Origin of the sequence: Zoogloea sp. LCSB751 (genome assembly GCF_002028455.1) — a bacterium.
Lineage (GTDB): Bacteria > Pseudomonadota > Gammaproteobacteria > Burkholderiales > Rhodocyclaceae > Zoogloea.
Map to the genome: position 1 here is coordinate 1 of NZ_MWUM01000015.1, position 56950 is coordinate 56950.

Annotated in this window: 54 protein-coding genes, 1 tRNA gene and 4 pseudogenes; 29 read left to right on the forward strand and 30 right to left on the reverse strand. The window is 63.4% G+C overall.

Annotation, left to right across the window (positions count from 1 at the left end; genetic code table 11):
• The 3 genes and pseudogenes from B4920_RS30970 to B4920_RS16280 form a co-directional block, all read right to left on the reverse strand.
• On the reverse strand, positions 1-77 hold a 77-nt coding region (locus B4920_RS30970), incomplete at its 3' end, for a transposase DNA-binding-containing protein (protein WP_139379456.1).
• A 295-nt stretch (positions 78-372) separates the two neighbouring features.
• Positions 373-725 (reverse strand): annotated as a pseudogene (locus B4920_RS30500) (IS5/IS1182 family transposase); the annotation flags it as partial.
• A 155-nt stretch (positions 726-880) separates the two neighbouring features.
• Positions 881-1591: a pseudouridine synthase gene (locus tag B4920_RS16280; protein ID WP_254050966.1), complete on the reverse strand. Its 711-nt coding sequence runs from the start codon at positions 1589-1591 to the stop codon at positions 881-883.
• 245 nt (positions 1592-1836) lie between these two features.
• On the opposite strand from B4920_RS16280, the gene B4920_RS16285 reads away from it, so the two are divergent.
• The 3 genes from B4920_RS16285 to B4920_RS16295 all read left to right on the forward strand — a co-directional run bounded on the left by B4920_RS16285 (position 1837) and on the right by B4920_RS16295 (position 4339).
• Positions 1837-3255 carry a circularly permuted type 2 ATP-grasp protein gene (locus B4920_RS16285; protein WP_079435691.1) on the forward strand — a complete coding sequence of 473 codons (1419 nt, stop codon included), beginning with the start codon at positions 1837-1839 and terminating at the stop codon, positions 3253-3255.
• A gap of 2 nt (positions 3256-3257) precedes the next feature.
• Positions 3258-4208: an alpha-E domain-containing protein gene (locus B4920_RS16290; protein ID WP_079435692.1), complete on the forward strand. Its 951-nt coding sequence runs from the start codon at positions 3258-3260 to the stop codon at positions 4206-4208.
• A gap of 54 nt (positions 4209-4262) precedes the next feature.
• A tRNA-Pro gene (locus tag B4920_RS16295) sits at positions 4263-4339 on the forward strand.
• A 558-nt stretch (positions 4340-4897) separates the two neighbouring features.
• Here the strand turns inward: B4920_RS16295 and B4920_RS16300 are convergent.
• The 16 genes from B4920_RS16300 to B4920_RS16370 all read right to left on the reverse strand — a co-directional run bounded on the left by B4920_RS16300 (position 4898) and on the right by B4920_RS16370 (position 19682).
• Positions 4898-6109, reverse strand: a complete 1212-nt coding sequence (locus tag B4920_RS16300) for an XRE family transcriptional regulator (RefSeq protein WP_079435693.1) — start codon at positions 6107-6109, stop codon at positions 4898-4900.
• Positions 6106-6750, reverse strand: coding sequence for an alpha/beta hydrolase (locus B4920_RS28865; protein WP_139379533.1), 645 nt, complete (start codon positions 6748-6750; stop codon positions 6106-6108). Before B4920_RS28865 ends, B4920_RS16300 begins: the two co-directional genes overlap by 4 nt.
• A 156-nt stretch (positions 6751-6906) precedes the next feature.
• On the reverse strand, positions 6907-7461 hold the full coding sequence (locus B4920_RS16310) for a hypothetical protein (protein ID WP_079435695.1): 555 nt from the start codon (positions 7459-7461) through the stop codon (positions 6907-6909).
• The gene (locus tag B4920_RS16315; RefSeq protein ID WP_079435696.1) at positions 7458-10178 is read right to left on the reverse strand and encodes a tape measure protein; all 2721 of its coding nucleotides are present in this window, start codon (positions 10176-10178) and stop codon (positions 7458-7460) included. Before B4920_RS16315 ends, B4920_RS16310 begins: the two co-directional genes overlap by 4 nt.
• A complete protein-coding gene (locus tag B4920_RS16320) occupies positions 10162-10434 on the reverse strand; it encodes a hypothetical protein (protein ID WP_139379534.1) in 273 nt (90 codons plus the stop codon). The genes B4920_RS16315 and B4920_RS16320 overlap by 17 nt, the downstream gene beginning before the upstream one ends.
• 93 nt (positions 10435-10527) lie before the next feature.
• Positions 10528-11634, reverse strand: a complete 1107-nt coding sequence (locus tag B4920_RS16325; RefSeq protein WP_079435698.1) for a hypothetical protein — start codon at positions 11632-11634, stop codon at positions 10528-10530.
• A gap of 13 nt (positions 11635-11647) precedes the next feature.
• Positions 11648-12193, reverse strand: coding sequence for a hypothetical protein (locus B4920_RS16330; RefSeq protein ID WP_079435699.1), 546 nt, complete (start codon positions 12191-12193; stop codon positions 11648-11650).
• A 28-nt stretch (positions 12194-12221) separates the two neighbouring features.
• Positions 12222-12422 (reverse strand): hypothetical protein, encoded by a 201-nt coding sequence (locus B4920_RS16335; RefSeq protein WP_079435700.1) that lies wholly within the window; start codon positions 12420-12422, stop codon positions 12222-12224.
• Between the two features lie 129 nt (positions 12423-12551).
• The gene (locus tag B4920_RS16340; protein WP_079435701.1) at positions 12552-12896 is read right to left on the reverse strand and encodes a Mor transcription activator family protein; all 345 of its coding nucleotides are present in this window, start codon (positions 12894-12896) and stop codon (positions 12552-12554) included.
• A gap of 460 nt (positions 12897-13356) precedes the next feature.
• On the reverse strand, positions 13357-15348 hold the full coding sequence (locus B4920_RS16345; RefSeq protein WP_079435702.1) for an AAA family ATPase: 1992 nt from the start codon (positions 15346-15348) through the stop codon (positions 13357-13359).
• Entirely contained in the window at positions 15345-16052 is a 708-nt protein-coding gene (locus B4920_RS16350) for a hypothetical protein (protein ID WP_079435703.1), read from the reverse strand. The genes B4920_RS16345 and B4920_RS16350 overlap by 4 nt, the downstream gene beginning before the upstream one ends.
• Positions 16049-16303, reverse strand: a complete 255-nt coding sequence (locus B4920_RS16355; protein WP_079435704.1) for an AlpA family transcriptional regulator — start codon at positions 16301-16303, stop codon at positions 16049-16051. The genes B4920_RS16350 and B4920_RS16355 overlap by 4 nt, the downstream gene beginning before the upstream one ends.
• A 265-nt stretch (positions 16304-16568) precedes the next feature.
• On the reverse strand, positions 16569-16874 hold the full coding sequence (locus B4920_RS16360; protein ID WP_079435705.1) for a hypothetical protein: 306 nt from the start codon (positions 16872-16874) through the stop codon (positions 16569-16571).
• The gene (locus B4920_RS30780) at positions 16871-17002 is read right to left on the reverse strand and encodes a hypothetical protein (protein ID WP_256376093.1); all 132 of its coding nucleotides are present in this window, start codon (positions 17000-17002) and stop codon (positions 16871-16873) included. Before B4920_RS30780 ends, B4920_RS16360 begins: the two co-directional genes overlap by 4 nt.
• 272 nt (positions 17003-17274) lie before the next feature.
• Positions 17275-18051, reverse strand: coding sequence for a hypothetical protein (locus tag B4920_RS28870; RefSeq protein WP_139379535.1), 777 nt, complete (start codon positions 18049-18051; stop codon positions 17275-17277).
• 296 nt (positions 18052-18347) lie between these two features.
• The gene (locus B4920_RS16370) at positions 18348-19682 is read right to left on the reverse strand and encodes a site-specific integrase (RefSeq protein ID WP_216819905.1); all 1335 of its coding nucleotides are present in this window, start codon (positions 19680-19682) and stop codon (positions 18348-18350) included.
• A gap of 387 nt (positions 19683-20069) precedes the next feature.
• Between B4920_RS16370 and B4920_RS30505 the strand changes: the two are divergent.
• Positions 20070-20353, forward strand: a pseudogene (locus B4920_RS30505) (IS3 family transposase); the annotation flags it as partial.
• Between the two features lie 22 nt (positions 20354-20375).
• On the opposite strand, the gene B4920_RS30975 reads toward B4920_RS30505, so the two are convergent.
• Positions 20376-20624 carry a helix-turn-helix transcriptional regulator gene (locus B4920_RS30975; RefSeq protein ID WP_079435795.1) on the reverse strand — a complete coding sequence of 83 codons (249 nt, stop codon included), beginning with the start codon at positions 20622-20624 and terminating at the stop codon, positions 20376-20378.
• Between the two features lie 99 nt (positions 20625-20723).
• Between B4920_RS30975 and B4920_RS30980 the strand changes: the two are divergent.
• The 3 genes and pseudogenes from B4920_RS30980 to B4920_RS16390 all read left to right on the forward strand — a co-directional run.
• Positions 20724-20798: pseudogene (locus B4920_RS30980) on the forward strand (zinc-ribbon domain-containing protein); the annotation flags it as partial.
• 45 nt (positions 20799-20843) lie between these two features.
• Entirely contained in the window at positions 20844-21188 is a 345-nt protein-coding gene (locus B4920_RS16385; RefSeq protein WP_254050967.1) for a hypothetical protein, read from the forward strand.
• A gap of 295 nt (positions 21189-21483) precedes the next feature.
• A pseudogene (locus B4920_RS16390) lies at positions 21484-21962 on the forward strand (IS5 family transposase).
• Between the two features lie 22 nt (positions 21963-21984).
• Here B4920_RS16390 and B4920_RS16395 read toward each other — a convergent pair.
• Positions 21985-23133 carry a TIGR03088 family PEP-CTERM/XrtA system glycosyltransferase gene (locus B4920_RS16395; RefSeq protein ID WP_079435710.1) on the reverse strand — a complete coding sequence of 383 codons (1149 nt, stop codon included), beginning with the start codon at positions 23131-23133 and terminating at the stop codon, positions 21985-21987.
• A gap of 158 nt (positions 23134-23291) precedes the next feature.
• On the opposite strand from B4920_RS16395, the gene B4920_RS16400 reads away from it, so the two are divergent.
• Positions 23292-23888 (forward strand): DUF938 domain-containing protein, encoded by a 597-nt coding sequence (locus B4920_RS16400; RefSeq protein WP_079435711.1) that lies wholly within the window; start codon positions 23292-23294, stop codon positions 23886-23888.
• Between the two features lie 3 nt (positions 23889-23891).
• Here the strand turns inward: B4920_RS16400 and B4920_RS16405 are convergent, their stop codons facing one another.
• The 3 genes from B4920_RS16405 to pyrF form a co-directional block, all read right to left on the reverse strand.
• A complete protein-coding gene (locus B4920_RS16405) occupies positions 23892-24422 on the reverse strand; it encodes a hypothetical protein (protein ID WP_079435712.1) in 531 nt (176 codons plus the stop codon).
• Positions 24423-24465: 43 nt separating this feature from the next.
• Positions 24466-25371 (reverse strand): transglutaminase family protein, encoded by a 906-nt coding sequence (locus B4920_RS16410; protein WP_079435796.1) that lies wholly within the window; start codon positions 25369-25371, stop codon positions 24466-24468.
• A gap of 172 nt (positions 25372-25543) precedes the next feature.
• Positions 25544-26362: an orotidine-5'-phosphate decarboxylase gene (gene pyrF / locus B4920_RS16415; protein WP_079435713.1), complete on the reverse strand. Its 819-nt coding sequence runs from the start codon at positions 26360-26362 to the stop codon at positions 25544-25546.
• Between the two features lie 446 nt (positions 26363-26808).
• Between pyrF and B4920_RS16420 the strand changes: the two genes are divergently transcribed.
• Positions 26809-28032: a porin gene (locus B4920_RS16420; protein ID WP_079435714.1), complete on the forward strand. Its 1224-nt coding sequence runs from the start codon at positions 26809-26811 to the stop codon at positions 28030-28032.
• Positions 28033-28163: 131 nt separating this feature from the next.
• On the opposite strand, the gene B4920_RS16425 is transcribed toward B4920_RS16420, so the two are convergent.
• Positions 28164-28709: a hypothetical protein gene (locus B4920_RS16425; RefSeq protein WP_079435715.1), complete on the reverse strand. Its 546-nt coding sequence runs from the start codon at positions 28707-28709 to the stop codon at positions 28164-28166.
• Positions 28710-28994: 285 nt separating this feature from the next.
• Between B4920_RS16425 and B4920_RS16430 the strand changes: the two genes are divergently transcribed.
• Positions 28995-31115: a TonB-dependent receptor gene (locus tag B4920_RS16430; RefSeq protein ID WP_079435716.1), complete on the forward strand. Its 2121-nt coding sequence runs from the start codon at positions 28995-28997 to the stop codon at positions 31113-31115.
• A gap of 83 nt (positions 31116-31198) precedes the next feature.
• On the opposite strand, the gene thrC is transcribed toward B4920_RS16430, so the two are convergent.
• Together thrC and B4920_RS28455 are read right to left on the reverse strand one after the other, a co-directional pair.
• Positions 31199-32638 carry a threonine synthase gene (gene thrC / locus B4920_RS16435; protein ID WP_079435717.1) on the reverse strand — a complete coding sequence of 480 codons (1440 nt, stop codon included), beginning with the start codon at positions 32636-32638 and terminating at the stop codon, positions 31199-31201.
• Between the two features lie 56 nt (positions 32639-32694).
• Positions 32695-33807, reverse strand: coding sequence for a hypothetical protein (locus B4920_RS28455; RefSeq protein WP_088179486.1), 1113 nt, complete (start codon positions 33805-33807; stop codon positions 32695-32697).
• Between the two features lie 101 nt (positions 33808-33908).
• Here B4920_RS28455 and B4920_RS16450 point away from each other — a divergent pair, with 101 nt between their 5' ends.
• The gene (locus B4920_RS16450) at positions 33909-35093 is read left to right on the forward strand and encodes an HPP family protein (protein ID WP_079435720.1); all 1185 of its coding nucleotides are present in this window, start codon (positions 33909-33911) and stop codon (positions 35091-35093) included.
• A gap of 6 nt (positions 35094-35099) precedes the next feature.
• On the opposite strand, the gene B4920_RS16455 is transcribed toward B4920_RS16450, so the two are convergent.
• The 3 genes from B4920_RS16455 to B4920_RS16465 all read right to left on the reverse strand — a co-directional run bounded on the left by B4920_RS16455 (position 35100) and on the right by B4920_RS16465 (position 37067).
• Positions 35100-35366, reverse strand: coding sequence for a DUF2249 domain-containing protein (locus tag B4920_RS16455; protein ID WP_079435721.1), 267 nt, complete (start codon positions 35364-35366; stop codon positions 35100-35102).
• A gap of 245 nt (positions 35367-35611) precedes the next feature.
• The gene (locus B4920_RS16460; protein WP_079435722.1) at positions 35612-36028 is read right to left on the reverse strand and encodes a cytochrome c5 family protein; all 417 of its coding nucleotides are present in this window, start codon (positions 36026-36028) and stop codon (positions 35612-35614) included.
• A 139-nt stretch (positions 36029-36167) separates the two neighbouring features.
• Positions 36168-37067, reverse strand: coding sequence for an alpha/beta fold hydrolase (locus B4920_RS16465; RefSeq protein WP_079435723.1), 900 nt, complete (start codon positions 37065-37067; stop codon positions 36168-36170).
• 118 nt (positions 37068-37185) lie between these two features.
• On the opposite strand from B4920_RS16465, the gene pqqA reads away from it, so the two are divergent.
• The 18 genes from pqqA to B4920_RS16555 all read left to right on the forward strand — a co-directional run bounded on the left by pqqA (position 37186) and on the right by B4920_RS16555 (position 56896).
• On the forward strand, positions 37186-37260 hold the full coding sequence (gene pqqA, locus B4920_RS30985; protein WP_139379539.1) for a pyrroloquinoline quinone precursor peptide PqqA: 75 nt from the start codon (positions 37186-37188) through the stop codon (positions 37258-37260).
• A gap of 120 nt (positions 37261-37380) precedes the next feature.
• Positions 37381-38298 (forward strand): pyrroloquinoline quinone biosynthesis protein PqqB, encoded by a 918-nt coding sequence (pqqB, locus tag B4920_RS16475; RefSeq protein WP_079435725.1) that lies wholly within the window; start codon positions 37381-37383, stop codon positions 38296-38298.
• Positions 38295-39011 (forward strand): pyrroloquinoline-quinone synthase PqqC, encoded by a 717-nt coding sequence (gene pqqC / locus B4920_RS16480; RefSeq protein ID WP_079435726.1) that lies wholly within the window; start codon positions 38295-38297, stop codon positions 39009-39011. The genes pqqB and pqqC overlap by 4 nt, the downstream gene beginning before the upstream one ends.
• Before the next feature lie 113 nt (positions 39012-39124).
• On the forward strand, positions 39125-39400 hold the full coding sequence (gene pqqD, locus B4920_RS16485; protein WP_079435727.1) for a pyrroloquinoline quinone biosynthesis peptide chaperone PqqD: 276 nt from the start codon (positions 39125-39127) through the stop codon (positions 39398-39400).
• Positions 39397-40527: a pyrroloquinoline quinone biosynthesis protein PqqE gene (pqqE, locus tag B4920_RS16490; protein ID WP_079435728.1), complete on the forward strand. Its 1131-nt coding sequence runs from the start codon at positions 39397-39399 to the stop codon at positions 40525-40527. Before pqqD ends, pqqE begins: the two co-directional genes overlap by 4 nt.
• A 147-nt stretch (positions 40528-40674) precedes the next feature.
• Positions 40675-41166 carry a hypothetical protein gene (locus B4920_RS16495; protein ID WP_079435729.1) on the forward strand — a complete coding sequence of 164 codons (492 nt, stop codon included), beginning with the start codon at positions 40675-40677 and terminating at the stop codon, positions 41164-41166.
• A gap of 63 nt (positions 41167-41229) precedes the next feature.
• Entirely contained in the window at positions 41230-41736 is a 507-nt protein-coding gene (locus B4920_RS16500; RefSeq protein ID WP_079435730.1) for a GNAT family N-acetyltransferase, read from the forward strand.
• A 127-nt stretch (positions 41737-41863) separates the two neighbouring features.
• Positions 41864-47416, forward strand: a complete 5553-nt coding sequence (locus tag B4920_RS16505) for a CHAT domain-containing protein (RefSeq protein ID WP_079435731.1) — start codon at positions 41864-41866, stop codon at positions 47414-47416.
• A 156-nt stretch (positions 47417-47572) separates the two neighbouring features.
• The gene (locus tag B4920_RS16510; RefSeq protein WP_079435732.1) at positions 47573-48595 is read left to right on the forward strand and encodes an ABC transporter substrate-binding protein; all 1023 of its coding nucleotides are present in this window, start codon (positions 47573-47575) and stop codon (positions 48593-48595) included.
• Positions 48595-49383, forward strand: coding sequence for an ABC transporter ATP-binding protein (locus B4920_RS16515; protein ID WP_079435733.1), 789 nt, complete (start codon positions 48595-48597; stop codon positions 49381-49383). The genes B4920_RS16510 and B4920_RS16515 overlap by 1 nt, the downstream gene beginning before the upstream one ends.
• Before the next feature lie 12 nt (positions 49384-49395).
• A complete protein-coding gene (locus B4920_RS16520; RefSeq protein WP_079435734.1) occupies positions 49396-50253 on the forward strand; it encodes an ABC transporter permease in 858 nt (285 codons plus the stop codon).
• Between the two features lie 12 nt (positions 50254-50265).
• Positions 50266-50820, forward strand: coding sequence for a thioredoxin fold domain-containing protein (locus B4920_RS16525; protein WP_079435735.1), 555 nt, complete (start codon positions 50266-50268; stop codon positions 50818-50820).
• Positions 50821-50833: 13 nt separating this feature from the next.
• Positions 50834-51826, forward strand: coding sequence for a CoA transferase subunit A (locus tag B4920_RS16530; RefSeq protein ID WP_079435736.1), 993 nt, complete (start codon positions 50834-50836; stop codon positions 51824-51826).
• Positions 51823-52623, forward strand: coding sequence for a CoA-transferase subunit beta (locus B4920_RS16535; RefSeq protein ID WP_079435737.1), 801 nt, complete (start codon positions 51823-51825; stop codon positions 52621-52623). Before B4920_RS16530 ends, B4920_RS16535 begins: the two co-directional genes overlap by 4 nt.
• Positions 52624-52637: 14 nt before the next feature.
• Complete coding sequence (locus tag B4920_RS16540; protein WP_079435738.1) at positions 52638-53426, forward strand: enoyl-CoA hydratase; 789 nt, start codon at positions 52638-52640, stop codon at positions 53424-53426.
• A gap of 16 nt (positions 53427-53442) precedes the next feature.
• Positions 53443-53910 (forward strand): CoA-binding protein, encoded by a 468-nt coding sequence (locus tag B4920_RS16545; RefSeq protein ID WP_079435739.1) that lies wholly within the window; start codon positions 53443-53445, stop codon positions 53908-53910.
• Positions 53911-53926: 16 nt separating this feature from the next.
• A complete protein-coding gene (locus B4920_RS16550) occupies positions 53927-55207 on the forward strand; it encodes an O-acetylhomoserine aminocarboxypropyltransferase/cysteine synthase family protein (RefSeq protein ID WP_079435740.1) in 1281 nt (426 codons plus the stop codon).
• Between the two features lie 117 nt (positions 55208-55324).
• The gene (locus tag B4920_RS16555; protein WP_079435741.1) at positions 55325-56896 is read left to right on the forward strand and encodes a peptide chain release factor 3; all 1572 of its coding nucleotides are present in this window, start codon (positions 55325-55327) and stop codon (positions 56894-56896) included.
• Positions 56897-56950: the final 54 nt, after the last annotated feature.

The following is a 56950-nucleotide window of genomic DNA, read 5'->3' on the forward strand; positions in this document are numbered from 1 at the left end:
GCCAGCAGAACCGCTCGCTTGTTCAACCGCCGATCGCCCAGCTGTATCGTCCCGAACTCGTCTCTCGCCCAACTCATTAGCCAGCCTCGTCAATTATTTGGCATGAAGCATACAGGCTGGAGAGTTGTGTGTAAGGGGATGGGCTTACCGTCCACTTTGCCAGATGGGAGGCCAACGGCATCTGGGATCGAATCGCGTTCGCATTCCAGAGCGATGCGGACCTGGAAGCCATAAGCGCGCACAAGGGACACAAGAAACACTACGCACCAAGACCAAGCCGGGCGCTCACGCGGTGAGTTGTCCACCAAGACAAACAACACGCATCTCACCCTTAGAATCCTCCACGCAAGGACTTGGGTGGCTCGTCGCAGGCCTTCGCTTGAAACTATTGAAGGACGCCCAAGCGTCGATCAATGCGCCATCCAAGGTGAAGTGATCGGACGAGCGCAGCTTGTCTTTGCACACGAGGCGCACCACCTCACCGAAGAAACGCCGAGCAATGTCGGTTTCCACTGGACGTTGGCGCAGGCAGCTAAAGTTGGACAGATCCAGCCACCCGACTCCAGGCCCAGCGGCGAAGCAGCAGATTGTGATCGCGCTGCTCACAGAACTACCGATCCGAGTGCGAGGAGCGCCCCCTTGACGCAAAGCTCACCCAGCTTCGCCGAAATGACCGACAGCTCCGAATCGGCCAGATTTATCATGGGTCACAATGGACGATCGGCGGAAGTCCGGAATTCGACCGAGAGCTAATTGAACATCAAGGGCGGGGGAATCAAGCCTCACCGCACGTCAGCATAGAGCCTGGGCTTCCAGACATCCAGCCAGACAAATGACTGGCCAGGTCGATCTGTGGGCTCCGCATCATACTGTTAGCACGTCAAAAAGGCGGCTCAACAGCAAACGAAAGGAGCCGACCATCCAACGGGTGCTGAATAACAAGGCCTGCAGCATGCAACAACAGCCTTGGGGCTGCATCTCGCACAGCATCGTTCGCATAGAGCTCGTCACCGAGAACGGGATGACCGATCGCCATCATATGTACACGTAACTGATGCGACCTGCCAGTAAGTGGGCGAAGCTCCACGCGACTGATACGGGATGTCGAGTCGTACGCCAAAACCGAGTATTGCGTCACTGATGGCTTGCCCAACTCCAGGTCAACCTTTTGTCTCGGTCGATTTGGCCAGTCGGCAATGAGAGGCAGATCCACGGAGCCTTGCTCCGCCGGCAACGCACCCGAAACAACGGCGATGTAGCGCTTGCCAACCAGACGCTGTTGAAAAGCAATGCTCAAGCGCCGCTCCATCTCGCGGCCTATCGCCATGACGACCAGTCCAGAAGTTGCCAAGTCGAGTCTATGCACGACTCGCGCAGCGGGATATTGAGCCTGCACACGAGAGGCGAGGCAGTCTTCATGCTGAGCACCGCGTCCTGGCACAGTCAGCAAGCCGGCCGGCTTATCAAGGACCAGAAAGCTGTCGTCCCGAAAAACGACCTCCGGCATCCCCAGTGGTGGGGCATATTTGAAAGGACGGGGTGACAACCGATCGCTACACATCCAACCAGCCTCAAAAATCCGGGCCAGCATTCTGGCACATTTCATCGCCGTGACGCGTTGCCCCGGGCGAACTGAGCTTCGCAAAATGCCTCTCTGAACATGCGCACCGAATTGCAGCAGGAGCCAATCCCCATGTCAGTGCCAAGGCACCGTCATGGTGCATAACGCAGCACACAACCTGCAAAGCCTTTTGTTTACTATGGTTTTTTGCTTGGCATGCTTTTAGCTATATAGAAAGTGGTATCTCCGCTTTACAACACAATAGGCGAGCGCTAATGGCCATCACAAAATTCTTCAATGAAATGACTGCGGACGACGGGAGTGTCCGCGCGCATTACGCCGGCTATGCCAAGTGGCTTAACGACACTCCGGCGGACCGCATCGAGCGCAAGAGAGCGGAAGCGGACGCCCTCTTCCACCGCTACGGCATCACGTTTGCCGTATACGGAGAGGAGTCCGGCACCGAGCGCTTGATCCCGTTTGACATCATTCCCCGCATCATTCCCGCCAAAGAGTGGAAAAGCCTTGAAGCCGGCCTGCGCCAACGCGTCAAAGCGCTAAACACCTTCATTCATGACATCTACCATGATCAGGAAATCCTGAAGGCGGGACACATCCCTGCCGACCAGGTGCTGAAGAATGCACAGTATCGCCCCGAGATGCAGGGCGTGAATGTTCCATGCGACATCTACGCACACATTGCGGGGGTCGATGTCGTCCGTGCGGGCGCCGGTGAGTTCTACGTGCTCGAAGACAACCTGCGGGTACCGTCAGGCGTGTCGTACATGCTCGAAGACCGCCGCATGATGATGCGGCTCTTTCCCGAACTCTTCGCCCGACACCGTGTTGCCCCCGTGGAACACTATCCGGACATGCTGCTTCACACGCTGCGCAGCGTTGCGCCGGTTGGCGTTGCAGATCCGACGGTGGTCGTAATGACGCCTGGCGCATACAACAGCGCTTACTTTGAACATGCCTTCCTGGCACAGCAGATGGGCGTGGAACTGGTTGAAGGCCAGGATCTCTTCGTCGAGGACGACCAGGTCTTCATGCGCACGACCCAAGGTCCGCGCCGCGTCGATGTCATCTACCGCCGCGTCGACGACGACTTCCTCGATCCGCAGGCGTTCCGCAAAGACTCCATGATCGGCGTACCCGGCCTGTTGAAGGCGTACCGGGCCGGTCGCGTCACTCTATCCAACGCCATCGGTACGGGCGTGGCAGACGACAAATCCATCTATCCCTACGTACCCGAGATGATTCGTTTCTATCTCGGGGAAGAGCCCATCCTCAACAACGTGCCGACCTACATGTGCCGCAAACCGGAAGATCTAGCCTACACCCTGGCGCATCTGCCCGAGCTGGTCGTCAAGGAAGTTCACGGAGCGGGAGGCTATGGAATGCTGGTTGGCCCCGCCTCCACCAAGGAACAGATCGAGTCTTTCCGCAAACATCTCGAAGCAAATCCTGACAAATACATTTCACAACCCACGCTAGCCCTCTCGAATTGCCCCACCTTCGTGGAAAACGGCATCGCACCGCGCCACCTGGACCTGCGCCCATTCGTGCTCTCGGGCACTGAAATCCAGATGGTCCCCGGTGGTTTGACTCGCGTCGCCCTACGCGAAGGATCGCTGGTGGTGAACTCCTCGCAAGGCGGGGGCACCAAGGACACCTGGGTACTGGAGGCCTGAAAATGCTAAGCCGCACCGCTGATCACCTGTTCTGGATGGCGCGCTACATGGAACGCGCCGAGAACACCGCCCGTATTCTGGACGTAACCTACCGACTGTCACTTCTCCCCCAGAATGGAGAAGACGTGGAGCCCATGTGGGCGGGCATGCTGAAGATCATGGAACTTCAGGATACGTTCCTTGCCAAGCATCCGCGCCACACCACCGAGGCTGTTCTCGAATTCATGATTTTCGACAAGGACAACCCCGGCAGCATCTACCGCTGCCTGAGAGCAACCCGTGAAAATGCCCATGCGGTACGCGGCACTCTGACGTCGGAGCTATGGGAAACATCGAATGAAACCTGGCTGAAGATACGTGACTTAACGGCCGCCAAACTCTGGGAGAACGGGCCTGGCGCGTTCTTTGAGTGGGTGAAATACCGCTCCCATCTATCTCGCGGCGTCACAATCGGCACCATGCTGCAGGATGAATCACTACGCTTCATCCGGCTTGGCACCTTCCTCGAACGGGCCGACAACACGGCGCGCATCCTTGAAGTCAAGTATCTCAACCTACTGCCGGGCTCAGACGAAGACGCCTCGCACGCGACCGACTATTATCAGTGGAGCGCCCTGCTCCAGTCGGTGTCGGCCTTCGAGGTATACCGGAAGGTTTACCGCGACCAGATCACTCCGCTGCGGGTTGCCGAGCTTCTGATCCTGCGCGCCGACATGCCCCGCTCGCTGGCCCGTAGCATGAAGGAGGTTTACTCGAATCTGACTCGCGTCTCGAATGCACGTTCCGCCGAAACCGAAAGACTGGCCGGCGAACTGGAGTCTCATCTCCGCTTTGGTCGCATTGAGCGCATCTTCGAGGTCGGCTTCCGCAACTACCTGGAAGACTTCCGGGATCGCATCTTCGACCTCGGCTGCCGCATTTCCGAGGATTTTCTCATTCCCACGCGTGCTTGAAATTCAATCAGGGCTTGGCAAGCTCGAAATACATGTCTATAATGCGCAGCTTGTCGGGGCGTAGCGCAGCCTGGTAGCGCACTTGCATGGGGTGCAAGGGGTCGCGAGTTCGAATCCCGCCGCCCCGACCAAAAGAAACAAGCACTTAGCCAACTCTTCGGAGTTGGCTTTTTGCTTTTGTGCACCAGCGGTGACACTTTTGGTGACACCTTGGCGCCGGTGACACTCGAGCCCCCTTTTGTCTGAGGGTTTCCTGCGATCTGCATTCCTTGCGGATTCCCTGCCACCGTTTTCGATCAAAGCTCCACCCTAGTGTTTTTCGCGGAGCGAGTAACGGCGCGGATTTCGGCATCCCCGCTACCTGCCCCCGCACTGGGGACAAAACCCCGTACAGCGTGCGGCATTACTCCGCATGGCAATGGCTTCGGCCCGGATGCTCCGCGACGAGGCCCGCCAGCACATCGAATGGCTCAACGGGGTGAAGCGAGCCGCCTAACCTGCATCATCCGCCTTCGGCTTGCTCTGCCAAGACCTAAGGCAAGGGGGGCTCGCGTCGAGCTGATCCGCGGCCTCCCTCGCCGGGCGCCAGCACATCAGAAATCTATCGCAAAAATTCGATTGCCGAGGCACTTAAATGGTATGGCTCACAACAATAAAGCCCGCATAAAGCAGGCTTTATTGTTGTTGTGTTAGGACTGCTTTCGTCTTCGAGCGAAGCTCAAAACACTTGCGGACAACGCCCCCCTGGCAACGACGCCTTTGGCCGGCGCCTCCTTAAGCCGTGCAAACTCCACGACTTCAGCAGAACCATCCAAGAACATGGATGGCAGGCCCATTAGTGCCTCAATATCACGATTGGACAACCCTAGGTGCCGGGACAGTCCCTCACGCGGCATTACCCCAGCCTCCATCAGCAAATCAACGGTACGCCGGAGAAGGCGAGGCTTCTCAGGAGGCCAGCCGTCGTCACCTGGTTCGGCCTTTACCCCCCAGCGGGCAGACCGACGCTTGAAGAGCGTGAGCTTCTCTCCGTCATCAATGATGCCCAGCGCCTCCAGGCGCATGACCATTGCCGCAACCGAAACGCCCCACCGCTGTTTGAGCAGTAAAAGGCTATCCAGGGTGACGGGCATCCGAACCTCCGCAGCGAAGCTTTGAGCCGGCAGAAGAAAGGCTCCCGCAAAACGATGTGCCTGACGCTCCATCTCCTTGTGACGTTCCGGCGCCGACGCTTTAGGGATGTGCTTGTGCAAGACGAGGTGCCCGAGTTCATGCGCCGCATCAAACCGGCTGCGAAAACCGTTCCCCTTATCCGAGGAAAGCAACACCAAGGGGCGAGCAAGCGGCTCACTCCAAGCCGAGAGCCCCTCGATCTGGGCAACGCCAGTTTCCTCTCGAGCCAAGATAACGCCTGCATTCTCGAGCGCAAGAGCTACATCAGGGATCGGCCCGGAACCCAAGCGCCACACCTCCCGGCACTCCTGCGCTGCCGCCTCGATGTCCGCCGATGTAATTTCGGCTGGATCTTTGAAGCCCCGTTCCGGGATATTGACCACGGGAAAATCAACGAACTCGCCTAACAGCAACGCGATTTCTTGGACCCACTCCAGTCGGGCCTCAAGCATCCCTCTTGCTGCAACGTGAGCAGAAGCATTACTTCGAAAAAGCGGAGGTGTGGTTTTCCCGATCACCGGGCGAGTGAACCATTCCGGCGTCACGTTCATCACCAAAGCAAGCCGCTCAAGCGCTTCGGGCTCGGGCGACTGCTGACCAGAACGCCACTTGCTTACCGTGGAAGGACTGACTCCCACCATCGTCGCGAGTTGCACTTGCGACTGACGCCGGGCGGCCAGTGCCTGTGTCAGGCGATCCGGTTCAAACCCGTTGATTCCTCGTTTCACGTCGTTCCACCTTCGTTGTCCTTCCTCTTTTTAACGGACGCCTTGAGAACAGGTTTAGCCACGTCGTCCTGATGGGAAGGCTCACTGTAGCCTTGCACAAACGTACTGATAGATTCGCAGTACAACCAGCTCTTCATTCCCGGGGCTGGCACCGCGATCAGAATATCCAATGGGCGCTCTGCCGCAGTCTCGCCAAACTCCATAACGAAGAAGACGATTCCGCTCGGTACTTGCTGTTCCTCACTCTCGAACAGACTCCCTTGAACAAGCTCCGCGATGTATTCATTCCCCTGTACCAGGGCCATACGCTTACGACTGCGGCGCGCGTTATACCACGGACCGACGCGAACATTGAAGCGCGCGAGCTTGAAATCGCCGGCATGGCCTACAACCAAACCATTTCCATGCAATGGTGTAGGTGATGCGCCATAAGTGGCAAGCACGTCAAAAAATGCTTCGTTTGCACGGAAGTAACGAGCATTTCCAAGTTCGTTCGCGCGATGGCCAGGATGCGACTTTGCCGTCGATTCAAAGGCGATCTTCGCAGCGCCTGCAAGAGCCTCTTCAATAGCAAGGACCAAGTCCCGCGGAAGATTCTTGATCAGTAGTTTGTGGATGTTTTTTGAGGACAGCGCCGTCATTGTTTTTTCTCGCGGTAACGTTTCGCCAAATGGGAAACAACAGCCTAAAAGTTTCGTTATAAAACGTCAACGTCAATTTTAGTTTCGCGACACGCTCAACATGCTGACTTCCGAGCGATGGTCTTCGACCGTTTGAAGGCCGCTGCCGCCAGCTGGTCAAAGCGTGTCGGCTTTGGCGGCAGAACAGGCCTCTTCACTGAATCCAGCAGCTTCCCAGCTTCCACGTTCGATCATTTCCTGGGCGACCTCGGTCACCCTTGCCCACCTCGCGGACAGCACCGCCAAGGCCAGCCGCTGCGCGTATCCGTGTCCGGAGCTGCGAGGGCCGAATGTCGGGTGCAGAACCTCGGCGGCCATCTTCCAGTCCATGTCGTCGCGGCGGACAATGCCATCCCATGAAATCCCCGCGTGGATCAGCTCAGCGCAGATGCCGGCGTGAAATGCCGCCGCGACACCCGCCAGGTGCTCCGGCAAGGATTCTGGTTGGCCTGCGCTCTCGATAGCCGGAATTTCAAACAAGGTCCGGCCGCCATCAGACGCCGTGGCGGTAGCCTTCCGCACCGGTAGTCCGACCCACTCCAGAAAGACCACATGACCGGCCTCGTGATATGCCGTCCCGGCTAGTGAGCAGGCCTTGAGCGCCTCAGGCAGCGGGCTCCAGGGGAAAACCCTCTTGATCTCGCTGTCACGGGGAAACGGATACTGCGTCATGACCGGCCGGCAAGCTCCTGCAAGGTCCGCACGAGCGCGTCGGCGCTGGCCTGGTCCGTCGTGTTGACCGCCCGCGTGCCTGAGCTGGTGTTGATGTTCACCGTCACCGTTCTACCGGCGTTGCCGTATCTGAAGCCGCTGCCGTCGGCCGTCGTCGTGCTGCTCGCCGCGCTGCTTGCCGAGGCCGCCGTGCGTCGCTGGGCCTCCGCGGTTGCCGCCGCCGTGGCAGCGCGCTCGATAGCTCCATACTGCAGGCCCTGTGTCGTTGAGTAGTTCGACGGGTCCTGTGAGGCCTTCTGGTAGTAGTAATTGAAGACCTCTTCGAAGACCCGGGCCTGCTCGGGCGTCTGGGTGTTCCTGGCGGCGAGATCGGTCACGTTGGGGCCGGTCGTAACGGTCTCGCCCTTGGTGTTCGTGACGAAGCCGTCCTTCGCTTGGCCGGCGGCGCGGATGGACGAAGCCAGCCCGTCGTAACTGGCGGCGGCACGGTCGGCCGATGCTGCGGCCTGATCAGCGGAAGACGACAAATCGCCGAAGGTAGATTTCAACTCCTTCGTCTCATACGCCAGGGATCGCATACGATCAGCGACTAGGTCGTACTTCTCGGCCTCCAGCTGCTTGGCCTTGGCGCTGGCCTCCATGACAGCCAGTTCTGCCTTCTTCGCAGGCGTTAGGGCGTCGGATGCCTCCAGCTCGGCCCGCTTCGCCTTCGCGACCAGCAGAATCCCCTCGGCTTCCTTGCGGGATGCTTCAGCCTGCGCCTCGTTAATCTGCAGCTCGATTCGCCAGACTGCGATCTGCGCTTCAGCGATGTCCTTCTCGTTCCCCCGCTGCTTGGCCACTTCGAGGATGGTATTCGCCCGGTAGAGGTCGTTCTGGATGGCTGTCTGGGCAAGGCCCGATTCCGCCTTCTGCACGGCCGCCCGCTGCTGGGCCGCCTCGGTGGCGTCAGCCGTGGCGTCCCGGTACAGCTTGGCGGCCTGGCCAGCCTTGAGATCCGCCGCAGCGGCTTCCTCTTTCGTGGCGGCACCAACCTTCACCGCCGCGTGCAGTGCTTCCGCCGCAGCCGTTGCCACCTTCCAGGCGTCTCGCAGCTCGATGACTCGCTTGCTGTTGTCGGCGTAGGTCTGCGTCTCGACCTCAGTCGCTGCCGCGTGGATCTTCGCCGCCTCGGCGGCAGCCAGGGCCTTTGCCGCATCCTCCTGTTTGGCCTTGGTGGCCTCTACCAGCTTATTGATCTCGTCCTGCTTGGCCTGGCTGATCTTGCCGCCGGCAGCGACGACGGCATCGGCTTCCTCCTTCACCGCGGCCACCTGCGACGCGCTGATCTTGGCCTGGGCATCTTTCGCCTCGGCCAGCTTTTGCAGGGCAGCGGCCTGAATCTCCGCCTGGCGCGCAGCTTCGGCGCGCTGCTGGGATTCAGTCCCGAATTCATTGACGATGGCTTCCGCCGAAGCCGCTTCAGCGGCGCGGGCCTCAACGGCCTTCTGCGCCAGCTCGGTGTAGGCCGCCGCAGCCTTGTTGACCTCCGTGTAGGCGGACTGGATCTGCAGGAACTTGGGCGACGCGGCCGCCGCCTGCGCCCCCGATTCTGCGACGGCCTGGCCCATTGCCTTCTGGACCAGCGTGGCGGTTGTCGTCTTGCTGGCCAACTCGTTGATCCGCTCGGCGGACTCGCTAGCCATCTTGCTGATTTCTTCGCGCAGGCCGGACCAATTGCCAGACGTAATCGCCGCCGCCGTGGCGCCGATCGTCTTGCCCAGCAGCCCGAAGCCCTCCGCGACGGTAATTACACCCGTCCCGAGAATGAGCACGGTCTCCTTGACGGTTCCCATCACGGCGCCGGCGCTCGTCATCACAACCTCGGTCTGCGCGACGCGCCCGACGGCCTCGGTAATGGCGCCAGTCAGGCGGTTCCAGCTCGCAACAAACCCGTCGGCACTCTTGTTGCCGTAGAGCTTCTGGAGCTGAGCAGCCATGCCCGGCAGAAGATCCTCGGCCAACACGCTGCCCGACTCGACCATCTTGATGAGCTGGGCCGTCGTGATGCCAGCGCCGTCGGCGGCCGCCTGGAGCGCACCTGGCAGGCGTTCGGCGAGCTGGCCGCGCAGCTCCTCCATACTGACCGTGCCCTTGCTGACCATCTGGCCGAGGGCCAGCATTGCCCCTTCGGTATCGGCCGCGCTCTTGCCGAGCTTCGACATGCTGCCGGCGATGGCCTCGAAGACCTGCCGGCCGGCTTCACCCTCAAGCGCCGTGCCCTTGATGCTGGCGAGCCAGGATGTGTAGGTCTTGGCCGTACTCTCCAAATCCAGGCCCAACCGACGGGCGGCGTCAGTGATGTAGCCGACCTCCTGGGCTGCCTTGCTGCCTTCACCCTGGATCGCCCCCATGGACCGGACGAGCGAATCAAAATCCGCCGCCATCCGGGCGACCTCATGGACGCCGAACGCGGCAGCGATGGCACCGGCGATCGGCTTCAGCTGCGTGACGAACTGGCCGAGGCCGCTGCTGCTCCTGCCCACGCTGGCATTGGCCGCTTCCGCATCGCTCTGCATGCGGCGCAGTTCGCCGGCAAGACGACCGAGCGCAGGCGCCGCCTCTCCACCCTGGGTCGAAAGCTGGTCGATGTTTTGCGCAAGCTGTTCGACGGCTGCGCCGCCGGTGGTCTCGGTTGAGATGCGGAGTCGGACTTCATCATCACTCAAAAGAGCCATTGGCGTACCCCTTCAACAGTTCGGCGGCGGCTTCCGGCTGAAATTCATGGACCTTCGCGGCCAGCATGGTCGCGACGTCACGGGCATGCCGACGGAGGACTAGCCCGATCAATTTCCGCAACGGATTCGCAGAAGTCGATAACTCGAGGCCCAGAACGTCAATGAAGCCGGCAATGGCGCTGAAGTCTTGGGGTGAAACAGATGGTGGGTCTTGAATGGGCATGGCGGCGCGCGGGCGATGATGGGAGGTGCGCACCTCACTGCCACTCCCGATGGCGTCCCTGGTGCGCGTGTGCCGACCGTCAGCCGCCGGCCGGCACGGGTGGGGCCGAAGCCCCTTCACGGAGAATTAGGCCCCGGCGTTCATGTAGGCGCCTCGCCAGTCGATGGCGGTCACGCCGTAGTCGAAGGCGACACGGAAGCGAACGCCATCCAGATCAAAACCGGGTTGGGCATCCACGGTCGGCTCTTCGACGCCATTCAGGAAGCTCACCTCGAGAACCGGCGCCTCCATCCGATCGGCAAACATCCGCCAGGCGGTTCCAGTCAGGCGCGGCGTCCCGACGATGTCTTGCAAGGTGTTGCGGAAGCCGTTCGCCTTCGCTAGCGCCGTTGCCGGGTCGGCGATGTGCTCGCCTTCGTTCAATTGGCGAACGATGCCGGTGTACGTGAGTGGGCCATGCCAGATCGACGGCCGCAGCGCCAGGTAATCGTCTCCACCGACACCCCGAACGCTGGCCATGGCGCTGACGGCCGCCATGAAGGCGGCGTAGCTCGGGATGCTGCCAGAGCCCGGCGCGACGTAGTTGCCGCGGGAGGCGTGGAACAGCGTCTTGCCATCCTCGAGAACCGGGCCCAGGCCGCCATTCAGGGCGAGGACGGCATAGACATCCGACTCCAACGTACGGCCGGCGGATTCGCCCAGGCCCTTGGCGATGTCCGTCAGGGCGGCGAGGTCATCATTCACCAAGGCCTGGCGGCTGATGTTCAGGATCAGGCCCTTCGTGCCAGCGCGCACGCGGGCCCGCTCGGCATCGGGGATCGAGCCGTTCACGTATTCGCCGTGCTCGGAAACGGGCTTCAGGTTACCGATGGACGAAACACGGGCCCGCGGATGGTCGCGAAAATCGATGACCTGGCCGACCGCACAAAACCGCCGCCAGGTCGGTTGCTGGGTTGCGAAGCCCTTCTGAATGGCCTTGTGGGCGACGTTCTCCAGCAGTACGGGAAAGTCGCTCACGCCTTGCGTGAAGGCCGCGGCAAAGACTTCCTCCGCCGTGCGGCCGTCAGGATTGATGCTGGCGCGCCGAAGAGAGGCCCGGGCGTGATCGAGGAGGCTGCCACCATGCAGGGCGCCGGGGGCCGCATCCGGACCGGTAAGGCCCGCGCGCTGTGAGAGCGAGGCAATGGCTTCGTCCGTCGGGCGGCGCTGCAGGATGTCGAGTGGGGTTGCCATGGTTGGACGCCTTTCAGGAGAGGACGGTTTTCTTGCCGTCGGCGACAGCCGCAGCCGCCTCGTTTTCGGTAGGCCAGGGGAAGCAGTCGGTGAGGATCGAATCCCAATCGACAATCCCCGGCTGCGTGCTGTTGGCGGCGATCAAGCCGAAGACTTCGAGCAGGGCGTTGCGGACTTTCTTGTCACCGGCCAGGCGGGCCTTGATCGGAGCAATCAGTTCATCAGAGCGCCGACGCAAGGCGGCGTCATGAGCGATGGAGGCTTGGTAGATTTCTCCGCCCACCTGGGCAATCACGTCTTGGGTGGCCGTGGCAGCCTGTCGCTTCTCCTGGACGCGCTTTTGGGCCGCCTCGAGGGCGTCCTTGGCGGCCATCAAGGCCCGCTCGTCGGACAGGCCCCGGATGAAGGCGTGCTGCACGTCTTGATGCTCGCGAAGGACTTTCGCGAGGTCGGCCTGGGCGGCTTCGAGCTCCGGGCCGGATTTCTCGATGGCGTCCAGCACGCGGGCGCGCTGGGCTTTCAGTTCTTCAATGGCTTTGAGGGTGTCGGTGGGTTTCATGGCTGGGTTCCTGGTAGGGAATGAGGGGTTACGACTGCGACGGGCGGACTTCGGGCGACGCCGACGGCCACAGGAAGCGGCCGTTCGGGCGGCGAATCGGGACGGCGCCGAAGTAGCTGCCCTTCTCGGAAAGAGCGCGCCGAATGGCTTCCGGGGTAACCCCGGCCTGCCGGGCAAACTCAGCGGTGCTCAGTGCGTAGCTGGGGCGGGGGCTTGAAGAGGTGGGCATCTGGCCGACTCCATGCAGTTGCGGTGAAATGCATGTTGCCGGTGGGGCTGTCTCATTTTCAGGGGGTGGCGTGAGACAAAAACAAGAAGCCCGGCGAGTGGCCGGGCTTCGATCTAGACGTCGGGAGTTCTACCGTTCGAGAGGCGAACGGCCGCAGGCCGGCTCACGGAGAATTCGGTAGAACGTCGCCCGGCTGATGTCCCAGCGCAGCTGCAGGCGCTCCCGGCTGGCCCGGCTGCCGTCGTAGTCCCGGCGGATGGCCATGTCGCGTTCGGTGTGCGCTTCCGGGTCCTGCTTGGCGATGTAGAGCGCCTCGCCGCACATGCGGTGTCGGACCTTCCCGACGATCTTCGCCGCCAGTGCCCGGGCCGCACGCTCCTCGAGGCCGGCGTCGGATTGGATCGTTTCAGTCAGCACCTGGAGCAGGGAAAGGCGTTCGGACGCGACGACGCGCGGTGGGGTTGGGGCGTTCATAGACGGCTGCTCCAGGCGGAGAAGGCGAGAGGGCGGGAAGATCGAGAAAAGACCATTTGCATCGACATAAACAACAACCCTAGGGGGCCTGAAAACTGTCGAAGCTCAAGGCTCTCCGTCCCCGTGTGCAGAGAGGCCAGGGAGGACCCGCGGCCAAGCGCAAGGCGCCTACCCCGAATATCAGCACGAGCCAGACTTGGCACGCGCCCCCTGCCCCGCCGCCGGAACCTCTCGACAGTCCCGCGGGCTGCCATCTGCGACCGGGCGGGGGTGCGGAATGACCCAACCAGCCAACGCGCAAAATTTTTCAAATTCATCGTCTGAGGGCTGCAACACTGCAACACCGCAACACCCCCTCTAGGGTGGTGTTGCGTTGCGTTGCAGTGCCGCGGTCTGCACATGCAACGAGTTGCACCGTGTTGCAAAAGACGGTGCAAGTTGCACGCAATTTTTTGCACGTTCATGCGATCACCGTCAGGCAGTCATCATCGATCTGATAAAGGGGTTGCTCCCCCTCGCAGAGTTTCTCCAGCGCACGACGGGCCTGCTGCTTCCGGGTGTCACGCCCTCCGCCCTCCGGTGCATCCGACCTCCGAACTACCTCGGCCAGTACATGGTTGATCTCAATCCCGACCGACTGAGTAAAGGCGACCTCCCCGACGACCTCCATCACCAAGCGTTCCCACTTGCCGGCCGGACGCCGCCGGTTCGCGTTCATGACTGTCGGCACGCCAGCTTCGATGACGACACACGACTCGACGACGTCGCCGTCCTCATCCATACCGACGGGAACGCGCTCGAGATCAAATCCCCACTCGATACCGTCCTCGCCATCCTTCTGCTTCGTCGAGCGTGCCAGACGCCCGATGCCCAGCCGTGACACCTCGATCTCGGCATCGGCCGCAGCACGGAGGCCGGACCATCCGCGAGCACCCCGAGATAGGTCCTTCCCCGCGTGGTGGACAAGAAGCACCACGGCACCAGTGGCCCGATGCATCCCTCGGCAGTTGGAAAGCGCCTTGCCCACGTCCTCGCCAGCATTCTCATTGGCACCTGGGGTCGTCTGGGCGAAGGTATCGACGATGATCAGGTCCGCCCCACCGGCTGCATCGATCGCCTTGCACACGGCGATCACGTCCGCCTTCTGCAGGAGGTTCGGGGCGGCATGAATCACGCCGAAGGGTACCCCGTCGAAGCTGGTGGAATGGTGGATCTCATAGGCCTTGATCCGATTGCGAAACCCTCCCCCACCCTCGGCGGCAATGTAGATCACGCGCCCCGCCGCAGTGCGATGACCACGCCAATTCACGCCCCGGGCAACGGCAGCGCCGATGTCCAAGGCAAGGAACGACTTGCCAGAGCCAGACTCACCAAACAGCACCACAAGTTCGGCCCTCGGTATTACGCCTTTCACCAGCCAGCCGGGCGGCCTGCCTCGTGAGAATGCACTCGCCGGGACGACCTGAAAACGGGATGGGGCCGCATCTCCGGCCGACGGAATGACGTCGAAGTCCTTGGCAATCTCTTCGTGTGGCTCTGCCCATCCCGCCTCCGCAGCCATGCGCAGGAGCGTTCCACCGGTAACGGGTGTCGCAGAGCTGCGGCCGAACGAAGCCCAGCGCGTCTCCAGATCCTCGCGACCGACGTACTTCACAAGGCTCTGTGAGCTCCAGCCATCCCAGGCGTCCAGTCCTTCCTCAGAGCCCCCGCTTTCGTGATGCAGCGCCATCCCGACGTGCAACCACGCTTCACGCCCCATATCGGGATCGAGGGCCGACATGGCGCTCACGAGAAACGACAAGCCAAACGTGCCAGGGGGCGAGGTGACTGTGGGCGGTACTGACTCTTCCGTCGGCTGGTCGGGCGACACGCCGAAGGCCTCAAGCGCTTCAGCCAGCGTAACCCGAACCTCTGGCCGCCACTCGAGCAGTTCATGGGGAAATGGCGCAAGGTAAGTCCTCTTGGTGTTGGTGCCAACCGGCAAGCGCACGTAGCGCACCAGGTTATTGCCGCTCTTGTCGGCAGCAGCCAGGCCGCGCTTCACCAGCGCCTGCAACGCCACTTTGCATTGCATCGGATCGCGGACTGCCGGGTCATCATCGCGCAGGATGAATCCGATCTGCTGCTTGTGCGCCGACGTGCGAAGCACCCACGATGGAGGACTCCGCAGCTTTGACCGGTCGGCGTCATCGGCAACAAGCGCCAACAGCCTGACGAAGTTGGCGCCGGCCCTTCGCCCGCCGACCAGCGATGCTACGGAGAAGTAATTGTTGTGCTCCGGCGGGAGATGCAAGGGCTTTCCAGGCAGAACCGCCCGCCCACTCCACCGACCGTTTTCAGGGTCCTCCGCGAACGAGCACACCCATAAATGCTGATCGCCCTCCAGCTCACCTCGGATGCCCCGAAGGAAGTCAGCATTTCCGATCTGGAGAGCTTCGGTCGGCGTGCTCATTGAACACCGCCCTTCAGGCACGCCGCAAGGTCGGCCTGCTGGACGTTTGCCAGCATCCGGGCCGCTTCGCCGCGGGTGAGGCGGCGATTACGCTCGAGGTGAGCCCGGATGGCGGCGAACTGGGCCCGGTGATCGGCCAGCACGTTGTCGGTGAAAGTGCCGACAAGATGAAGGGTTGTGCCGTCGGGCATGCCCAAAGCCTTATCAAGCTGCGCGCAGATGCGAAGTGCCGTCCATCGTTCATCGACCGACGATGCGGGGTGATCCAAGCCGGCCAGGACTTCACCCGCAAAGCCAGCCGCGGTGATGATTGCGTAGCGAAACGCGCAGATGGGAGCTGCGGCGACGGTGGTAAAGCCAGTGCCCTTTCCCCCGACGGCCCCGGTCGGATCAGGAGTTATGTGGTGGGTGATGCCGATCCAGGCGCGCCGGCCGGGTTCTTCGAAGATGCGCGCACCGGTAACGATGGCCCCAGCGGCATAGGCAAGGATGATGTGCCCAGCTTCATGCGCGGCGGCCTGGGGCTTTGTCGCAGGGTCGCGCCCATGCTGCTGCTCGGCTATCGCGGCTTCGCGGAGAACCGAAAGGCCTGCCTTGTTGTGAGTAGCAGCGTTTCCGGTATGATTTGAGGGACCGAATGCAGTATCCAAAGCCGCCGGGGGCGTCATCCCTCGAGCGGCTTTTTTGTCGTTCTTCGTCGTCATGCAGCACCCCCGCTGGCGTTGGGGTTTGCGAGCCAGGCGCGCACATCCTCCACACGCCACGCAGTGATGCGGGGCGAGAGCTTCACGGGCTTGGGGAACGTGCCGGCCTTCACCTTCCGCCAGAGCGTCGGTGGCGAAAACGGAACGATGGCGGGGATGAGCTGCGATTGCCGGACGTAGCCTTCAGCTGGGAGCTGGCCCAGCAGGACGATGGACGACGCGGATGTTTCGGGGGTGCGAGGGGTAGCCATTCGGCGGACTCCTGTCAGAGCCGCCCTTGTGATGCGGGTCGGGCGGCAATTAAGCGCCCTACCACTCTTCCCCCAGTCGCGAAAGACTGTCCTGGGCCTCGTCCAACTTCACACCCCACGGGGCAAAACAAGCGGGGTTTCACATTGGCACGCTGCCGCTATTTCAGCGGCTGACCTCTCCCGGCTGCTGGCTCGTCCAGACTGTGGCGGAAGGGAAGGTGGTGGGGGAAAGCTACACGACGTTTCACAGGGCGGTCAAGTTGTATCAAGCTACGGCTTTGGCCTGCGCTACCCCATGGGTGTTGAGCCACCCGATGTGCTTCCAGGCTTCGGCCTGCAGCATCTTGGCCGATGCGATGGCCAGGCGGATCAGCGCCCCTCGATCATCGGCACTCATCAGCATCGGGCCGTTGTCGTCGGCGGCTAGATCAGCTGCCTCGACCATCTGCAGGATCAGCGCAATACCTTTAGCCGTGTCGTGGGTGTGCTCCGCATGCGTGGCTCCAGGGATATGCCGGGCGTCATTGGACAGCCAGGAGAAGGCCTCAATGGTGTGAGCGGTCGTGCTCATGCTGCGGCCCTCCCGGCAAACGTCAGGCGGTAGGCAACGGCTGGGCCGGTGATGCGGCGCAGGGTACGGTAGAGGGTGAAGCGGGCGGAAAGGGTGGGCGTGATAACGCCTGCAGTGATGTTGTGCATGGTGAAGCTCCCGTAGTGCGGTCAAGAACTCCCGCAGCCCCACGCCAATGGGGCGGCAGGAACCGTGCGGAGTTGGCGTACCGGCCTACAGGAAACCGGCGAGCCCGAAGGCTCCACCGCACGGCCCCACCATTGAACAGGCGCAGCCATGCAACCGACGTAGAAAAGCCGCGTCGTGCGCGGCCTCAATCGGCCTGTAGGTTACGGGACGCCAATCCCGCGCCCCTTCTGTCTCAGGGGCATTTATATAGTGCCCCGGTCAGGGGGTGGTGTCAAGATTGGGCGGGATCGACTGATGCTCCTTTTCCCTGCTCTTCTAGCTTGATGTATTGGACATTCATTGTTATGGCTTCGCTATACCGAAGAACAAAGTAATCACCGTCTATCGGGTAAAAGCGCTGATCCTTATCGTCTAGTTGCTCCGGTATTTTGTCTTTGGCAATCGGACGGCGAGATACTTCGCTGAGAATGAAGCGATCAAGGCCTCCTTCTTGGTCAACAAAATAGTCTTCCAAGATACCCACGTACAAAAAGGCCTCTCCAGCCACATCCACTATCGCACTAACCGACACCATATCCGGCTCATTGCTCTTGGAGAAATCAGCGCCACTCAGTAGGTAATACCAAGGCGCGCCATTAAATCGAAGCATGCGACTTAATGGGTTCTCATGGATATCCAGACGGCAACGGCTCACAACATCGCGAATTAAACCGGGGATTAAGAAGGACGAAATAAGTAAGGAAAGAAAATACTTCGAGACATCTCCAAATTGTGCGCTGATAGCAGCAACAGCAATTTTTTGGGCTTCGGAACTGGCAGTAAAAAGCGGGAGGACTTTTTCGGGAGCCAAAGCTCGATCACACAGAAAAGCCATTCCCCAAATCCAGATAAGGTGAAGGAAAGCTGCAAGAAGCACCCCCTCTGTCACCACATTACCAAACGGCGAATGATCGATTGCCGTTCGCTCTACTCGTTTGAAGCGTGATCGCGCGACAAATCCAGGAAGAAGGATGACGAAAACAACAATAGCCGGCAGTGCGAAATTCATCGGGCCTTAAGCTTCCCTTAGGACGACTTTAGGCATGACATGCACTGTTTTTCCCTCCGTGCGGATAACTATGAGTTGATCCGTTGTCGGATTATCGCGTTGACTTGCGAGCGACGGGGACGCCCTATCCATCAAGAAAGAGCGGAGGGACTTCCTTGCATCCGGATCAGCAAGAAGTTGCTTAGCGAGACGACTTTTAAGTGCTTTCATGGTTGAACTGTGCCACAAAACAGACAAATGTGAGTAGTTTGGGCACGACCTCATTCAGCGCGAACGCGCAAAGTCCTACGCGTTCATCAGGCTGCATTCTTGGCTGTGTGCAATGGCACCACGTTGGCGGCATCGGTACGAGTCAGCAGGTCCAGGCGTTCGCCCAGCAGACGCCAAGCCTCTCGCATCTCGTTCGCGTAGCTGTGCCGCTGGTAGGTTCGTTTCACGCGGTTTTGCTCGGTATGGTTCAGGCAGCGTTCGGCCACTTCCGGCAGGACGCCAAGCTCCACCATCATCGTTGCGCCAGTGCGGCGCAGGTCATGCGGCCCCCACTTCCCGCCGGTGAGCACCAGGGTATCGGACAGCTCGGCCTTTGCCCTGCCCTTCATCGGCGGCAGGCCCGGGCGTTGGCGGTCGCCGAGTTGTTTGGTCACGGTCTTGGGGCACACCGAACCGGTGCCATAGCGGTTGGGGAAAATCCAAGTCTCCGCGCCTCGATGCTGGGCTGTGTCATTCAGGGCCCGGAAGTGGGCCAGGGCAAAGTCGGAAAGCGCCACCGTGTGGGCCTTTCCGTTCTTGCTGTGCTCCGGCGGAATCCACCATGTTCCGCGCTCGAAATCCACGTGCTCCCAGCGTGCGGCCATCAGTTCCCCAATCCGGCAGCACGTCGAAAACGCGATCCAGACGGCCCGCTGCGCCGACTCCGACAATCCAGACTGCGGAAGCTGCCGTGTCAGCGCCCTGACTTCATCCTCGGATAGCACCCGGTCGCGCTCGGTGTCCTTGCCGCCGATCTTCGCCTTTCGGATGCTGGCGGACGGCTCAAACTCGATCATGTCGCGATCCACCGCGAAGCGGAACATCTGACGAATCAGGCCGAAGATGAGCTTTGCCATTCGCGGTACGCCGCGCGCCAAGAGGGCATCCGTCACGCCGGTAATGTGGCCTTTTCGCACGTCCTCGACAGCCAGGGTGCCGATGATCGGCAATACGTCCTTCTCGAACATGCGGCGAACCTCTGCGCCACCATCCTTGCGGCGGATCAGATCAACAGAGGCCCAGCGCTCGAACAGATCGAGGACCGTGATTCGGGCATTGATCTTCGCCTGCTCAGCAGCTTGCGCTTCCGCCTCTGCGCGCTTTCGCGCTTCCTCGTTCTCGCGTTCTTCTATGGGATCGATGCCCTGCTTCCGCTTGGCCGTAATTTGAACTGCCAGCCCGCGCGCGTCGGCAAGGGATAGCTCGGGGTAGGTTCCAATTTCAAGCCACCGAGTTTTAGCGCCGGTCTTGTACCGGTACAGCCAGACCTTGGAACCAGACACTCGCACCCGCAGGTACAGCCCGCCGCCGTCGCTCAGAAATGCGTCGGCATCATCAGCCTTTGCGGCCTTGATTGCCTTGTCGTTCAGCTTGCCCATCATCAATCCCCTGTGACTGGTGACACTTTTGGTGACACCTTGGCGTGAGACACAGTGAGATTGTATGACTTGCGATGAACCACCACAAGCCGATCAATCATTGAAAATCAACTACTTAAAACACACCCATTCATATCAGGTCGTATCAGGAAACGTCATAAAACCATTATGGGGTGCAAGGGGTAGCGAGTTCGAATCCCGCCGCCCCGACCAATAGAATCAAGCACTTAGCCAACTCTTCGGAGTTGGCTTTTTGCTTTCTAGCAGTCAAGAGCTACCCTAGTAGCTGTTTGGTTGCCGTAAGGCAATCGCTTCCAATGCCCGGTTGCCGAAGTGGCGTCCTTGACACACCCCGCGGACAGAAGAGCGTCACAACCGACAACACGGCTATTGGTGTGCTCCTCGCTGCAGATGGCGATCACCCAGCACCGCCCTGAGCCCGGCCTGATCGTTCATTCCAAGCGCCGCAATCAATATGCCAGCAAGGCCCACCGCCGCTTGCTTGAGCGCCACAGCTTGCAGGCAGCATAAGCCGAAAAGACAATGGCTGGGACAACGCAGTGATGGAGCGCTTCTTCCTGAACCTGAAAATGGAGCGTGTCTGGCAACGTGACTACGCCAACCATGCCGAAGCCACACGCGATGTTACCGAGCACATCGCTGGCTTCTACAACTGACATTGATTGACTGAGCAATTCAGTCTGCCATTAGAGCTCGCCCCCCAGAAAGTTCAGCTTTGACGAACCCGAAAAATTCAGACGGGCGGACCTTCAAGGCTGTACAAAGCTTGAAAACCGTCTTCACGCTGGCAGAGTTCTTCCCGAGTTCTATCAACGAGATGTAGTTCCGATCAAGGTCTGCTGCGAAGGCGAGCTTTTCCTGCGACAGACGTTTCCGCTGCCGAAGTTCCCGCACCACTCGTCCGAACGCCTGATCTGGTTCCACTGCCTTGCCCAATAAGTTGGGCAAGGTTCGCGGCTCTGCACGCTTCCGTCTTCATAGCATATGCTGCAAAATGCTTATTTTGCATAGATGAGGATGGTTATGGCGCTAGTTGCGTGTAGAGAGTGCGGGAAGCAGATCAGCACTGAGGCTAAAAGCTGCCCGAGTTGTGGGACGCCAGCGCCCGCGAAGCGAAAGGGGATGGGGAGCTTCAGCAAATTTATGCTGATCGTCCTTGGGCTAGGCATGCTGGTTTCCATTTTAGCCCCCAAAAAGGAGGGCGGTACGCCTGCCACCACCCCAAAAGAAAGTCATCTTGAAAGGCCCACCCCTGCGGCTAAACCCGTACAGGAAGCGACTGCCCCCCGTGATGAACACTGCTTCGACTACGGTGCCGCAATAGCGAAGGTCTATATGGCGAACATCAATCAGGCTGCTCAAGTTGACTTGATGGCCTCACAAATGATGGAAAGAGGCTGCAGCGACAGAGCAGGCGATGAGGGTGAGGACTGTGTCCGCCAATGCAAGACCGGCTTCAAGGTAGAAGCTCGCGATTTATTGAAGTAGTTGAAGGCTATTTGGATATTTCTCGATGGCCCTATGTATCGTTACAGTCCTTCGATGCGTAATGGCGTCATTTCTATCGTCCTTAGGCTATCACGTCGTTGCCGGACTGTACGAGCCGCAAGAACCTAGAGTTAGCACCGTGTGAGGTGGGCAGGCTGGCTAAGGATGTGCGAGCAAAACCCTCAGCGTAAGGATGTTCAAGCTCCAGAAGTTTCTCCACCCCGAAGAGAACTAAGAAGGAGACTACGCCTTTGGCTTCATCTTGACGATGCGGATCTTGAAGAGTTGTTCATCGATGCCACGATTGTTCGTGCGCATCAGCACGCGGCCGGGGCACGAAAAAAACGGTACGCATCAGGACCAGGCCATTGGGCGCTCACGCGGCGGACTGACCACCAAGATCCACGCCTGCGTTGATGCGCTGGGCAATCCGATCCGCTTGATTCTGACCGCAGGACAAGTCGCGGACGTCACGCAGGGGGCCGCATTGATCGAGCGCTTCGAGGCCGGAGCGGTCATTGCTGACAAGGGCTACGACAGTGACAGCTTGATTCAGACGATCGAAGGCGCGGGGCTCAAGCCATCATCCCGCCGCGCAGCAACCGCAAGGCCCCGCGCGCGGTTGATTGGCACCACTACAAGGCCAGAAATCTCGTTGAACGGTTCTTCAACCGCCTCAAGCAATTACGACGTCTGGCAACGCGCTATGACAAGCTGGTCACACGCTTCAATGCATTCCCGCAACTCGCTTGTGCCTATATCTGGCTAATGTGAACACACCCTAGTCCCTCTTCTATCAAGCGGGTCTACCGGGGCTCCCCTCATAGAGCGCCAGATAATTGCCCATCATCGCATCCATGCTGAAGTTGGCGAGCACGCGTTCGCGCCCTGCCGCTCCCATCGTACGAGCCTTTGCGGTGTCGTTGAACAGCATTTCAAATGCGACCCCCATCCTCTCCGGATCTACCGCTGGCACGAGCAAACCGGTTTGCTGATCGACGACAAGCTCAGGATTCCCCCCCACTGCAGTGGCAACCACAGGCAGACCCGACGCCATGGCTTCCAGCAAGGTATTGGAGATGCCCTCGGCCTGGGATGGCAACACGAAAACATCAAGACCCCGCATGATCTCCGGCACATCGGAACGCTCGCCCGCCATCCACACCAGATCGTCCAGCCCCTCGCTTTTCACCAACGCCGCAAGACTTCCGGCCAGCGGTCCGTCGCCAACGAGGATCAGGCGCGCACGTCGAGCGGCCTCCGGATTTGCTCGCACGAACACCGCGAAGGCGCGGACCAGCGTTGGCTGATCCTTCACAGCCTGCTGACGACCGACGGTGCCGAACACGTAAAGGCCGGGATCGTTGAACGGTGAGCCGGCAATGTCCCGCCGCGTCGAGGCCGGCACGAAACGATCGGCGTTCACTCCATTACAGATACGTCGGACACGCCCCGCCTCGATACCAACCCGTTCTACAAGATAAGACTCGATCGTCCGCGACAGGGCAATATATCTGCTAACGAACGGGGAATAGATTTTTCGCAGCAGCTGGTACTTGCGGCTCCGTCCATCCGGATCGGAGTTGTCCCAGCCGTGTTCTCCATGCAGCCTCAAGGGCACCCCCGCCAACCAGGCCGGCACCACCATCTCGAGGGCAGCCAAATTGCGCGTGTGCACCACGGCAGGCTTGAGTTGCCGCAGCATCCGGTAGATCTTCGGGTACAACCTGAAACCATGCCCTGCGCCTTTGTTGATCGAGACGAATTCAACGTCACTGCGCTGTATGCGCTGACAGAAGGATGGCGAGCAGTAGGCCAGAGCAACGATCATGTGCCTGAAACGCTCTACAGGCATCCGGTTGATCAGGTTTACGATACCGTTCTCGAGACCGCCTACATCGAAGCTGTAGACAATGTGAATAATCAGGGGGCGACTGTCGCTCATCTTTCCAGGCCTGGGAGACTCTCCGAATCAGTCGCGGACTATAGCAGGTCTCTTTGCCGCCTATTCCGGACGGATTTCCTGGAAGCACGCAATTTCCGTCACCTGGCAGCAGTCAACGCGCGCCACCTCCCGACAGGACGAACACGAAGACCACCACAATGAACAGCGACAAACCCTACGCCCCCGCCTGCGACCGCAACAGGGACGCCATCCTCGACGTACTGCGCATCCGCTTCGCCGGATCTCGGAAGGTTCTGGAAATCGGCTCGGGGACAGGTCAGCATGCGGTCCACTTTGCCGCCGCTCTGCCCCACTTGTCCTGGCAGACCAGCGACCGGGCCGACAGTCTGCCAGGTATCCGGCAATGGCTTGCAGGGGCCAGCTTGCCCAACACGCCGTCTCCGCTCGAACTTGATGTGAATGGTCCGTGGCCCATCGAACGCTTCGACGCCGTGTTCACGGCCAACACCCTGCACATCATGAGCTGGGCCAGCGTCCGGGCCTTCTTCCGGAGCCTGCCTCAAGTGCTCACCCCCGATGCATACCTGACCGTCTATGGCCCTTTCAACTATGAAGGGCACTTCACCAGCATCAGCAATGCCAAGTTCGATGCCAGTCTGAAATCCATGAATCCCGAATCCGGCATCCGGGACTTCGAAGCGGTCGATGCCCTGGCTGCGGAGTGTGGTTTCGAACTTGTCGCCGATGAGGCGATGCCAGCCAACAACCGCTGCCTGAGCTGGCAGCGGCGCTGACCATCACGCGCGGTTCAGCCCCAGCAACCCCATCGGCCCGTTGGACGTGTTCAGAACGACAGAACCAATCCCGCCCCCCTGTTGCTGCTGCACGCCATAGATGGACAGATTTCCTGTGTCGAAGGAAAACACATCGCCCGATAGCTTCACCAGCAACTTGCCCGCATTCGGAAACCACGCATACGCCATGTCGTTCTGGCTACCGGAACTCGCCGGCGAGCCCAATTCGGCCGGCCACCAGTTGGCCGACTGGGCGAAACCCCAATTGTTGCCGGCCGGTACAGCCGCAGGCGGCACCTCCCGATGCTGGGACAATTCACTGAGGAGGGCACCGACGCGCCACTTGAGCCCCTCGTTGAACATGTCACCGATCATCATCATGCCGCCGCTCATCCACTGCCCCATCCCGCCCAGTTCGGGATGACTGAACTGGGCCTGGCTGTAGCCACCGGCCTGCAAGGCCGAATAGGCAGCTCGGCCGGCATCGGCGCTGAACCCGTGCCGGGCGGCAATATCCTCGATCGTGCTGCTCATGGAAATCTCCTGTTGAATAGAGTGTTCTGTACGTTGCCGCAACTCAACTCAGCGGCGCCAGGCGAGTGCCGATCAGCACAGCAGAGCCATCGTCGGTAGACAAGGCTTCGGTGCGCTTGCGCGGCAGCTCGAAGCCAGCCAGCGGGTCAGACACGGCCTCGATGGCAATCCTGGGCGGCTCGGCCCGCACCGGACCGAAAATCGTCGCAAACGACACGTCTGCCGCATCACGCCCGGTTCCGAAGCGCATCAAACCCATCGGAATCGCCGTCGCAGAGGGGTCGAAGAGATACCAGCGGTCTCCAAGGTAGACTTCCACATAAGCATGAAAGTCACTCGGCCCCAGCGCCGGATCAGCACCGTAGTCGATGCCCGCGACAAAACGGGCCGGAATATTCAGGGCCCGGCAAAGAGCAATCATCAGGTGGGCAAAATCCCGGCACACTCCAACACGCTCTCCGAGCGTGTCCAATGCGGACGTACTCGCATTGGTGGTGTTCGACTTGAAGGTCACATGCCGGCCAACCCACTCGCAGATGGCCCTCACCCGCCCGTAGCCCGGCGTCAACGTGCCGAATTCACGGCCTGCCACGTCATACAAACGGTCGGACTGACAGTAGCGGCTGGGATAAAGATATGTAAGCACATCGGCGGGCAGGCGCGCCACCGGAACCTCCGGCACGCTCTCTGGTGAGGCAACGTGATGCTGCAAGTCCACCGTGGCACTATAGCGCAGGCGCAAACGCCCGGGCTCGGCCTTCAGGCGCATGTAGCGATTGCCTGTCGTTGCGTCGGTATGAACCTGCGGCAAAAGAAACTGCCCGAGTTCCATCATCTCCGTCACAACCCGCTGGTAGCGGGTATGGGCGGCGTGGATGTTGAAGATGAAGTCACAGCCCGGCGGCGCGACCTCGTAATTAAGCTCGACGGAAAACTTGAGCCTGACCATAAGCGCCCTTGGAAACACAGCCTTGAACGCACAAACGCGGGTCATCCGGCGGGAGAAAAATGACCATCGTTAACAGCGCTGCTGCGTCGTTAACGACAAGTCCCTAATCCTACTCTGCGGCGCCGCAGCACGCCGGACTTTCTGCAGAGCAGGAACGTCGCACAGGCGATGCTCAGAACCGGTACAGGTTAACCTCGTCACGGGTGGTCAAAGCCACCTTGCGGGCCTGCGCCGCAAAATCTTCACCGCTTCCCGCGTACAGAATGGCCCGCGACGAAGAGATCATCAGCCCCGTACCGGCAGACGTCCGACCGGCTTTCACGGTCGCCTCCACATCCCCGCCCTGAGCGCCAATCCCCGGCACCAGCAGCGGCAGATCACCCACGATACGCCGGACGTCGGCCAGCTCCTGCGGGAAGGTCGCGCCCACCACCAGCGCATTTTGACCGTGCACATTCCACTTGCCGGCCACCAGTTCAGCCACGTGCTGATAGAGCCGCCCCCCCCCTTCGACGGTGAGGTTCTGCAAGTCCGATCCGCCGGGATTGGACGTGCGGCACAGAACGATCAGGCCGCGGTCGGGATACTCCAGGTAAGGCTCGACTGAATCAAACCCCATATAGGGATTGACCGTCAGCGCATCCGCATCGTAACGCTCGAAGGCTTCCCGGGCGTACTGCTGGGCCGTCGCACCAATATCACCACGCTTTGCATCGAGCACCACCGGCACCGCCGGGTGCCTCTCGTGAATATAGGCGATCAGGTCCTGCAACTGATCCTCGGCGCGGGCCGCAGCAAAGTAGGCGATCTGCGGCTTGAACGCACAGGCCAGGTCCGCCGTCGCATCGACGATTCCCTTGCAGAACGCCAGAACGGCATCGGGGCGCCCTTGCAGGTGGGTCGGAAAGCGCTTCGTATCCGGATCGAGGCCGACACACAGCAGGGAATCGTGACGCTGCCAGGCGGCAGCCAGTTTGGAGCGGAAATCCATGGGTGCGCGGGCTTGGACAGCCCGAAAGAGTGAAATCTGGGACACGATTTTACCAGCGCTGCCCAATTTTGCCGCGGATCCCCCGGAAACCCGTCCGATCCCCGTGTTGCGCTACAGCATGCTCCAGTCCCTGTCACGAACTGCATCAAGACTTCCGCTACGTCACAGCAGTTTGTTCATTTATTGAACAGGGCAGATGTCGCAGCTTGAAGACCCAATTCACTCATCCGAAGAAAAAATACCGATAAATAACAATAACTTAAAAATAAAATCAGCTTATCGAAACCCATTTGCGCACGAACTGGCACAGCCCTCGCACTTGGATTGGTGCTCCGTCACGGCGTGTTTCCAAACAGAAACGCGACCTCGGGAGGAACGAAGTAGCGGCGCTCCATAGCCCGCGCTTCGCTGGTGAGATCAACGACAAAATTCCGGAGACAATCGTTATGAAGAAAACCCTTCTGGCCCAATCCGTCGCCCTCGCGTGCCTGGCCGCCGCTGCCGGTGGTGCCCAAGCCGTCAGCTTCACCCAGAACGACGTGACCGTCGACATCAACGGCACCATCAACGGCTTCTACGTCAATCGTGATTCCAAGACGGAAAACAAGGCCACGGGCGTCACCACCAAGAGCCAGAACAGCGAACTGACCAACGGCCTGCTGCCGGGCTGGATCAACTTCGTTGTCACCTCCAAGGCCGGCGACCAGGACATCAAGGCCCACTTCAGCTTCGCTCCCGGCATCAACAACAACTCCACCGTCGTTGGCCTACCGATCGGTAACAATGCCGGCGGCTCGGGCATCACCAACCCCTACAGCCAGATCGACACCCGTAACGTGTACTTCCAGTTCGGCAACAACGACTGGGGCACCCTCAAGTTCGGTCGCGACATCGGCCTGTTCGGCCAGAACATCATCCTGTCCGACATGACCCTGCTGGGCGTCGGCGGCACCTCCAACGCCGGCATTCCGTACAACACGACCTTCGGCATGATTGCCCACGGTTACATGTACACCGGCTTCCAGGCCCAGATCACCTACACCACCCCGAACTACAATGGTCTGCAGGCTTCGGCCGGCATCTTCCAGCCCAGCCGCTTCGCTGGCGACCAGACCAAGACCCCCGGCTTCCAGGCCAAGGTCGATTACGACTGGAAGGGTTCCGTACCGGGCAAGGTGTGGGGCGGTCTCGTAACCCAGAGCACCAGCTGCTCCACCGGTGCCGTCTGTGATGGCGTGAGCAACCCGAAGAGCTTCACCGCCACCGGCTATGAAGCAGGTATCAAGGCCAGCATCGACAATTTCGAAGCGGTGGTCTACGGCTTCAAGGGCAAGGGTCTCGGCCTGTCCACCATCGGCGCCCAGTTCCTCGGCGGCAGCGACGGCTTCGGCAACAAGACCGACTCCCAAGGCTACTTCCTGCAAGGCACCTACAAGCTGAACAAGACCAAGTTCGGCATCAACTGGGGCCAGAACAAGGACAAGGACGGCGCCACCACTTCCGTGTTTGGCGGCCCCGAGAACAAGAACAGCGCCTACACCCTCGGTGTGTACCACGGCCTGAACAAGTTCGTGACCCTGGTCGGCGAGTTCAACCACGAGAAGATCACCAGTTCCGCCTTCGAGACCAAGAACAACACCGTCTCCGCTGGCGCGATCCTGTTCTTCTGATCGTTCCCCGCCCCAGGGCGGATCGGTTTCTGCGGGTGCCAACGGCACCCGTCACCCAACCTGTTGTGTTTCTCCCTCCTTCTGGCGCCCTACGGGGCGCCATTTTTTTTAGCAGGAAATGCAGGGAGGCTTCAGTTCTCACGCCCACCACGGCCATGCCCGTGGCCCTGTCCGCCACCGCGTTCCCCGTCGCCACGTTCCTGCCAGCCACCACCTCGTTCGTCCCGCCGGTCCCCGCGATCATCCCGCCGCTCTCGGCGCTCTTCATGGCGCTCTCGCGGACGATAATCCGGCTCCCGTCGATACTCGGGCCGCCCGCCATCGAAACTCCGATACTCCGGTCCTGACCGGTAACGGGGCGCATAGACGTCGTTGTACCAGCGGTCCTGCACAAAATAGACCGGATGACCACAGGCGTTGTAGCGCGCGCAGTGCTTGCGCCAGTTCTTCGCATGACCGGGCGGCACACGCAGGTACAAGGGCTCCAGTGCCACCCCACGGGGGACAGGCTGGATCACCATCGGCTGCGGATACAGCAGTGCCGGACGCGGGAAGTTGCCAATGTCGAGGCGACCGTAAAAATTCGGATCGCCGATGCTGATGGACACACCCACATCGGCGGCCATCGCGCCATGGGCCAATACACCCAGCGCGGCTGCAACAAGAATTCGTTTCATTTGATGTCCTCCATCTCGACTTTATGAGAAACGCCGCACGCGGCCTGTAAGCGACTGTAAGCCAATACGACAAGCCAACGGACAGGAAAACTGCACACCCCGCCGGCTGTCGGCCTGCATGAATGACACAGGATGGCACGCACCGGCAAGCTGACACGCCCCGATAGCCCCTGCCAGCGCGCCCGAATCACGATTTTCTTGAGGCGGCTGGCCGTACAAACAGGTATCTTCGGCTCCGCTTCCGGCCACCTCCCGGATCCAGAAAAACATCGGAGACAAACAACAATGCCGCCCCGCTTCGCCCGTACGCCACTGTACGCCGCCCTGACCACCGCCTTCGCCGCTGCCTACACCCCCACCTTTGCCGCGGATGGCACCACGCTGACCCTCAATCCGGTCGTCGTCACCGGCAGCCGCGCCGAAGCCGCCAGCTTCGACCTGCCAGCCGCCATCGATGTACTCAACCGCGAAGAGATCACCTCCGGCCAACCCCGCGTCAATGCGTCTGAAGCGCTCGTCGCCGTCCCCGGCGTGGTGGCCAACAACCGCCAGAACTACGCCCAGGATCTGCAGATCTCCACCCGCGGCTTCGGCGCCCGCTCGGCCTTCGGTGTGCGCGGCGTCAAGCTGATCGCAGACGGCATCCCGGCCAGCATGCCGGACGGCCAGGGTCAGGCTGCCACGTTCAACCTGGACGTGGCCGAACGCATGGAAGTGCTGCGCGGCCCCTTCTCGGCCATCTACGGCAACCATTCCGGCGGCGTGATCCAGCTGTTCACCATCGAACCCCGCGAGCAGGCCAGCCTGGAGGCCGGCTTTGCCGCCGGCAGCTACGGCACCACCAAAGCCGACATCACCGCCCAGGGCAAGCTCGACGGCCTCGGCTACGTGCTCAACACCTCCCGCTTCAGCACCGACGGCTACCGCGACCACAGCGCCGCGACCCGCGAACAGGCCTTTGCCAAAATCACCGGCAAGCCGGACGAAGACAGCAAGCTCACCTTCACCATCAACGGCCTGTGGCAGCACAACACGCAAGACCCACTGGGCCTCAGCTGGGCGGCCTACAAGAGCAACCCGCGCGGCGTGGACAGTGCCGCCAACGACTTCAACACCCGCAAGAGCATCGACCACCTGCAGGGCGGTGTCGCCTACGAGCGCCGCTTCGGCCGCGACCTGATGCAACTGTCGGCCTATAGCGGCCAGCGCAGCGTGATCCAGTACCAGGCCATTCCCATCTCGGCCCAGGCCAACCCGCGTCACTCCGGCGGCATCATCGATTTCGACCGCAACTTCTACGGCTTCGGCGCCCGCTACATCGCCGTCCGTGAAGCGGCCGGCGGCAAGCTCACCACCACCTTCGGCATCGATTACGACAACAGCACCGACCAGCGTAACGGCTACGAAAACTTCGTCGGCACGACGCTCGGCGTGAAGGGCAAGCTGCGCCGCAAGGAAACCGATTCGGTCGAAAGCCTCGATCCCTACGTGCAGACCGAGTGGACCCGCGGCGACTGGGCAGTCACGGTCGGCCTCCGCCACAGCCAGGTCAAGTTCAAGGTGGACGACAAGTACATCGTCGGCGTGAATGGCAACGACAGCGGCAGCCGCGACTACGACAAGACCACCCCCATCCTGGGCGTTGTCTACAAGCTGAGCCCAGCCGTCAATCTGTATGCGAGCGCCGCCAAGGGTTTCGAGACGCCGACGCTCAACGAGATGTTCTACTCGGGCAGCGCCGCCGGCTTCAACTTCGGCCTGAACGCCTCCCGCAGCCAGCACTACGAAATCGGCGCCAAGGCTCTGATCGGCGACAGCAGCCGCCTCAACGTGGCCGTGTTCCAGATCAACACCGAGGACGAACTGGTGGTGGATACGGCCACCGGCGGCCGCACCAGCTACAAGAATGCCGGCAAGACCCAACGCCAGGGCGTCGAGGTCTCCTTCGACACCGCCTGGCGCCGCGACCTTACCAGCCGTCTGGCCCTGTCCCACCTGCGGGCGATCTACGACGAGAGCTTCACCACCGGCACCGGCGCCAGCCTGAAGACCATCGCCGACGGCAAGTCCATCCCCGGCATCCCGCGCAGCACGGTGTTCGGCGACCTGGCCTGGAAGATCACGCCAGCCATCACCACCGCCATCGAGGGCGTGTATCGCAGCAAGGTCTACGTGGAAGACAGCAACACCGCCACGCCGGCGCCGTCCTACGCCATCGCCAACATCCGCATCACCGCCGAACAGCGCCTTGGCCACTGGCGTTTCAGCGAGTTCGCCCGCCTCGACAACCTCTTCGACCGCAACTACGTGGGTTCGGTGGTGGTCGGCGACACCAACAGCCGCTATTACGAATCCGCACCGAGCCGCAACGGTCTGGTCGGCGTGAACGCCCGCTACACCTGGTAAGTCTCCCGCAGCAAAAGCCCCGCCCTCTCACAAAGAAAAATGGCCCGGACATCCGGGCCATTTTTCATGGAGCAGAACGCCGGTCAGCCGGCTTCGACCGTGCGAGCAATCAGCGCTTTGATCGCATCGGCGTCCACATCCATCACCTCAACGCGCTGCGGCAGCGCCTCGATGTTGTCCAGGCCGGCCGGACGCGCGGGCTTGCGGCCCAGGGCTTCGACGATGGTCTCTTCGAACTTGGCCGGCTGGGCGGTTTCCAGCACCAGGGTCGGCACGGACGGGTCGCGCAGCTCGAGCGCGACCTTCAGGCCATCGGCGGTGTGGGTGTCGATGACCGTGGCGTAGTCCTTGTCGGCACGGCGGATCGTCGCCAGGCGCTCGGCGTGGTTGCTGTTGCCAGAAGCGAAGCCGTACTGGCCGATGGCGGCGAATTCCGGCGTGCCGGACAGATCGAAGGCACCGCCCGCATCCACCTTGCTCCACAGCTCGCGCACCGTGTCACCGTTGCGGCCGACCAGGTCGAAGACGAAGCGCTCGAAGTTGGAAGCCTTCGAGATATCCATCGACGGACTGGAGGTGGCGTGGGTCTCGGCGGTGCTGCGCGGGCGATAGACGCCGGTGCGGAAGAACTCGTCGAGCACGTCGTTCTCGTTGGTGGCGAGGATCAGCCTGGCAACCGGCAGACCCATCTGGCGGGCAATGTGGCCGGCGCAGATGTTGCCGAAGTTGCCGGACGGCACCACGAAGGCGACCTGCTGGTCGTTGTTCTCGGTAGCGGCGAAGTAGCCCTTGAAGTAGTAAACCACCTGCGCCGCGACGCGCGCCCAGTTGATCGAATTGACGGCGCCGATCTTGTACTTGGCCTTGTAGGCGTGATCGTTGGAGACCGCCTTCACCACGTCCTGGGCATCGTCGAACATGCCGCGCACGGCAATGTTGTAGATGTTGTCGTCCTGCAGGGAATACATCTGGGCGCGCTGGAAGGCACTCATGCGGCCGTGGGGCGACAGCATGAAAACGCGCACGCCGTGCTTGCCGCGCATCGCGTATTCGGCGGCGGAGCCGGTGTCTCCGGAGGTGGCGCCGAGGATGTTGATCTGCTCGCCGCGCTTGTCGAGCACGTACTCGAACAGGTTGCCGAGGAGCTGCATGGCCATGTCCTTGAAGGCCAGCGTCGGGCCGTTGGACAGTTCCAGCAGGCCCAGCTTGCCGGCTTCCAGCCAATGCACCGGGGTGATCTCGGCAGCCTTGGCGTCGTCACGCACGTAGCCATACACCTCGGCGGTGTAGGTCTTGTCGCAGATCGCCTTCAGGTCGGCAGCGGGGATGTCGTCGATGAAACGCGACAGGATCGCAAAAGCCAGCTCGGCGTAGGACAGCTTGCGCCACGCGTCCAGGTCGGCACGGGTCACCTGCGGGTAGGTCTCCGGCAGGTACAGGCCGCCGTCCGGCGCCAGGCCGCCAAGAAGAATGTCGCAGAAGGATTGGGGAGCAGACTGGCCGCGGGTGGAGATGTAGCGCATGGTTCTCGCCGAGTTGAAAACGAAAACCCCGGAAGATAGCACACCCGCGGGCCCTTTCAGGCCCGCTGCACCAGGGCATGCACGAGGACGCCGACGAACAGCGCGGTCCCCGCCGCCAGCAGCGCCGCCCCCGCCGCCACGCCGCCCAGCAGCAGACCACCGCCAGCCAGAAACAGCACAGTTCGCAAGCCGCCAAGGCGCACCAGCCGCGCCCGCATGGCCGTACGCCGGGGCGTCAACGGTCCGGGATAACGCCACACCGGCAACAGCTGGGACAGCGCGCCCGTCACCAGCGGCAGCAGGAACAGCGCGAAGAAACCGACAATCGCCGGACGGGCGAGCATGCCGCCCATGCCGTGCAAGGCGCCGGCACCGATGACCAGCAGCAGGCCGCAGGTCGCCCCGCTCAGCGCCACGGCCGCACCATCACCAAGCAGCCGCGCCAGGCCATAGGTCCGCCACCAGCCATGCAGTGTGTGGATCAGCACGCCACCGATCGCCAAGCCCCCCGCAACCGCCAGCAACGGGACGAACCCCGCTGCCGCGCTGGCCGCAACACCGCCGATCGCCCATGGCAGCTGACGCCGCAGCCGAACGGCAGCCTGCGGGTCCGGCTGGCCGAGTGCGGTCGGCATCAACACATGCAGGGTCCCGACGGCAGTCAGGCCGATGAAGCCCAGGGTATTGAGATGCAGATGGGCCAGGCGCAGCACTGGATACGCGCCCGGCCACAGCAGCCCGGCGAGGATCGCCACCAGCGCCACGGCCAGACAGCCCAACGCCGCCTTGTACCAAGCCAGCCCCGGGTGCGGACGCCCCAGCGCGGCCCGTCCGCGCCGCCACTGCCAGGCCAGGAAGCCCAGAGCCGCCGCGATGCCCACGCTCGCCGCCAGATGCAGGCTCCAGCCGGGTAGAGCGCCGGCCAGCGCTGCCACCACCAGCACGCCGGCCAGTTGCAACGCCAATGGCAGGAAATGGACGCCCTTTTCCGCCGCGCCGCTGCGCGTCAGCACCGGCACAAAATGCCCCATCGCCGCGAAGATCAGCGGCATCGCCCCCAGCGCGAAGGCCGCATGGGCGGCCGCAGCCGGCGAAGCACCCGTCACCGCCAGCCCGACGGCCAGTCCGAACGCCGCCACGACGCTCGCTCCCAGATAGATCAGCAGCACTTTTCCCTCCAAGCAATCACAGATCAAGGCCCCAGCAAGGAAGCGTCCTTAGGCTGCATGCCCACCGGCATGCCAGAACAAGAAAACAAGATTCACCCCCCATGGAAACCCTTCGTCTCGCCCTGCTCCGTTTTTCCCGCCGCTATCTCTTCGCCGATGCAGCCCCCCTGTCCCGCACCGAACGCTGGCGCAGTGCCCTGGCGGCAATCATCGGCGTGCTGATCTACGAAAGCGTGCTGTACGTCCTGCCCGTACCGGCCGAAGCCAAGCGACAGCTGGCGCCCCTCGGCGCCACCTCGGTCATCCTGTTCACCTTACCCCACTCGCCGCTGGCCCAGCCGTGGTCCGTCGCCGGCGGCCTGCTGCTGCCCGCACTGACCGGCCTCGCCTGCGGGCACTGGATCGCCTCCCCCTTCCTCGCCGGTGCGCTGGCGGTGGCCATCTCGGTATGGTTCATGGGGCAGCTGCGCTGCATCCACCCGCCCGGCGGTGCGATGGCGCTGGTGATGGTCGGCGCCGCCTCCCAGGGACTCGACATCCCGACCAGCCTGGCGGCGGTCGGCTGGAACGTGATCGCCATGCTGCTGGCCGCCACCACGGTCAATAACCTGATTCCCGGCCGGCGCTATCCGCTGTGCTCGCCTGCCGTATCCACGCCCAAGACGCCGGAGCGCAACCCTGCCGGCATCCGCCAGCCGGACCTGGCCGCCGCACTGGAAGAGATCGACGCCTACCTGGACATCAGCGAGGAAGACCTGACCCAGGTCTTCCAGCGGGCAGCGCGCCACGCCTTCCACCGCCACGTGCTGCTAACCTGCGGCGAGGTCATGAACGCGGCGCCGCTACGCGTCGACTTCGCTACCGAATTGAACGAGGCCTGGCGCCTGATGAATCGCCACGCCCTCTCCGTGCTACCGGTGGTAGACCGGGCCGAGCGGGTCATCGGCCTGCTGACGCTCGAAGATTTCCTGCGCCACGTCGAGCCGGACAACGGCCAGCGCATCGGTGACAACGTGCGCCGCCTGCTGCGTCCGACGCCTGGTCCGCATACCGACAAACCAGAGGTCGTCGGGCAGATCATGCACACACCACGTAGCGGCCTGCGCACCGCGAACCTTAGCGACGGCATCGCCGTCGCCGCCGACATCCTTGGCCAGAGCGGACAAGGGGCGCTGCCGGTGGTGGACGAGGCCGGCAAGCTGGCCGGCCTGATCACCCCGACGACGATGACCGCCGTGCTGTTCCAGCACGAGGCCCTCGACTACGTGCGGGGCGACCAGACCTGAAGGCACTCAGCCGAGCTTGGCGAAGTCGATGACGATCGCGCCGGGCTCGCGCTGCTGGTAGGTGATGGACACCGTCTCGCCATAGCGCTGCTGCAGTTGGCCGAGCAGCGGCAGCGGATCGTGGTCATTGCAGAAGCGCATCGTCTCGCCCGGCACCAGCGAGTCCAGCGCGCCGAAGATGGCCGCGTGGCGGAAACGCTTGGCAATGCCGCGGGCGTCGAACGGGTAGATGGCTTCGGGGGTGGTGTGGTTGCAGACGTGGATGGTTTGCATGCTGGCTCCAAGGTATCGATAAATCCGACTGAATCTGTCGGGTATCGTCAGTATGCCGTCGGGCAAGCGGGCTTTCCTTGATCTGCATCGGGTTTGCCCGTTGTGCCGCGAGGGCTTGGCAGCAGTCGGGCGAATGAATTCGCCCATGCCCCTCTTCAGCAGGCAAAAAAAACCCGGCCGCAGATTGCCCGGCCGGGCTTTAGCGCGCGGGGGGTGCGCGCTGAGGTCAAAGGAGAATCGAACGCTTACTGGGCCTTGGCGATGATGTAGTCGACAGCGGCCTTCATCTCATCATCGGACAGGGACGGATTGCCGCCCTTGGCCGGCATGGCACCCTTGCTTCCATTGAAGCCCTCGATGGCGTGCTTGTACAGGACGTCTTTGCCCTGGGCGATGCGCGGGCCCCAGTCGGCCTTGTCGCCGAGCTTGGGCGCACCGGCCACGCCGGTCTGGTGGCACATCACACAGGTCTTCTTGAACACATCGAGGCCCTTGCCGCCATCGGCCGCCGCATCGGCAACCGGCGCCGGAGCTGCGGCCGGCGCCGCAGCGGCAGCAGCAGGCGCGTCAGCCTTCGGCGCCTCGGACTTGGGGGCTTCGGACTTGCCGCAGGCGGCCAGCAGGGCAACGAGAAGCAGGGGGAGGAGTTTTGTTGTACGCATGAACAGTCTCGGTAATCGGATGGGGATTGGGGGTTCCACGGAACACATCAGGAACACGGCACGATGCTAGCCCTCCGCCCCCGCCCGTCTCATTGACCCGCATCAATTGGCGCCAGCCAATGCGCGCTCCGGCCATTTTTCAGCCCGGCTCGCCTTCCAGCGCCGCCCGCCACACCGCCACCATGCCCGGATGAAACGGGTCATGCGCACACCCGTCGATCCACACCACTCGGCTGCCGGCGATGCACACGTGGATACGCTCGGCATTGGATGGCGGACAGACCACGTCGTCACGGCCGTGGATCAGCCAGACTGGCAGGCCGGACAGCCCAGCACAGGCCTCAAGGAAGTCTGCTTCCTTCAGAAAGCAGCCGGACTTCAGGTAATGGGCCTGCAGCCGGTATTTGCCGACCAAGCGGTCGAGCTCCTCTATTGTTGGTGATGGAAGCAGCGCAACCGGATCATTCACCGCCTGCTCATAAAGGAACCAGGCCAGCGCAGCCTGGCGGGCAGTCTCCTGGTCGTCACCCCCGAGACGCACCACCAGTTCGGTCAGCGGATCCGGCGCATCCCCCAGCGCCGCGGACAAGGCCTGCCAGGCCTCCGGTCGCAGCTCAGCCAGCCCGACAAAGAACCAGCGCACATTACCGTCGCCCGGCATGAAAACGCTGCGCGCCACCACGCCATCCACCACCTGCGGATGGGCCGCCGCATAGGCCAGCGCCAGCGTCGCGCCCCAGGAGCCGCCGCTCACCCACCAGCGCGCAATGCCGAGATGGCGGCGCAGACGCTCGATGTCGTCGATGAGATGGGCCGTGGTGTTGGCGCGGATCTCGCCCAGCGGCAGCGAACGCCCGCAGCCCCGCTGGTCGAAGAACACCACATGTTGGCGCCGCTCGTCGTAGAGCTCGCGCAGGCGCGGGCTGCAGCCGCTGCCCGGCCCGCCATGGAGCACCACCACCGGCGTACCGGCCGGGTTGCCCCAGGTCTCGTAATACAAGCGGTGGTCGTCGCCCACATCGAGCAGTCCATTCGCCATCCCAACCTCGAAATCATGATTTTCGTGAGGCGCAAGTATGCCGCCCCCGCAACAATGCATTCCACGGATTCGCCTTCCGGCGGACCGTAACCATCAATCAAAAAATTGGAGACTCATCATGACCTGGACCACCCCCCAAGCTTGCGACCTGCGTTTCGGCTTCGAAATCACCATGTACATCGCCGCCAAGTGATGGCGCCCGGATAGACCCGCCAAGGGTCTGTCCGCCCATCTCGCGATAGCGAGTCGGCGTTGCGGCTCTGCCCCCCAGTTCCGCAACGCCCCACACAGCCTCAGCGGTCACGTCCAAGCCATGAAAATCCGAGTTCTCGGCTCCGCCGCCGGCGGTGGCTTTCCCCAGTGGAACTGCAACTGTGCCAACTGCCGGGGCGTACGTGCCGGCCAGGCGGGCCTGCAGCGCCGCACCCAGTCGTCCATCGCAGTGAGCGCCGACGGCGCCAAATGGACGCTCGTCAATGCCTCGCCGGACATCCTGCAGCAATTCCAGCAATTTGCCGGCACCTGGCCCACTGAAGGCCTGCGCGGCTGCGGTATCGAATCGGTCGTCCTGGTGGACGCCCAGATCGACCACACCACCGGCCTCTACATGCTGCGCGAAAAAGGCAGCCCCTGGCCGATCTGGACCACCGACCCGGTGTTCGAGGATCTGACCCGCGGCAACCCCATCCTGCACCTGCTCGAACACTACTGCGGCGTGGACCGCCAGCCGGTTCCGCTCGACGGCCGCAGCTTCCACCCGCAGGGTTCCGCCAGCCTGGACTGGCGCGCCATGCCGCTGCTGTCCGCGGCGCCGCCCTACTCGCCGCACCGCGGCAACCCGGTGCCCGGCGACAACATCGGCCTCACCGTCATCGACCCGGCCAGCGGCAAGCGGGTGTTCTACGCGCCCGGCCTGGCCGAAGTGGACGACGCCGTCTTCGACGCGATGAGCAGCGCCGACTGCGTGATGGTGGACGGCACCTTCTGGACCGACGACGAGATGATCAGCCTGGGCCTGTCGAAAAAGCGCGCCCGCGACATCGGCCACCTGGCCCAGAGCGGCCCCGGCGGCATGATCGAACAACTCAGCCGCCTGCCGCGCCACGTGCGCCGCGTCCTCATCCACATCAACAACACCAACCCGATCCTCGACGAAAGCTCGGCAGAACGCGCGGCCCTGACCGCCGCCGGCATCGAGGTGGCCTACGACGGCATGGAGATCGCACTGTGAGCCAAGACCCACTTCGCCCCTGGACGCCCGAAGAGTTCGAAGCGCAGCTGCGCGACAAGGGCGCCGCGTACCACATCCACCATCCCTTCAACGTCATGCTCAACACCGGCAAGGCGACGCGTGAGCAGATCCAGGGCTGGGTGGCCAACCGCTACTACTACCAGATCATCATCCCGCAGAAGGACGCCGCGGTGATGTCCAACTGTCCGGACCGGGAAGTGCGCCGGGAATGGATCCAGCGCATCCTAGACCACGACGGCCACGGTGACGACGCCGGCGGCATCGAGGCCTGGCTGCGCCTCGGCCAAGCGGTCGGCCTCAGCCGCGAGGAGATCGTCGACCAGCGCCACGTGATCCCCGCCGTGCGCTTCGCCTGTGACGCCTACCTCAACTTCTGCCGCCAGCGCCCGTGGCAGGAGTCCGTGTGCTCCAGCCTCACCGAGCTGTTCGCGCCCACCATCCACAAGCAGCGCCTGGCCAACTGGCCGGAGCACTACCCGTGGATCGAGTCCGACGGCCTGCAGTACTTCCGCAACCGGGTCACCCAGGCCCGCCGCGACGTGGAACAAGGTCTGGCGATCACCCTCGGCTACTTCGACACCCGCGCCGCCCAACTCCGCGCGCTCGATATCCTCAAGTTCAAGCTCGACATCCTGTGGTCGATGAACGACGCGATGATGGTCAAGTACGGCCTGGAAGGCGGTCCCCAGTAACGAATCAAACCGTGGGGTCGAATTCATTCGACCAGATCTCGGCGATTCACCACTGAGGTCGAATGAATTCGACCCCACAGGGAAAACACAGTTAAGAAGAAGGCACGCCAGCCATGACCACCGCTACCGCCCGCCCCGCCATCAACCGGCTGTTCCGCTTCCAGTGGGAGCCTGCCCAGCAGGCCCACGTGCTGCTGTACCCGGAAGGCATGGTCAAGCTCAACCAGAGCGCCGGCGAGATCCTCAAGCGCTGCGACGGTGAGCGCAGCGTGGAGGAGATCGTCGCCGACCTGGAGGCGGCCTTCAATGCCAGCAACCTGACCGCCGACGTGGAGGCCTTCCTGAAAATGGCCGACGAACAGAACTGGATCACCTGGAAGGACGAATGATGGAACCCCTGCTCGTCCCCCGGCGCCCCGGCCCCCTGTGGCTGCTGGCCGAGGTCACCTACCGCTGCCCGCTGCACTGCGCCTTCTGCTACAACCCGGTGGACTTCGCGCAGGCCGGACCGGAGCTGGCGACGGAGGACTGGCTGAAGGTGATCCGTGAGGCGCGGGAGATGGGCGCCGCCCAGTTCGGCATCTCGGGCGGCGAGCCGCTGCTCCGCGACGACATCGAGATCCTCGTCGGCGAAGCCCGCAAGCTGGGCTTCTACACCAACCTGATCACCTCCGGCGTGGGCCTCACCGAGGCGCGCCTGGCGGCCCTCAAGGAGGCCGGACTGGACCACATCCAGCTATCCTTCCAGGACGCCACCCGCGAAGCCAACGACCTCATCACCAACACCCGCACCTTCGAACTGAAGCGCAAGGTGGCGGCAATGACCAAGGCCGCCGGCTACCCAACGGTGATCAACTGCGTGCTGCACCGGACCAACATCGACCACCTCAACCGCATCATCGAGATGGCCGTCGAGATCGGCGCCGAATACCTGGAGCTGGCCAACACCCAGTACCACGGCTGGGCTTTCCTCAACCGCGACGCGCTGATGCCCACCGCCGCCCAGCTGGCCGAAGCCGAGGCCGTCACCGAACGCTGGAAAGCCAAGCTCGGCAAGAAGATGCGCATCCTCTTCGTGACGCCGGACTACCAGTCGAAGAAGCCCAAAAAATGCATGAACGGCTGGGGCGAAGTCTTCCTGTCTGTCACCCCGGATGGCCTGGCCCTGCCCTGCCACACCGCCCGCATGCTGCCGGGCCTCGAATTCCCGGATGTACGCGAGCATGCGCTGGACTGGATCTGGCACGAGTCGCCGCTGTTCAACCGCTTCCGCGGCACCGCCTGGCTGCCCGAAACCTGCCAGAGCTGCGAAGACAAGGAGAAGGACCACGGCGGCTGCCGCTGCCAGGCCTTCATGCTGACCGGCAAGGCCGACGCCACCGACCCGGTGTGCCCCAAATCGCCGGACCATGGCCTCATCGACGCCGCATTGGCCAAGGCCGAGCAGGCCACCACCGTCAAGCCGCTGGTCTTCCGCGACCCGAAGAACTCCCGCGCCCTCGATCGCGCGTTTTGACACTCCCGGGCACGGCTTCCCCGCGCGAGCGCTGACAGTCGTTTCCCGACGGCCGCGACGCGGACTCATCCCGCTTGGCCGTGCCGCCGCCCCGGCCAAGCCGGGCCCCCATGTTAGAATCCCGCCGATTCCGGCCGCCGATTCATCATGCATTTCTCCCACCTTCGTCCTTCCCTGTTCGCCGTGCTGGCTGCCTGCACCCTGGGCGCCTGCTCGACCCTTAAACCCGACGCACCGGCGGAAAAGAACGCCCCGACCCGGCATGAGACAACGGAGGAAGGCGCAGCGAGCAGCAAGCCCGCGCCGGCACCGCGCCCGCGGCCGCAGCGCAGCGACAAGCCGGCCCGCCCGGACAAGCAGGACAAGACGGAACGAGCTGCGCCGAAGAGCGAAACCCCGGCGGAAGAAACACCCGCCCCGCCGGTGGCAACGGAAGCACCCCTCAACGGCCCGCTGTGGCTGACCCTGTGCAAGCAGCGCCAGACCGAGGCCGGCATCATCCGCTGCGACGCAGACGAACTGCTGGTCCGCCCGTCGGCCCAGGTCAAGATCTTCACCCGGGATCCGGCCGCCACCGGCCGCGGCATCCAGCTGCGCAAGGGCCTGCCCAACAAGTATCGCTTCTTCGTCGTTCCGTAGCGCGTCCACCCCGGCGCAGACCTTTCTGCATCCGCAACACGCCTGCAACACGGCGCAGGTTGAATGGGGACCACGGCGCCTCTCCGGCGCCGCCTTTCGGGAGGATGCGCCACGGAACCGATCACCATCGATGTGCTGCAGCCCGACGACCATGCGGGCCGCGAAGCCGCCGCCGCAGTACTGCTGGCGTCCTTCGACAATCCGCAGCGTTACGACCAGGCCCGCATCACCGCCCAGCTCGTCCCGGCCGAGGCCCCCTTCTACCGCCACTTCTTCGTTGCCCGCCGCGGTGATGCCGTCGTCGGCGCAGGCGGCATCAAGGCCGCCGACTGGGCCATCGACACCCACATCCTTTACATGTCGGCAGTGGCCGAGCACGTGCGCGGCCAGGGCATCGCCCGCGGGCTGATCGCCGCACGCATCGCGTGGGTCATGGAAAATTTCCCCAATGGTCGCCTGCTGGTGTCCACCGCCCGCACCGGCCGCTTCAACCGACTCGGCTTCCGCGTCGTCGGCAAGCACGAGTCCGATGGCCGCCGCCTGATGATGATGGAGTTCCGGCGCCCCTGAGAGCAGCAAAAAAATGCATTTAGAATCTTGATTCCGCCACCATGAGGGCTATCCTTCCCCGGAACGGTTGCGCGCCGAGGCGCGGCAGCCTTCATCCGCTACGACAACAACAAGGGGGAGGACAACCATGCCCGGCAAACTCAAACTGCGCGTCAGCGGCAGAAAGCAGGACAACGCGAACCTGTGGCTGACCCGCCAGGGGCGCACCGCCGATCTGTTCGCCGGCATCGAGGTTTCGGCCATCGAAATCGCCGGCAGCGCCCGTGGAACCGGCGACGATCTCGTTCAGGAGATTCCCGACGGCGCGCTGGTCGAAGTGGAACTGGAAGGCGGCCTGCGCTTCTGGACCGCCGCCGAAGACCTCCGCGCCCGCCTCAGCGCCCCCCAAACCGCCGATGCGCGCGGGCTCGACGACGACGAATCCTGGTCCCTTCCGACATCCATCGGCCTGCCCGGCGCCCAGCGCGGCTTCGCCGGCCAGCTGGCCCTCAAGGCGCTGCGCTGGCTGAACATCAAGCCCGATGACGCACTCCGCAACACCATCGTCGACAAGGTCCAGAACCGGACCATCCCGGTCGAAGGGGTGTTCCCCGTGCATGCCGACGGCACCCTCGGCCCGCGTCTCACCGCCCCGATCCCCGACGGCGGCCCGACCCTGCTGCTGCTGCACGGCACCGGGTCGAGCACGGCCGGCAGCTTCGGCCGCCTGTGGCAGGACCAGAAGGCGCGCTGGCAAACCCTGTGCGACTACTACGGCGACCGTATCTACGCCCTCGAACACTGGACGCTGACCCGCAGCCCGATCGAGAACGCCCTCGACGCCGCCCGCCTGCTGCCGCAGAAAGGCCGCATCAGCTTCCTGTCCCACTCCCGCGGCGGCCTGGTCGGCGAACTGCTGTGCCTCGACCCGGACGGCTTCGACCTGACCGAAGCCCAGCAGGCCCTCGGCCCGCGCGCCTCCGACGACGCCGATCAAGCCACCGCGATCAAGCGTCACCGCGACGCCCTCGGCAAGCTGGTGAACGAACTGCGCAGCCGCCCGGAGCTGAGCATCGAGCGCTTCGTGCGCGCGGCCTGCCCGGCCCGCGGCACCAGCCTGGCCGGCGACAAACTGGACCAGTGGGGCTCGCTGATGGTGCTGGCAGCCATCGGCCTGGAAATGAAGGCCAGCGAGAGCCGGGGCCTCTTCGAAGTACCGGAGCTGCTGCAGACCGGCCTTGATCTGGTCGCCGAAACGGTCGCCTCGGTGCTGGCCAGCCGCCGCCGCGCGGACCAGCTGCCCGGCCTGCAGGCCATGATGCCCGGCGCCGCGCTACTCGGCGTCATCAACGCCGCGCCGGCCCGCGGCGCGCTCTACGTGATCGCCGGCGACGCTGCGCCGGTGGAAGGCGACCGCCTGGCCGCGCTGCGCATCTGGCTGGCCGACCGCTTCTACGAGCGCGACCACGACCTGGTGGTCGATACCCGCTCGATGCTCGACGGCGCCATCCGCCCGACGCCGGCCAGCGCCCCGCGCTGCCGGGTGCAATTCCGCAGCGGCGGCGACGTCAACCACTTCCGCTACTTTCATAACGACGACAGTGCCGCCGCCGCGGTCGCCGCCTTGGTCTGCGCTCCCGAAGCAGACAAACTGTTCCGCGACTTCTACGGCGAATGGCCACTGCCCGACGTCACCGCCGAGCAGGCCCGCGGCCTGTTCGGCCCGCGCGCCCAGCCCGATCCCGCCAAGCCCCGCGGCACGGTGGTACTCGTCCCCGGCCTGTGCGGCAGCCAGCTGCTGGTGGACCAGAGTGAAGTCTGGGCCAGCATCCTGTCCCTGGCCGGCGGCGCCTTCAGCCGCAGGCTGCGCATCGACAACGATGTGCAACCAGGCCAACCCCTCGCCGACACCTACGTGCCCCTCGCCAACAGCCTGCGCCAGCGCGGCTACAAGGTGGACATGTACGGCTACGACTGGCGCAAGCCGCTGGCCACCTCGGTGGACGGGCTCGCCAAACGGATCAAGGACGCCATCGCCGCCATGGCCCCCGAGCGCAAGCCCGTGCACATCGTCGTCCACTCCATGGGCGGCGTGCTGCTGCGCGCCACCTTCGCCGCCCATCCCGAGCTGTGGGACGCCTGGAACAACCACCCCGGCGACCCGCGGGTGCTGATGCTCGGTACGCCGAACCAGGGCTCCCACTCCATCACCCTGCTGCTCACCGGCCGCGACAGCTTCTTCCGCCAACTGGCCCTGCTGGACATTTCCCATTCCCAGGAAGAACTGCTCGAAACCGCCGGCCAGTTCCCCGGCGTCATGGAGCTGCTGCCCTGGGCTGCCAGCGGCGACGACCAGCACATCCGCGATGCAGCCACCTGGGATGCATTCAAGAAAGCCGATGCCCGGGCCAAATGGCCCTTGCCACCGGCTGCAGTACTGGGCCAGTCGGCCGCCGTATGGGAAGCCCTCGACAAGTCCGATCCGCTGCTCGCCAGCCCGCGCCTGGTGTACGTGGCGGGCCTGGCCGACCAGACCCCCGAGAAGACCGTCATCGACGCCGCCGGACGCTTCCAGATCCTTGCCACCCCGGAAGGCGACGGCCGCGTGCCCTGGTCCACCGGCATCCCCGACAGCTGCCGCAAGGGCGGCCGGGTGTATTACGTACGCAGCGTGCACGGCGACATGCCGAAGGCCACGGAAGCCCACGACGGCTACCTGGATCTGCTCGAGAAAGGCCGCAGCGACCGGCTGGCCACCCAGCCGCCGGTCTCCCGCGGCGCAGCCGCGCTGCAGCCCTGGCGCAGCGACGAAGCCGACGCGGTCCTCTACCCGAGCCGCGGCGAGCTGTTGGCCGCCGCCACCGGTGGCGCCATCCGCTCGGCCCGCAAGACAGCGCGAGGCAGCTACCGGACCGAAGTACGCGTCCTCCACGGCGATCTGATGTACGCCGAGTCGGCCGTGCTGGTCGGCCACACCTGGGGCGCCAACGCCCTCGAGTTCGCCGAAAAGCTCCTCGACCAGGCCCTCGGGGGACGCATGCAGAAGCGGCTCGATGCCGGCCTCCACGCTGGCGCCCTGGGCACCTTCTCGATCTACCGCAAGCGCCCGAACGAACGCTTCGCCAAGGGCGCCATCGTCATCGGCATCGGGCGCATCGGCCAGTTGTCGGCCGGCGAGCTCGCCCAGTCGGTGGCCAAAGCGGTCGCCACCTACGCCACCGAAGAGCTGGAAGCCGAGGAGCTGAAGGATTCCGCCGACCGGCAACAGCCCCTCAGCGTCGGCATCAGCGCCCTGCTGATCGGCGCCGGCATCGGCGAGCTGAGCCTCGCCGACTCGGTGGCCGCCACCCTGCGCGGCCACCGGGATGCCCGCCAGCGCCTGGAACGGGCCGGGCTGGCCGGCAAGCTGCGTCTCGACCGCCTGGATTTCATCGAAGTGCTGGAAGACCGCGCCATCAACGCGCTGCGCGCCGCCCAGGATTCGGTCAGCGTGGATCGCGCCCTGGCCCGCTCCTTCTTCGTGGATGCGGCAATCCGCCCCCACAAGGGCGGGCTCCGGCGCGCCAGCAGCGCTGTGGACGAGGGCAACTGGCAGCGCATCGCCATCAGCGCGGTGGGCAGCACCGACGACGGCGCGCCGCGCCTGATGTTCGACGTCTACGGCGAACTGGCCCGGGCCGAACGGACCTACAACGCGGTGCCCTTCAAGGACATCGAACGCTTCACCCAGAGCCTGATCGGCACCACCACCGATCAGGAACAGGTCGGCCGAGCCCTGTTCGAACTGCTGATCCCCAACTGGCTGAAGGACCTGGCCCCCGACCGCCGGCGCGTCCAGCTCATCGTGGACAAGACCGCCGCCGCCTACCCGTGGGAACTGCTGCGCGACCGGGCCACCGAGCACGACAGCGACAGCGGCCAGCCCCTGTCGGTGCGCAGCGGCCTGATCCGCCAGTTGTCCACCGGCCAGTTCAGCCTCAATGTCCGCCGCACGACCGAGTTCAAGGCGCTGGTTGTCGGCAACCCGGAGCTCGGCGCCTGGCACCGCTTCCTGCCCTCCCTGACCGGCGCCGAGCAGGAAGCCCAAAGCGTATGCGGCCTGCTCGACGGTTCCGGCATCGAGACCAGCCTGCACATCCAAGACGAAGCCCGGCAGATCCTCCTCGACCTGTTCAGCGGTGAGTGGCGCATGCTGCACCTGTCGGGCCACGGCGTGTACCAGCAGGACATCCCCGCCACCGACGGACTCCCCGCTGCCAGCAAAGCCACCGGCATGGTGATCGGCGGCGGCGATCTGCTCACGCCGGCTCACATCGCGCAGATGCGGGCCGTTCCCGACTTCGTCTTCATCAACTGCTGCAGCCTCGGCCGCATCGAGGAGAGGGCGAGCGGCGCCCCGTCGTCCGCCCGCCCCGGCAGCCCGGGGCTGGCCGCCAACCTGGCGACCCAGCTCATCGAAATCGGCGTGCGCTGCGTCGTCGCCGCCGGCTGGGAGGTGCTGGACGACGCGGCTCAGCTGTTCGCCGAGACCTTCTACGAACACTTCCTGGACGGCACCAACTTCGGTGATTCGGTGCTGGCCGCCCGCGGCGCCACCTTTGACGCCTACGGCAGCTCCAACACCTGGGGTGCCTATCAGTGCTACGGCGATCCGGGCTTCGTGCTGCCGCGCCCGGTCCGCGGCGTCAAGCCGAAGACCAAAACCGCCCCCCGCTACGACCACTATCTGGCCGCCTCGGAAGTCCTGTGCGAGCTGGAGCGCCTCACCCAGCGTGCCAGCCACGCCCTCGATCTGGACAAGGATGCCGCAGCCTACGCCGAGCGCCACGCCAAGGCCCTGCAGGCCCTGTGCGAACGCCAAGGCTGGATCAAGCAGGGCAAGATCCTGGAGGCCTTCGGCGCCCTCAAGGCCGAATACAACCGCCACGACGAGGCCATCGACTTCTACCGGCGCGCCCTCGCCGCCACCGACGCCAGCACGTCGCGCAAGGCCGAGGAGCAGCTCGCCAACATGCTGACCCGACGGGCAAAAGTTCTGGCCGATGACAAGCAGACCGCCGCTGCCCTGTCCCTCCTCGACGAGGCGGCTGCCATCCTTGCCGTCGACAGCCGCTATCGCCCCGCCAGCGCCGAACGGCTCAGTCTGCAGGCCGCGGCAGACAAGCGCCGCTTGGCCTGCCAGCTGCAAATTGACGACAAGGCCGCCGCCATCAAGGCACTCGAAAGCATGCAGGACGCCTACAAGCGCGCCACCGCGCAGGCGCGCCAGGAAGGCTGCGACGTCCACTACCCGGCCCTCAACGCCGCCAACGACAGCGCCCTGCTCGGACTCACCGCCGGCTTTCCGGACGGGGAGCCAGCCGCCACGCGGACCCTGCTCAAGTCGCTGCGCGAACAGCCCGCTGCCCCCACCAAGGACTTCTGGGCGCGAGCCAGTCAGGTCGACCTGCAACTGGCCGATGGATTGCTCGAACTTGCCGCTGGCGGGCGCAGCGGCGCCAAACGGCTCGGCGAAGCCAAGACCGCCTACGCCGCACTGGTCAGCAGCGGTGCCACACCGCGGGAACGGGAATCCGTCGCCTCCACCATCGACATCCTGCTGCAAACCCTGCAGAAGCTCGATGCGGCGGCCGGGCGGGAGCAGGCCGTGACGGACGCCATCGCCGTGCTGGGCGAGATCCAGGCCGCGCTATCCACCTGAATTCTCATCATGGCGGGCGCCCAGCGTCCGGCACCCGCCCGTCCTAAGATCAATTTTGAATAAGGTTTGAAGAATAAGATTTCAAGAAAATAATCGTTCTGCTTGGATATGCGCATTTGGCAAACTTTCTGCTTCAAATTGCACAGAAAGTTCGCCATGAAAGTTCGTTTTGCCCTCAAGACTGTCATCGCAGCCATCGCGCTCGCCGGAACCGTGGGCGCGGCCTTCGCTGAACAGCTCAAGGTCGGCTATCTGCCGGCCACCGGGCACGCCAAATTCTTCGTCGCCAAGGAGCAAGGCCTGTTCGCCAAGGAAGGGCTGGATGTCGAACTGGCCGAGTTTCAGAATTCCGCCGACGGCCTCAACGCCATCATCGCAGGCAAGCTGGACACCGGGGCCTTTGGCACCACCGGGCCGATTGCCCACCTGTCGAAAGGCACCAAGCTCAAGATCATCGGTGGCGTCATGGGTGGCGACGCAGCCCTCGTCGCCAGCGCGGCCAATGCCGGCAAGATCAAGGGGATCGCCGACCTGAAGGGCAAGAAGGTCGCAACGGTCCGCATGGCGTCCGGCGACGCAGTGCTCCGCGGCGCGCTGAAGGACAAGGGTCTCAACTGGAAGACCGACCTGCAGATCTTCGAACTGAAGAACCCGTCGGCGGTGATCGAAGCCGTCAAGTCCGGCCAGGTTGATGTCGGCCTCGTGTGGGGCCCGCACGACCTGCGTGCCGAAGACCAGGGGCTCAAAGTCGTCATCCATTCCACCGACCTGCAACGCGGCCATCCTTGCTGCCGCCTGGTGATCACCGAGGCCAGCGCGAAGAACCCGGCCACCTGGGAGAAATTCCTGCGCGCCATGCTGAAGGCCGAGCGCTTCGCGGCGGAGAACAAGAAGGAGACGATCGAGTCGATCGCCAAGTACGTCAAGCTCGACCAGCAACTGCTGTGGCGTGGCTATTACTCCGAGTATCTCGATCAGTCCACCGATCCGGATGCCAAGGGCGTCAAGCACTTTGCCGAGGTCATGACAAACAGTGAGTTCATCACCAAGGCGCCGGATCTCTCCGCCGGCATCGATGCCAGCCTGTATGAAAAGGTTCTCAACCAGCTCGTCAAGGAGAACCCCAACGACGCCTACTGGAAGAAACTGCAGAAAGACTTCAAGCGGAAGAATGCCTGATGGCTGCTGAGTTAAGGCTGGAAGGCGTCGACTTTTCCTACGAGGATGCGACGCCGATCCTCGAAAAAATCGACCTCGCTGTCCCGGCGGGGCAGTTCGTCTGCCTGCTGGGCTCCAGCGGCTCCGGCAAATCCACGCTCTTGCGGCTACTGGCCGGGCTGCAGTTTCCCCGCCACGGCCGGCTGAGCTGGAACGGCCAGCCCATCACCGGCCCGAGCCTCGAGCGCGGCGTCGTGTTTCAGGACTACGCTCTGTTTCCGTGGATGTCGGTGGTGGACAACATCGCTATCGCCATCGGCAAGGCTCAGCCCAAGGCCCGCAAAGCCGAGCGGCGGGAACAGGCCGAAGCGTGCCTCGTGAAGGTCGGGCTGGAGAACGCCATCGGACAGTATCCCTTCGAGCTGTCCGGCGGCATGCGCCAGCGCGCCGCCATTGCCCGCGCACTGGCCTTGTGCTCGCCGGTGCTGCTGATGGACGAGCCCTTCGGGGCACTCGATCCCACCAATCGGGCCCGCCTGCAGGATCTGTTGCTCGAAATCTGGGAAACGGAGGTGCCGCGGAAAACCATCGTCTTCGTCACCCACGACATCGACGAGGCGCTCTACCTCGGCGACCGCATCGTCGTTCTCGGCTCCACGCCCGGCCGCTTGATTGCCGATCTGCCAGTCGGCTTTCCGCGCCACCGCGAGCGGCGAGCCCTGTTCGACAGCGCGGAGTTCCACGCCCTGCGCGAATCCATTGCCGAGACCCTCGCCGCAGACACGCTGCGCCAGCTGGTCGCCGCCTAAAGGAATCAACACATGTCAGAAACGCTCACCGCCCCGCCGCGGGGGACGCCTGTTGCCGGCGTTCCCGGTGATCGGCAGCCCAAACGCACGGCATCCGCGCCACACCAGGCCGCATCCGTTTCGTCCGCGCTGCTGGCCATCCTGCAAGGCTCCATCGTGTGGATCGTCCTGCTGGCCCTGTGGTTTGTCGCCGCCAAGTACTTCCCGCTCGGCGACAACCCCTTGATTCCCAGCCCTCAGCGTACCGCCCTGGCGCTGCAGGAGTCTCTTCCAGAGTTGTGGGAAGGCACGCTGTCGTCCTTCTCGATCCTGATCCCCGGCCTGCTGCTTGCCACCTTGCTGGGCATCGTTTCCGGCATTTACGTCGGCTCGTCCCCGCTCCTGCAGCGGATCTTCTTTCCGTTCGCACGTGTTGCCGCACCGGTGCCGCCGACCGTCTATGTACCCTACGCGATTGCCGTGCTGCCCACCTTCAAGCTGTCGGCGATCTTCGTGGTGTTCATCGGAGCCTTTTGGCCGATTTTCCAGAACACGGCCGCCGGCGCCCACGCGCTCGAAAGCCGTTATCGGGACAACGCCAGGATCCTTGGCTTGAACAGCCACGAGTTCCACTGGAAGGTCGTCTTCCCCGCGGCGCTGCCGCATATCTTCTCCGGCATGGCCGTGGGCTTGGGATTCGCTTTCATCCTGCTCACCGTCGCCGAGCTGTTCGGTGCCAACGCCGGCCTCGGACGCTTCGTCCAGTATTACGCCGACTTCGCCGACTACCCGAAGATGGTCGCCGGCATCCTCTACACCGGCGTCGTTACCTACCTCGCGATGAGCGGCCTCGAGGCCATCAAGCGCCGGGCGCTGTTCTGGCACCGCTGACTGGAGAACCCCATGAAATTCCACCTTCCCTCTTCGATGGCCGCCCTGCTCCTGGCCGGCCTGGCGGCAAGCGGCACGGCCAGCGCGGCCTTGTTCGAACGCTCCACCAACGACCTGCAAACAGAGGTCCGCTCCGCTGCCGCCAATGGGCGCCAACTCGCCGTTCTGCTGACCATGCCTGACTGCCCTGGCTGCCGGGAAATGGAGAAAAAAGTCTTTCACAACGCCGCGCTCGAGAAAACCTTCGCAGCGCAATTCGCCAGTGCCCGTGTGGACATCACCCAGGAAAGCAGCCTGATCGAACCATCCGGCAAGACATCGTCCCCCGCCCAGTGGGCCACCCGCCTGCACGCCGTCGGCACGCCGTCCTTTGTCTTTCTGGATAAACAAGGGCAGGTCTTGTATCGCTACACCGGCGCGCTCACCGCCAAGGATTTCCGCCAGCTGACCAAGTACGTCGCCGGTGGGCACTACGAACACCATCCGTTCCAGCCTTCCGCATCCGGGCGAGCCTCCCCCGCCGCGCAGACAAGCGAACTCCATACTGGATCGGCCCATCAACACTAACCGGATCAAGCAAATGTCACGCAACAAGATACTGTCGCTGGCCGAGGCCGTTAAACGCTACAGCTGGGACGGCATGCAATACGCCAGTGGCGCAGCCCTGCCGGTCGGTTCCGACGCCGTCGTCTTCGGGCGGGAACTGCTGCGCCAACAGCGCCGCAATCTGCACGCACTGTTTCACTGCAATACGCAGCAATTGAACCTGCTAGCGGCCGCCGGTGCGGTCGATAAGGCTGAATGCGGCTTCTCAGGCCTGGAAGTATTCGGGTTCGCCAATGGCCTGCGCCGCGCCGTGGAATCCGGGCAACTGGCGCTGGAAGACTACTCCAACCTGTCGTTCAACCTGCGCCTGCTGGCCGGCGCGATGAACTGGCCCTTTGCCCCGGCGACGGTCAATATTGGCTCAGACATTCAGTGGCGCAGCGCCTTCGCGCCCGACGAACAACCCGCAAAGCACAAGATCCCCACCGTCACCGATCCCTTCAGCGGTCGTGAAGTGGGCGCTCTCAGCCCCCTGCAGCCGGACGTGGCCGCCATCCATGTCTCGCTGGCCGACCCACTCGGCAACGCCATCATGCTCGGGACCGAATGGAGCCGTTTCGAACTGTCCCGTGCCGCCAAGAAGGTCGTGCTGATCGCCGATGCCATCGTCGATACCGCTTGCATGCGCCAGTTCCCGAACCTGGTCCGCATTCCCGACATCATCGTCGAGGCGGTTGTTTACTGGCCGCTCGCCGCCTGGCCGCAATCCTCGCCCGGCTTCTACGACGTGGACGAAGCGCACATGAAGGCAATGAACAAGGCCCTGGCAAGTGCCGAAGGCACCGCCGAGTACATCAGCCGCTACGTCGAGGGCTACAGCGATATCGACAGCTACCTCGACATGATCGGCCGCGACACCGTCGAGCAGCTGTCGCAAACCGAAACCGCCTTCCTGCTCGATCCATTCCGCAAGTGGATCATGACCCCGGACGAAATCGCCGCCCTCAGCGCAGGAGAGAACTCATGAGCGCCAGCCTCGACTACACCCGCCAGGAGATGATGGCCATCGCCACCGGCCGCGAACTCCGTAACGACGATCTGGCCATTTTCGGGGTCGGCCTGTCGATGCTTGCCGGCTACTTTGCCCAGGCCTGCCACGCCCCCAACATCCGCACCATGACCGAAGGCGGCGTCTACGGCGCCACGCCCGTCGGCGGTCTGCCGTGGGGCATCGAATGCAACCGGATCTCGTCCAACGCGACCAGCTTCACCAACGCCATCGATGCCCTCGGCTTTCTCGTCGCATCGGGCCGCTGTGACGTGGGTATCATCGGCGCCGCACAGGTGGACAAGTTCGGCAACGTCAACACCACCGGCATCTGGGACGGCGACGGCACCATCGGTGACACCTACCGCCTGCCCAAAACCCGCCTGACGGGTGCAGGCGGCGCCAATGACATTGCCTGCGGCGCCGGCCGGGTGATCATCATGGTCACTCACGAAGCCAAGCGTTTTGCCGACAAGGTGAGCTACATCAGCTCCCCCGGCTACCTCGATGGCGGCAACGCACGGGAACGTTACGGCTTCGTCGGCGGTGGCCCGTCCGCCATCGTCACGACCCTCGGCATCATGAGGCCGGATCCCCAAACGAAGGAATTCGTCCTCGACGCCTGGTATCCCTTCTCCAGTATCGAAGAAATCCGCGCCAACACCGGCTGGGACCTTAAAGTGTCGCCCACCGCCCACGTCGTGCCCGAGCCCACCGCCAAGGAACTCGCCGCACTGCGCCGGGTGGACGAAACCGGCATGCTCCGCAAGAAATAAGGATCGAGAAAAACATGACTGAAAAGACTCTGCTCAGCGTCGATGACGCCGACACCGGCGTCCGCACGCTGACCCTCAACCGCCCCCAGGCCCGCAACAGCCTGTCCCAGCCCGCCATCCGCGAACTGCTCGCGGCCTTCCAGGAGATCGCCCGCGACGACCGCGTGCGCGTCGTCATCCTGGCTGGCGCCGGCCCGGCCTTCTGCGCCGGCCACGACCTCAAGGAGATGCGCGCCGCCGACTATGCGCCGGATTACGCCGAGGGTCTGTTTGCCGACTGCGCCGAGCTGATGCAGGCCATCGTCAATCTGCCCAAGCCGGTCATCGCCCGCGTGCATGGCATCGCCACCGCCGCCGGCTGTCAGCTGGTGGCCAGCTGCGACCTCGCAGTGGCCACCGACGATGCCCGCTTTGCGACACCCGGTGTCAATATCGGCCTCTTCTGTTCGACGCCGATGGTGGCCCTGTCACGCAACGTGGCCCCCAAGCACGCCATGCAGATGCTCCTCACCGGCGACATGATCGACGCGGCGACGGCGCTGCGCTTCGGCCTCGTCAACGAACTGGTGCCGGCCGCCGAGCTGGAAAGCCGGACCCTCGCGCTGGCCCGGCAGATCGCCTCCAAGTCGCCGCTGACCCTGGCCATCGGCAAGGAAGCCTTCTACCGCCAGGCGGCCCTGCCCCTCGATGAGGCTTATGCCTACACCCGGCAGGTGATGGTGGGCAACCTGCAGGCCCTCGACGCCCGCGAAGGCATCGACGCCTTCATCGACAAGCGCACACCGACCTGGTGCGGCCGCTGACGCGGGAGGACACAGCATGAGCGACATCAACACCCTGCGCCGGGTCCTTCGGGAGTCCAAGACCATTGCCGTCGTCGGCCTGTCGGCCGACTGGTTCCGGCCGTCCTACTTTGCCGCCAAGTACATGCAGGAGCATGGCTACAAGGTGATCCCGGTCAACCCGAAGTACCCCGAAATCCTCGGCGAGAAGTGCTACCCGGATCTGGCCTCCATCCCCGAGCCGGTGGACATCGTGGACGTGTTCCGCAAACCCGCCGACGCCCTGCCGATCGCCGAACAGGCCATCGCGATTGGCGCCAAGACCCTGTGGCTGCAGATCGGCGTGATCAACGAAGCGGCCCGGCAGAAGGCGGAGGACGCCGGCCTCACGGTCGTGATGGACCGCTGCGTCAAGATCGAATATGCGCGCCTTTTTGGCGGACTCAACTGGTTCGGCGTGAACACCAAGGTCATTTCCGCCCGCCGTCCACTCTGCCTCCCCTGATCCAGGATCACTGAACATGGCTGACCGTAATTACGGCTTCGACACCCTGTGCCTGCACGCAGGCCAAATCCCCGACGCGGCAACCGGCAGCCGCGCCGTCCCGATCTACCAGACCTCGTCCTACGTCTTCGACAGCCCCGAGCAGGCCGCCAGCCTGTTCAACCTGCAGACCTTCGGCAACGTCTATTCACGGCTCTCCAACCCCACCGTCGCGGTGTTCGAGGAGCGCATCGCGGCCCTCGAGAACGGCCGTGCGGCCGTCGCCACCGGCAGCGGCATGGCGGCCCAGATGATCGCCCTGCTCAACATCTGCGAAGCCGGCGACGAGATTGTGGCCGCCCGCACCCTGTACGGGGGTACCTACACCCAGCTCGACGTCAATTTCCGCAAGCTGGGCATCAACACGGTCTTTGTCGACGCCGACGACCCGGAGAGCTTTGCCCGGGCGATCACGCCGAAAACCAAGGCCCTCTACGCCGAAACCCTCGGCAATCCATCGCTCAACGTGCTCGACATCGAGGCGGTGGCCAAGGTTGCCAACGCCGCCGGCCTGCCGCTCTTCATCGACAACACCTTCGCCAGCCCTTACCTGTGCCGGCCTTTCGAGTGGGGTGCCGCGATCAGTGTCCATTCGGCGACCAAGTTCATCGGCGGCCACGGCACGACCATGGGCGGCGTCATCGTCGAGTCCGGTAAATTTCCGTGGGACAACGGCAAGTTCGCGACCATGACCGATCCCTCGCCGGGCTATCACGGCGTGCGCTTCTACGAAACCTTCGGCGATTTCGGCTTCACGATGAAGTGCCGCATGGAAGGGATGCGTACCTTCGGGCCGGTCCTGTCCCCCTTCAGCGCCTTCCAGTTGCTGCAGGGCATCGAGACGCTGCCGCTGCGCATGGACCGCCACTGTTCGAACGCCCTGGCCGTGGCGCGCTTCCTGGAGGCTCACCCGAAGGTCGAATGGGTCAATTACCCGGGGCTGGAGAGCAGCCGCTACCACGCCCTCGCCAGGAAATACCTGCCCAAGGGCGCCGGTGCGGTGCTCACCTTCGGCATCAAGGGCGGCGCGGCGGCGGGGCAGAAGTTCATCAACGCCGTGGAGTTCCTCTCCCACCTGGCCAACATCGGCGATGCCAAATCCCTGGTCATCCACCCGGCGTCGACGACCCACCGTCAACTGTCGGAAGAGCAGCAGGTTGCCGCCGGCGTACCGCCGGACCTGATCCGTCTTTCGGTCGGCCTGGAAACCCTGGACGACATTCTTTGGGACATCGACCAGGCCCTGGCCAAGAGCTGACAGCCCGGCTCCAGATCAGCGGCGTCAGAAGAGTCTGTGCACCGACCGGTGGTCGCCCCTGGGGCGGCCTCCGGCTCCCTGTATAATCGCGGCCTTTCCGTCTTACCGCACCGCATCATGTCCGCCACCCAGGAAATCGCCCGCCGTCGCACCTTCGCGATCATTTCCCACCCCGACGCGGGTAAAACCACGCTGACCGAAAAGCTGCTCTGGTTCGGCGGCGCCATCCAGGTGGCCGGCGAAATCCGCGCCCGCAAGGCTGCGCGCCACGCCACCTCAGACTGGATGGAGCTGGAAAAGCAGCGCGGCATCTCGGTCACCTCGTCGGTGATGCAGTTCCCCTACCGCGACTGCGTCATCAACCTGCTCGACACCCCGGGCCACGAAGACTTCTCCGAAGACACCTACCGCACCCTCACCGCGGTGGACTCGGCGGTGATGGTCATCGACTCGGTGAACGGCGTCGAAGCCCAGACCATCAAGCTGCTCAACGTGTGCCGCCTGCGCGACACGCCCATCGTCACCTTCATCAACAAGCTCGACCGGGAAGGCCGCGAACCCATCGACCTGCTCGACGAGATCGAGTCGGTGCTGGGCATGCAGTGCGCCCCGATGACCTGGCCGATCGGCATGGGCAAGCGCTTCCGCGGCGTGTATCACCTGTACAACGACACCATCCAGTTCTTCGACCCCAAGGCCGAAAAAGGCACCTCGGAAATCATCCAGGGCCTCGACAACCCGCGCCTCGACGAAGTGATCGGCGACCAGGCCGACGAGCTGCGCATGGACATCGAACTGGTCCGCGGCGCCTCCCACACCTTCGACCGCGAAGCCTATCTGGGCGGCAAGCAGTGCCCGGTGTTCTTCGGCTCGGCGGTGAACAACTTCGGCGTGCAGAGCCTGCTCGACGCCGTGGTGGATCTGTCCCCCGCCCCGCTGGCGCGCCCGGCCAAGACCCGCCAGGTGGCGCCCGACGAGGAGAAGTTCTCCGGCTTCGTCTTCAAGATCCAGGCCAACATGGACCCGAAGCACCGCGACCGCATCGCCTTCATCCGCGTCTGCGCCGGCCGCTTCGAACGTGGCGGCAAGCTCAAGCAGGTCTCCACCGGCAAGAGCCTGGCCATCAACAACGCCATCACCTTCATGGCGCAAGACCGCAACACCACCGACGAAGCCTGGGCCGGCGACATCATCGGCATCCCCAACCACGGCACCATCCACCTCGGCGACACCTTCACCGAGGGCGAGGACCTGCAGTTCACCGGCATCCCCAGCTTCGCGCCGGAATACTTCCGCCGCGCCCAGATCAAGAACCCGCTGAAGATGAAGCAGCTGCAGAAGGGCCTCGAACAGCTCGCCCAGGAAGGCGCCACCCAGCTGTTCCGCCCGACCACCACCAACGAACTGATCCTCGGCGCCGTCGGCACCCTGCAGTTCGACGTGGTCGCCCACCGGCTGGAGTTCGAATACGGCGTGGATGTGATGTTCGAATCCTGCAGCTACGCCACCGCCCGCTGGCTGCGCGGCTCCGACACCGACCTCAAGGCCCTCGCCGACAAGTCCCCCGCCAACATGGCGCTGGACGGCAACGGCGACTACGTCTATCTCGCCCCCAACCGGGTCAACCTGCAAATGGCCCAGGAACGCTTCCCCAACATCAAGTTCCTGGAGACGCGGGAAATCTACTGACCCTCCCTCCGCCGCCATTGTTGTTCTGTGAGGGCGAATGAATTCGCCCTCACA

Coding starts and splice junctions, on each gene's coding strand:
- B4920_RS16505 (WP_079435731.1), top strand. CDS start 41,864: ATGCCCGGCAAACTCAAACTGCGCGTCAGCGGCAGAAAGCAGGACAAC.
- B4920_RS16280 (WP_254050966.1), bottom strand. CDS start 1,591: ATGCTGGCCCGGATTTTTGAGGCTGGTTGGATGTGTAGCGATCGGTTG.
- pyrF (WP_079435713.1), bottom strand. CDS start 26,362: ATGGATTTCCGCTCCAAACTGGCTGCCGCCTGGCAGCGTCACGATTCC.
- B4920_RS16405 (WP_079435712.1), bottom strand. CDS start 24,422: ATGAGCAGCACGATCGAGGATATTGCCGCCCGGCACGGGTTCAGCGCC.
- B4920_RS16315 (WP_079435696.1), bottom strand. CDS start 10,178: ATGGCTCTTTTGAGTGATGATGAAGTCCGACTCCGCATCTCAACCGAG.
- B4920_RS16340 (WP_079435701.1), bottom strand. CDS start 12,896: ATGAACGCCCCAACCCCACCGCGCGTCGTCGCGTCCGAACGCCTTTCC.
- B4920_RS16420 (WP_079435714.1), top strand. CDS start 26,809: ATGAAGAAAACCCTTCTGGCCCAATCCGTCGCCCTCGCGTGCCTGGCC.
- B4920_RS16520 (WP_079435734.1), top strand. CDS start 49,396: ATGTCAGAAACGCTCACCGCCCCGCCGCGGGGGACGCCTGTTGCCGGC.
- B4920_RS16555 (WP_079435741.1), top strand. CDS start 55,325: ATGTCCGCCACCCAGGAAATCGCCCGCCGTCGCACCTTCGCGATCATT.
- B4920_RS16355 (WP_079435704.1), bottom strand. CDS start 16,303: ATGGCTACCCCTCGCACCCCCGAAACATCCGCGTCGTCCATCGTCCTG.
- B4920_RS16425 (WP_079435715.1), bottom strand. CDS start 28,709: ATGAAACGAATTCTTGTTGCAGCCGCGCTGGGTGTATTGGCCCATGGC.
- B4920_RS16345 (WP_079435702.1), bottom strand. CDS start 15,348: ATGAGCACGCCGACCGAAGCTCTCCAGATCGGAAATGCTGACTTCCTT.
- B4920_RS16515 (WP_079435733.1), top strand. CDS start 48,595: ATGGCTGCTGAGTTAAGGCTGGAAGGCGTCGACTTTTCCTACGAGGAT.
- pqqD (WP_079435727.1), top strand. CDS start 39,125: ATGACCACCGCTACCGCCCGCCCCGCCATCAACCGGCTGTTCCGCTTC.
- B4920_RS16335 (WP_079435700.1), bottom strand. CDS start 12,422: ATGCCCACCTCTTCAAGCCCCCGCCCCAGCTACGCACTGAGCACCGCT.
- B4920_RS16395 (WP_079435710.1), bottom strand. CDS start 23,133: ATGAGCGACAGTCGCCCCCTGATTATTCACATTGTCTACAGCTTCGAT.
- B4920_RS28870 (WP_139379535.1), bottom strand. CDS start 18,051: ATGAATTTCGCACTGCCGGCTATTGTTGTTTTCGTCATCCTTCTTCCT.
- B4920_RS16430 (WP_079435716.1), top strand. CDS start 28,995: ATGCCGCCCCGCTTCGCCCGTACGCCACTGTACGCCGCCCTGACCACC.
- B4920_RS30780 (WP_256376093.1), bottom strand. CDS start 17,002: ATGCACAACATCACTGCAGGCGTTATCACGCCCACCCTTTCCGCCCGC.
- B4920_RS16500 (WP_079435730.1), top strand. CDS start 41,230: ATGGGGACCACGGCGCCTCTCCGGCGCCGCCTTTCGGGAGGATGCGCC.
- B4920_RS16465 (WP_079435723.1), bottom strand. CDS start 37,067: ATGGCGAATGGACTGCTCGATGTGGGCGACGACCACCGCTTGTATTAC.
- B4920_RS16400 (WP_079435711.1), top strand. CDS start 23,292: ATGAACAGCGACAAACCCTACGCCCCCGCCTGCGACCGCAACAGGGAC.
- B4920_RS16550 (WP_079435740.1), top strand. CDS start 53,927: ATGGCTGACCGTAATTACGGCTTCGACACCCTGTGCCTGCACGCAGGC.
- B4920_RS28865 (WP_139379533.1), bottom strand. CDS start 6,750: ATGACGGCGCTGTCCTCAAAAAACATCCACAAACTACTGATCAAGAAT.
- B4920_RS16545 (WP_079435739.1), top strand. CDS start 53,443: ATGAGCGACATCAACACCCTGCGCCGGGTCCTTCGGGAGTCCAAGACC.
- B4920_RS16495 (WP_079435729.1), top strand. CDS start 40,675: ATGCATTTCTCCCACCTTCGTCCTTCCCTGTTCGCCGTGCTGGCTGCC.
- pqqE (WP_079435728.1), top strand. CDS start 39,397: ATGATGGAACCCCTGCTCGTCCCCCGGCGCCCCGGCCCCCTGTGGCTG.
- B4920_RS16525 (WP_079435735.1), top strand. CDS start 50,266: ATGAAATTCCACCTTCCCTCTTCGATGGCCGCCCTGCTCCTGGCCGGC.
- B4920_RS16385 (WP_254050967.1), top strand. CDS start 20,844: ATGCTGATCGTCCTTGGGCTAGGCATGCTGGTTTCCATTTTAGCCCCC.
- thrC (WP_079435717.1), bottom strand. CDS start 32,638: ATGCGCTACATCTCCACCCGCGGCCAGTCTGCTCCCCAATCCTTCTGC.
- B4920_RS16350 (WP_079435703.1), bottom strand. CDS start 16,052: ATGACGACGAAGAACGACAAAAAAGCCGCTCGAGGGATGACGCCCCCG.
- B4920_RS16325 (WP_079435698.1), bottom strand. CDS start 11,634: ATGGCAACCCCACTCGACATCCTGCAGCGCCGCCCGACGGACGAAGCC.
- pqqB (WP_079435725.1), top strand. CDS start 37,381: ATGAAAATCCGAGTTCTCGGCTCCGCCGCCGGCGGTGGCTTTCCCCAG.
- B4920_RS16460 (WP_079435722.1), bottom strand. CDS start 36,028: ATGCGTACAACAAAACTCCTCCCCCTGCTTCTCGTTGCCCTGCTGGCC.
- B4920_RS16330 (WP_079435699.1), bottom strand. CDS start 12,193: ATGAAACCCACCGACACCCTCAAAGCCATTGAAGAACTGAAAGCCCAG.
- B4920_RS16290 (WP_079435692.1), top strand. CDS start 3,258: ATGCTAAGCCGCACCGCTGATCACCTGTTCTGGATGGCGCGCTACATG.
- B4920_RS16285 (WP_079435691.1), top strand. CDS start 1,837: ATGGCCATCACAAAATTCTTCAATGAAATGACTGCGGACGACGGGAGT.
- B4920_RS16455 (WP_079435721.1), bottom strand. CDS start 35,366: ATGCAAACCATCCACGTCTGCAACCACACCACCCCCGAAGCCATCTAC.
- B4920_RS16450 (WP_079435720.1), top strand. CDS start 33,909: ATGGAAACCCTTCGTCTCGCCCTGCTCCGTTTTTCCCGCCGCTATCTC.
- B4920_RS16530 (WP_079435736.1), top strand. CDS start 50,834: ATGTCACGCAACAAGATACTGTCGCTGGCCGAGGCCGTTAAACGCTAC.
- B4920_RS16535 (WP_079435737.1), top strand. CDS start 51,823: ATGAGCGCCAGCCTCGACTACACCCGCCAGGAGATGATGGCCATCGCC.
- B4920_RS16410 (WP_079435796.1), bottom strand. CDS start 25,371: ATGGTCAGGCTCAAGTTTTCCGTCGAGCTTAATTACGAGGTCGCGCCG.
- B4920_RS16310 (WP_079435695.1), bottom strand. CDS start 7,461: ATGACGCAGTATCCGTTTCCCCGTGACAGCGAGATCAAGAGGGTTTTC.
- B4920_RS16510 (WP_079435732.1), top strand. CDS start 47,573: ATGAAAGTTCGTTTTGCCCTCAAGACTGTCATCGCAGCCATCGCGCTC.
- B4920_RS16360 (WP_079435705.1), bottom strand. CDS start 16,874: ATGAGCACGACCGCTCACACCATTGAGGCCTTCTCCTGGCTGTCCAAT.
- B4920_RS16540 (WP_079435738.1), top strand. CDS start 52,638: ATGACTGAAAAGACTCTGCTCAGCGTCGATGACGCCGACACCGGCGTC.
- B4920_RS16370 (WP_216819905.1), bottom strand. CDS start 19,682: ATGATGGGCAAGCTGAACGACAAGGCAATCAAGGCCGCAAAGGCTGAT.